The 55,525-nt window shown below is 66.0% G+C and carries 56 protein-coding genes and 1 pseudogene (2 of these 57 cut by a window edge); 33 read left to right on the top strand and 24 right to left on the bottom strand.

Features of this window, described 5'->3' with window-relative positions:
* The 4 genes in view from ABH915_RS01635 to ABH915_RS01620 are tightly spaced (at most 9 nt apart) and all read right to left on the bottom strand, a layout consistent with a single transcriptional unit that may run on beyond the window.
* Positions 1–230, bottom strand: the beginning of a protein-coding gene (locus ABH915_RS01635) for an ABC transporter ATP-binding protein (protein ID WP_370117075.1). It extends 892 nt beyond the left edge of the window; only the first 230 of its 1,122 coding nucleotides appear in the window; the start codon lies at positions 228–230; its stop codon lies off the left edge, out of view.
* 9 nt (positions 231–239) lie between these two features.
* Entirely contained in the window at positions 240–1,067 is an 828-nt protein-coding gene (locus ABH915_RS01630; protein WP_026539571.1) for an ABC transporter permease, read from the bottom strand.
* Positions 1,054–1,947 carry an ABC transporter permease gene (locus ABH915_RS01625; RefSeq protein WP_370117072.1) on the bottom strand — a complete coding sequence of 298 codons (894 nt, stop codon included), beginning with the start codon at positions 1,945–1,947 and terminating at the stop codon, positions 1,054–1,056. Before ABH915_RS01625 ends, ABH915_RS01630 begins: the two co-directional genes overlap by 14 nt.
* A 1-nt stretch (position 1,948) precedes the next feature.
* Positions 1,949–3,043: an extracellular solute-binding protein gene (locus ABH915_RS01620; RefSeq protein WP_018775012.1), complete on the bottom strand. Its 1,095-nt coding sequence runs from the start codon at positions 3,041–3,043 to the stop codon at positions 1,949–1,951.
* 503 nt (positions 3,044–3,546) lie between these two features.
* Between ABH915_RS01620 and ABH915_RS01615 the strand changes: the two genes are divergently transcribed.
* Positions 3,547–4,656, top strand: coding sequence for a M20/M25/M40 family metallo-hydrolase (locus ABH915_RS01615; RefSeq protein ID WP_370117068.1), 1,110 nt, complete (start codon positions 3,547–3,549; stop codon positions 4,654–4,656).
* A 108-nt stretch (positions 4,657–4,764) separates the two neighbouring features.
* Here the strand turns inward: ABH915_RS01615 and ABH915_RS01610 are convergent, their stop codons facing one another.
* Both ABH915_RS01610 and ABH915_RS01605 read right to left on the bottom strand, forming a co-directional pair.
* Entirely contained in the window at positions 4,765–5,736 is a 972-nt protein-coding gene (locus ABH915_RS01610) for a polysaccharide deacetylase (RefSeq protein ID WP_370117066.1), read from the bottom strand.
* A gap of 15 nt (positions 5,737–5,751) precedes the next feature.
* A complete protein-coding gene (locus ABH915_RS01605) occupies positions 5,752–7,278 on the bottom strand; it encodes a cytosine permease (RefSeq protein ID WP_370117063.1) in 1,527 nt (508 codons plus the stop codon).
* Positions 7,279–7,385: 107 nt separating this feature from the next.
* On the opposite strand from ABH915_RS01605, the gene ABH915_RS01600 reads away from it, so the two are divergent.
* Complete coding sequence (locus ABH915_RS01600; RefSeq protein ID WP_370117060.1) at positions 7,386–8,930, top strand: PucR family transcriptional regulator; 1,545 nt, start codon at positions 7,386–7,388, stop codon at positions 8,928–8,930.
* Between the two features lie 30 nt (positions 8,931–8,960).
* On the opposite strand, the gene ABH915_RS01595 is transcribed toward ABH915_RS01600, so the two are convergent.
* The 3 genes from ABH915_RS01595 to ABH915_RS01585 all read right to left on the bottom strand — a co-directional run bounded on the left by ABH915_RS01595 (position 8,961) and on the right by ABH915_RS01585 (position 12,599).
* Positions 8,961–9,773, bottom strand: coding sequence for an IclR family transcriptional regulator (locus ABH915_RS01595; protein WP_370117058.1), 813 nt, complete (start codon positions 9,771–9,773; stop codon positions 8,961–8,963).
* Positions 9,774–9,870: 97 nt separating this feature from the next.
* Entirely contained in the window at positions 9,871–11,127 is a 1,257-nt protein-coding gene (locus tag ABH915_RS01590) for an aminopeptidase P family protein (RefSeq protein ID WP_370117055.1), read from the bottom strand.
* 62 nt (positions 11,128–11,189) lie between these two features.
* Positions 11,190–12,599, bottom strand: a complete 1,410-nt coding sequence (locus ABH915_RS01585; protein WP_370117052.1) for an MFS transporter — start codon at positions 12,597–12,599, stop codon at positions 11,190–11,192.
* Between the two features lie 481 nt (positions 12,600–13,080).
* Between ABH915_RS01585 and ABH915_RS01580 the strand changes: the two genes are divergently transcribed.
* On the top strand, positions 13,081–13,206 hold the full coding sequence (locus ABH915_RS01580; protein WP_370117049.1) for a hypothetical protein: 126 nt from the start codon (positions 13,081–13,083) through the stop codon (positions 13,204–13,206).
* A 109-nt stretch (positions 13,207–13,315) separates the two neighbouring features.
* Here the strand turns inward: ABH915_RS01580 and ABH915_RS01575 are convergent, their stop codons facing one another.
* Positions 13,316–13,987 (bottom strand): GntR family transcriptional regulator, encoded by a 672-nt coding sequence (locus tag ABH915_RS01575; protein ID WP_370117046.1) that lies wholly within the window; start codon positions 13,985–13,987, stop codon positions 13,316–13,318.
* Positions 13,988–14,130: 143 nt separating this feature from the next.
* Here ABH915_RS01575 and glyA point away from each other — a divergent pair, with 143 nt between their 5' ends.
* From glyA to ABH915_RS01530, 9 genes are all read left to right on the top strand, one after another.
* Positions 14,131–15,471, top strand: a complete 1,341-nt coding sequence (gene glyA, locus ABH915_RS01570; protein WP_370117043.1) for a serine hydroxymethyltransferase — start codon at positions 14,131–14,133, stop codon at positions 15,469–15,471.
* The gene (locus ABH915_RS01565; RefSeq protein WP_018775572.1) at positions 15,468–16,688 is read left to right on the top strand and encodes a sarcosine oxidase subunit beta family protein; all 1,221 of its coding nucleotides are present in this window, start codon (positions 15,468–15,470) and stop codon (positions 16,686–16,688) included. Before glyA ends, ABH915_RS01565 begins: the two co-directional genes overlap by 4 nt.
* A gap of 14 nt (positions 16,689–16,702) precedes the next feature.
* The gene (locus ABH915_RS01560) at positions 16,703–17,032 is read left to right on the top strand and encodes a sarcosine oxidase subunit delta (protein WP_370117039.1); all 330 of its coding nucleotides are present in this window, start codon (positions 16,703–16,705) and stop codon (positions 17,030–17,032) included.
* Positions 17,029–19,983, top strand: a complete 2,955-nt coding sequence (locus ABH915_RS01555; protein ID WP_370117036.1) for a 2Fe-2S iron-sulfur cluster-binding protein — start codon at positions 17,029–17,031, stop codon at positions 19,981–19,983. Before ABH915_RS01560 ends, ABH915_RS01555 begins: the two co-directional genes overlap by 4 nt.
* Entirely contained in the window at positions 19,976–20,611 is a 636-nt protein-coding gene (locus ABH915_RS01550) for a sarcosine oxidase subunit gamma (RefSeq protein WP_026539061.1), read from the top strand. The genes ABH915_RS01555 and ABH915_RS01550 overlap by 8 nt, the downstream gene beginning before the upstream one ends.
* Complete coding sequence (locus tag ABH915_RS01545) at positions 20,611–22,026, top strand: L-serine ammonia-lyase (RefSeq protein ID WP_370117033.1); 1,416 nt, start codon at positions 20,611–20,613, stop codon at positions 22,024–22,026. The genes ABH915_RS01550 and ABH915_RS01545 overlap by 1 nt, the downstream gene beginning before the upstream one ends.
* A 2-nt stretch (positions 22,027–22,028) precedes the next feature.
* Positions 22,029–22,904 (top strand): formyltetrahydrofolate deformylase, encoded by an 876-nt coding sequence (gene purU / locus ABH915_RS01540; RefSeq protein WP_370117030.1) that lies wholly within the window; start codon positions 22,029–22,031, stop codon positions 22,902–22,904.
* Between the two features lie 93 nt (positions 22,905–22,997).
* Positions 22,998–24,272, top strand: coding sequence for an N-acetylglucosamine-6-phosphate deacetylase (locus tag ABH915_RS01535; RefSeq protein ID WP_370117027.1), 1,275 nt, complete (start codon positions 22,998–23,000; stop codon positions 24,270–24,272).
* A 91-nt stretch (positions 24,273–24,363) separates the two neighbouring features.
* On the top strand, positions 24,364–24,957 hold the full coding sequence (locus tag ABH915_RS01530; protein WP_370117024.1) for an NADPH-dependent FMN reductase: 594 nt from the start codon (positions 24,364–24,366) through the stop codon (positions 24,955–24,957).
* Positions 24,958–25,014: 57 nt separating this feature from the next.
* Here the strand turns inward: ABH915_RS01530 and ABH915_RS01525 are convergent, their stop codons facing one another.
* Positions 25,015–25,833 carry a GAF domain-containing protein gene (locus tag ABH915_RS01525; protein ID WP_370117021.1) on the bottom strand — a complete coding sequence of 273 codons (819 nt, stop codon included), beginning with the start codon at positions 25,831–25,833 and terminating at the stop codon, positions 25,015–25,017.
* A gap of 525 nt (positions 25,834–26,358) precedes the next feature.
* On the opposite strand from ABH915_RS01525, the gene ABH915_RS01520 reads away from it, so the two are divergent.
* Together ABH915_RS01520 and ABH915_RS01515 are read left to right on the top strand one after the other, a co-directional pair.
* A complete protein-coding gene (locus tag ABH915_RS01520; protein WP_370117018.1) occupies positions 26,359–26,820 on the top strand; it encodes a hypothetical protein in 462 nt (153 codons plus the stop codon).
* A 182-nt stretch (positions 26,821–27,002) separates the two neighbouring features.
* Positions 27,003–27,881, top strand: a complete 879-nt coding sequence (locus ABH915_RS01515) for a PhzF family phenazine biosynthesis protein (RefSeq protein ID WP_370117015.1) — start codon at positions 27,003–27,005, stop codon at positions 27,879–27,881.
* 156 nt (positions 27,882–28,037) lie between these two features.
* On the opposite strand, the gene ABH915_RS01510 is transcribed toward ABH915_RS01515, so the two are convergent.
* The 3 genes from ABH915_RS01510 to ABH915_RS01500 form a co-directional block, all read right to left on the bottom strand.
* Positions 28,038–30,662, bottom strand: a complete 2,625-nt coding sequence (locus ABH915_RS01510) for a GH32 C-terminal domain-containing protein (protein WP_370117012.1) — start codon at positions 30,660–30,662, stop codon at positions 28,038–28,040.
* A 151-nt stretch (positions 30,663–30,813) separates the two neighbouring features.
* Complete coding sequence (locus ABH915_RS01505; RefSeq protein WP_370117010.1) at positions 30,814–31,107, bottom strand: putative quinol monooxygenase; 294 nt, start codon at positions 31,105–31,107, stop codon at positions 30,814–30,816.
* Positions 31,108–31,154: 47 nt separating this feature from the next.
* Positions 31,155–32,150, bottom strand: coding sequence for a LacI family DNA-binding transcriptional regulator (locus ABH915_RS01500; RefSeq protein ID WP_370117007.1), 996 nt, complete (start codon positions 32,148–32,150; stop codon positions 31,155–31,157).
* Between the two features lie 165 nt (positions 32,151–32,315).
* Here ABH915_RS01500 and ABH915_RS01495 point away from each other — a divergent pair, with 165 nt between their 5' ends.
* From ABH915_RS01495 to ABH915_RS01480, 4 genes are all read left to right on the top strand, one after another.
* Positions 32,316–33,428 (top strand): substrate-binding domain-containing protein, encoded by a 1,113-nt coding sequence (locus tag ABH915_RS01495; protein ID WP_018775586.1) that lies wholly within the window; start codon positions 32,316–32,318, stop codon positions 33,426–33,428.
* Positions 33,429–33,540: 112 nt separating this feature from the next.
* The gene (locus ABH915_RS01490) at positions 33,541–34,587 is read left to right on the top strand and encodes an ABC transporter permease (protein ID WP_018775587.1); all 1,047 of its coding nucleotides are present in this window, start codon (positions 33,541–33,543) and stop codon (positions 34,585–34,587) included.
* Positions 34,584–35,378, top strand: coding sequence for an ATP-binding cassette domain-containing protein (locus tag ABH915_RS01485; RefSeq protein WP_018775588.1), 795 nt, complete (start codon positions 34,584–34,586; stop codon positions 35,376–35,378). The genes ABH915_RS01490 and ABH915_RS01485 overlap by 4 nt, the downstream gene beginning before the upstream one ends.
* Positions 35,379–35,480: 102 nt before the next feature.
* Positions 35,481–36,473: a carbohydrate kinase gene (locus tag ABH915_RS01480; RefSeq protein WP_370117003.1), complete on the top strand. Its 993-nt coding sequence runs from the start codon at positions 35,481–35,483 to the stop codon at positions 36,471–36,473.
* A gap of 293 nt (positions 36,474–36,766) precedes the next feature.
* Here ABH915_RS01480 and ABH915_RS01475 read toward each other — a convergent pair whose 3' ends face one another.
* From ABH915_RS01475 to ABH915_RS01455, 5 genes and pseudogenes are all read right to left on the bottom strand, one after another.
* Positions 36,767–38,416, bottom strand: a complete 1,650-nt coding sequence (locus ABH915_RS01475) for a glycoside hydrolase family 32 protein (RefSeq protein ID WP_370117000.1) — start codon at positions 38,414–38,416, stop codon at positions 36,767–36,769.
* 119 nt (positions 38,417–38,535) lie between these two features.
* Positions 38,536–40,134 carry a glycoside hydrolase family 68 protein gene (locus tag ABH915_RS01470; protein ID WP_370116997.1) on the bottom strand — a complete coding sequence of 533 codons (1,599 nt, stop codon included), beginning with the start codon at positions 40,132–40,134 and terminating at the stop codon, positions 38,536–38,538.
* Between the two features lie 461 nt (positions 40,135–40,595).
* A pseudogene (locus ABH915_RS01465) lies at positions 40,596–40,843 on the bottom strand (CDGSH iron-sulfur domain-containing protein).
* Between the two features lie 31 nt (positions 40,844–40,874).
* On the bottom strand, positions 40,875–41,930 hold the full coding sequence (locus ABH915_RS01460; protein ID WP_370116994.1) for an iron-containing redox enzyme family protein: 1,056 nt from the start codon (positions 41,928–41,930) through the stop codon (positions 40,875–40,877).
* Between the two features lie 743 nt (positions 41,931–42,673).
* Positions 42,674–42,931, bottom strand: a complete 258-nt coding sequence (locus ABH915_RS01455) for a hypothetical protein (protein WP_018775597.1) — start codon at positions 42,929–42,931, stop codon at positions 42,674–42,676.
* A gap of 275 nt (positions 42,932–43,206) precedes the next feature.
* Here ABH915_RS01455 and ABH915_RS01450 point away from each other — a divergent pair, with 275 nt between their 5' ends.
* Together ABH915_RS01450 and ABH915_RS01445 are read left to right on the top strand one after the other, a co-directional pair.
* Positions 43,207–43,920 carry a TetR/AcrR family transcriptional regulator C-terminal domain-containing protein gene (locus ABH915_RS01450; protein WP_026539050.1) on the top strand — a complete coding sequence of 238 codons (714 nt, stop codon included), beginning with the start codon at positions 43,207–43,209 and terminating at the stop codon, positions 43,918–43,920.
* A gap of 28 nt (positions 43,921–43,948) precedes the next feature.
* Entirely contained in the window at positions 43,949–44,179 is a 231-nt protein-coding gene (locus ABH915_RS01445) for a zinc-ribbon domain-containing protein (protein WP_370116990.1), read from the top strand.
* A gap of 16 nt (positions 44,180–44,195) precedes the next feature.
* Here the strand turns inward: ABH915_RS01445 and ABH915_RS01440 are convergent, their stop codons facing one another.
* Complete coding sequence (locus tag ABH915_RS01440) at positions 44,196–44,672, bottom strand: DUF4188 domain-containing protein (RefSeq protein ID WP_026539048.1); 477 nt, start codon at positions 44,670–44,672, stop codon at positions 44,196–44,198.
* 71 nt (positions 44,673–44,743) lie between these two features.
* Between ABH915_RS01440 and ABH915_RS01435 the strand changes: the two genes are divergently transcribed.
* Complete coding sequence (locus tag ABH915_RS01435) at positions 44,744–45,382, top strand: MerR family transcriptional regulator (RefSeq protein ID WP_370116987.1); 639 nt, start codon at positions 44,744–44,746, stop codon at positions 45,380–45,382.
* Positions 45,383–45,464: 82 nt separating this feature from the next.
* Here ABH915_RS01435 and ABH915_RS01430 read toward each other — a convergent pair whose 3' ends face one another.
* Positions 45,465–45,815: an ArsR/SmtB family transcription factor gene (locus tag ABH915_RS01430; RefSeq protein WP_370116983.1), complete on the bottom strand. Its 351-nt coding sequence runs from the start codon at positions 45,813–45,815 to the stop codon at positions 45,465–45,467.
* A gap of 96 nt (positions 45,816–45,911) precedes the next feature.
* On the opposite strand from ABH915_RS01430, the gene arsB reads away from it, so the two are divergent.
* From arsB to ABH915_RS01375, 11 genes are all read left to right on the top strand, one after another.
* Complete coding sequence (gene arsB / locus ABH915_RS01425) at positions 45,912–47,012, top strand: ACR3 family arsenite efflux transporter (protein ID WP_370116981.1); 1,101 nt, start codon at positions 45,912–45,914, stop codon at positions 47,010–47,012.
* Between the two features lie 31 nt (positions 47,013–47,043).
* The gene (locus tag ABH915_RS01420; protein WP_370116979.1) at positions 47,044–47,466 is read left to right on the top strand and encodes an arsenate reductase ArsC; all 423 of its coding nucleotides are present in this window, start codon (positions 47,044–47,046) and stop codon (positions 47,464–47,466) included.
* 80 nt (positions 47,467–47,546) lie between these two features.
* Positions 47,547–48,974, top strand: coding sequence for an FAD-dependent oxidoreductase (locus ABH915_RS01415; RefSeq protein ID WP_370116976.1), 1,428 nt, complete (start codon positions 47,547–47,549; stop codon positions 48,972–48,974).
* Entirely contained in the window at positions 48,971–49,393 is a 423-nt protein-coding gene (locus tag ABH915_RS01410; RefSeq protein ID WP_370116973.1) for a low molecular weight phosphatase family protein, read from the top strand. Before ABH915_RS01415 ends, ABH915_RS01410 begins: the two co-directional genes overlap by 4 nt.
* A 40-nt stretch (positions 49,394–49,433) precedes the next feature.
* Positions 49,434–49,760 (top strand): hypothetical protein, encoded by a 327-nt coding sequence (locus tag ABH915_RS01405; RefSeq protein ID WP_370116971.1) that lies wholly within the window; start codon positions 49,434–49,436, stop codon positions 49,758–49,760.
* A complete protein-coding gene (locus ABH915_RS01400) occupies positions 49,757–49,978 on the top strand; it encodes a hypothetical protein (protein WP_370116969.1) in 222 nt (73 codons plus the stop codon). Before ABH915_RS01405 ends, ABH915_RS01400 begins: the two co-directional genes overlap by 4 nt.
* A gap of 69 nt (positions 49,979–50,047) precedes the next feature.
* Positions 50,048–50,425, top strand: a complete 378-nt coding sequence (locus ABH915_RS01395; protein ID WP_143264707.1) for a metalloregulator ArsR/SmtB family transcription factor — start codon at positions 50,048–50,050, stop codon at positions 50,423–50,425.
* A complete protein-coding gene (locus ABH915_RS01390; protein ID WP_370116965.1) occupies positions 50,422–51,543 on the top strand; it encodes a cation diffusion facilitator family transporter in 1,122 nt (373 codons plus the stop codon). Before ABH915_RS01395 ends, ABH915_RS01390 begins: the two co-directional genes overlap by 4 nt.
* Before the next feature lie 188 nt (positions 51,544–51,731).
* Positions 51,732–52,349: a PadR family transcriptional regulator gene (locus tag ABH915_RS01385; RefSeq protein WP_370116962.1), complete on the top strand. Its 618-nt coding sequence runs from the start codon at positions 51,732–51,734 to the stop codon at positions 52,347–52,349.
* Positions 52,350–52,487: 138 nt separating this feature from the next.
* Positions 52,488–52,667, top strand: coding sequence for a hypothetical protein (locus ABH915_RS01380; protein ID WP_370116959.1), 180 nt, complete (start codon positions 52,488–52,490; stop codon positions 52,665–52,667).
* A 138-nt stretch (positions 52,668–52,805) separates the two neighbouring features.
* Positions 52,806–52,982 (top strand): CsbD family protein, encoded by a 177-nt coding sequence (locus ABH915_RS01375; RefSeq protein WP_018775603.1) that lies wholly within the window; start codon positions 52,806–52,808, stop codon positions 52,980–52,982.
* A gap of 78 nt (positions 52,983–53,060) precedes the next feature.
* On the opposite strand, the gene ABH915_RS01370 is transcribed toward ABH915_RS01375, so the two are convergent.
* Positions 53,061–53,999, bottom strand: coding sequence for a 5'-3' exonuclease H3TH domain-containing protein (locus ABH915_RS01370; RefSeq protein ID WP_370124912.1), 939 nt, complete (start codon positions 53,997–53,999; stop codon positions 53,061–53,063).
* 101 nt (positions 54,000–54,100) lie between these two features.
* Between ABH915_RS01370 and ABH915_RS01365 the strand changes: the two genes are divergently transcribed.
* Positions 54,101–54,850 (top strand): phosphotransferase, encoded by a 750-nt coding sequence (locus tag ABH915_RS01365; protein ID WP_370116955.1) that lies wholly within the window; start codon positions 54,101–54,103, stop codon positions 54,848–54,850.
* 16 nt (positions 54,851–54,866) lie between these two features.
* Here the strand turns inward: ABH915_RS01365 and ABH915_RS01360 are convergent, their stop codons facing one another.
* Both ABH915_RS01360 and ABH915_RS01355 read right to left on the bottom strand, forming a co-directional pair.
* A complete protein-coding gene (locus tag ABH915_RS01360; protein WP_370124911.1) occupies positions 54,867–55,247 on the bottom strand; it encodes a CHAD domain-containing protein in 381 nt (126 codons plus the stop codon).
* Positions 55,129–55,525 carry the 3' end of a CHAD domain-containing protein gene (locus tag ABH915_RS01355; RefSeq protein ID WP_370116952.1) on the bottom strand. The gene runs 953 nt beyond the window's last position, so only the last 397 of its 1,350 coding nucleotides appear in the window; the start codon falls outside the window, past its right edge — the gene reads right to left on this strand; it ends in the stop codon at positions 55,129–55,131. Before ABH915_RS01355 ends, ABH915_RS01360 begins: the two co-directional genes overlap by 119 nt.

The following is a 55,525-nucleotide window of genomic DNA, read 5'->3' as shown; positions in this document are numbered from 1 at the left end:
GTCCCGGCGGTGTGGTCTTCAAACCCCGCAACCATCATCATGGTGGTCGTCTTGCCGGAGCCGCTGGGGCCCAGGAGGGTCACGAACTCCCCTGGCTGGACTGCCAGGTCCAGTTCGTCCACGGCAACGACGTCGCCGTAGTGCTTGCTGACCTGGCGGAGCTCAATGGCGCCCCGGGCTGTCCTGCCCGTGCCGGGAATTGACTCCGCGGAAATCACTGATGCGGTCATCGGCTTTCCTTACGTTTGTGCGGACACGGCCAGCGGCAGCATCCGGGTTGAAGAGCGGCGCTTGAGGACAAACAAGACCTGGAGCAGCAGCCCGATCGTGGCGACGCTGACCAGCAGGGCGGAAGACACCGCGATCTTCGGGGTCAGGTTGAACTGGATATCCGTGAACATCTTCACCGGCAAGGTCGTGGCCCCCGGAGACTGCATGAACAGGGACATCACCGTCTCATCGATGGAGACCGAGAACGCGAAGAGCGCCCCGGAGATCAGGCCAGGCAGGATGATGGGCAGATACACATGCCGCAGGACGGAGAGCGGTCCGGCCCCGAGGCTCTGCGCCGACCGGACCAGGGCCGGGTTGAGCCCGGCGAGGCTGGCGCGGGTGGTCAGATACACATAGGGGGTCGCGATCACGGCATGCGCCAGGCCGATGGGGACGATGCTGCCCACCATGCCGATCGAGATGAAGAACTGGTAGAACGCCAGCGCCAGCACCACGGTCGGCACGATCATCGGCGCGAGGATCAGGCCCACCACGGCGGGCTGGCCAGGGAACTTGCGCCCGTGCAGGCCGATCGCCGCGGTGGCACCCAGCAGCACGCCAATCACGACGGCGATCGCCGCCGACTGCAGGCTGGCCGTCAGGGCGGAGGTCCAGGCCCGGTCGGCGAAGAATCCGGCCACGGCGGCGAAGGAGATTCCCTCCGGCGGGAAGGTGATGTAGCGGCTGTCGTTCAGCGCGACCGGCACCACAATCGCCGTCGGAATGACGAGGAACAGGAAGGCCGGGATGGAAAGAAGCGCCAGCAGGCGGTGCTGCGGATTAGTTGTCTTCATGTTGGCCTCCTGCCTTGAGGACGCGCTGGTAGACGGCTACGAGGATGCTGACCATGACCGTCAGGATGACGGCCAACGCAGCGGCCCCGGAGAAGTCCGTGAGCTGTCGGGCGTAGTAGTCGATCTGGTTGGCGATCATCATGTCGCCGGGTCCGCCCATCACCACCGGGGTGATGAAGAAGCCCGTGCTGATGATGAAGACCAGCAGCCCGGCCGCGGAGATGCCGGGCATGCTCAGCGGCAGCGTGATCCTGCGGAAGACGGATCCTTCCCGCGCGCCAAGCGAGCGGGCCGCGAGCCCCAGCCGGTCATCGATCGATGTCAGCGAGGAGAAGATCGGGAACACCGCGTACGGCAGGAGGCAGTGCACCATGCCGACGATCACGGCGAACCGGTTGTGCAGCAACGGGATCGGCGCACCTGTCAGCCCGATTCCCTGCAGGAATGCGTTCACAATGCCGTTGTCCTGGAGCAGGACCGCCCAGGCGAAGTTCTTCACCAGGATGCCGGTCCAGAACGGCAGGAGGACGACGGCGAACAGGATCACCCGGGTGACATTGCCGGCCCGCCACAGGACCATGGCGATGATGTAGCCCAGCACCACAGTGACAATGGTGCTGGCCAGGCTGATGGTCAGGGTGTTGACCAGTGCGCGCACCACCAGCGGGTCCTCGAGGACCCGCTGGTAGGCGTTGTCGGCGAAGCTTGCGCCGACCAGTTTGCCCAGCGGCGTCAGGAACAGCACGACGTCGAAGGCCAGGATCGGGGCCAGCAGCAGCCACCAGCCGCTGCGCCGCCGTCGGGGTGCTGCCTCAGCGGAGGCCGGCGCCCCGCGGCCCCGGGGCCGGGGCCGGGGCCGTTCGAGAGTTGCGTTGCTCATGTCAGCTGGCCTGCCAGAGCTTGAACTGCTGCTCGGTCTTCTTCAGGTTCTGCGACCACCACTTGTCGTCGCGGACCAGGATCTTGTCTGCGAGCCGGGGGCTGGTGGGAAGCGTGTCGGCGATTTCCTTCGGCAGCTTGGACAGCGCCGGGGTATTGGCCAGGGTCAGGTTGGTGACCTTGTCGAACGCTGCGCCGGCCTCGGCGTCGTTGGACATGAAGTTCATCAGCTTGAAGGCCGCCTCCTTGTTCTTCGCGCCCTTCGGCACCACGAAGTAGTCGCCGGCGAGGACGGCGTTTTCGGCGGAAAAGTTCAGTTTCGCGCCGTCGTTGCGGGCTGCGTTAATTCGGTTGTTGAAGCTGGTGGAGAGCGAGACCTCACCGGAGGTGAGCTGCTGGATGGGCTCCTGGTTGGCGGCGTGGTACAGCAGCCGGTCCTTGCCCGGGTGCTGGCCCAGGACCCTCAGGGCCCGGTCGACGTCAAGCGGGTAGATCTTGTCGAACGGGACCCCGTCGGCCAGCAGGGCGGCTTCCAGGACGGAGCTGTCGGAGAGCTGGTTGTACACCGAGCGCTTGGTGTTGTACTTGCCCTGGTCGAAGAACTGGGCCCAGTCTTTCGGTGCCTGCGCGTCGGAAATGACCTTCTGGTCCCACGCCATGACAAACAGGAAGCTCAGGTACTTGATGCCGTATTCAGCCTTCGCGTATCCGGGCAGGCCCTTGTCGCTGATGATGTCGTAGTCGAACTTCTCCAGCAGCCCCTCGGCCACGGCCACCTCATACTCCGGCGCCGTGATTTCCACGAGGTCCCACTGCACGTCGCCGGACTGGACCTGGGCCTTGAGCGCGGCCAGGGAGGTGTTGGCCAGCAGCGTCGTCTGGATTCCCGACTGCTTGGAGAACGGATCCAGGATGGTCTGGGTCAGCTGGTCGTTGTACGAGCCACCATAGGACGTGACAGTCACCGTTTTGTTGGCGGCGGCACTTTCGGCGGGCTTCGCCGCGCAGCCGGACAGCGCCAGACCCGCAAATGGCGTCAGCGCTGCCGCTTTGAGGAGCTGCCTGCGGTCAAAGGGAGTGGAACGGAATGCTGTCATGGGGGAAGTGCCTCTCATGGACGCGGGCACGCCAAAAGAAGGCGTGCAGGATTGCGGGCGTGGTGGGGTGCGGTGCGTGTGATTGCGTGTGGCGCAGTGAAGTGAGAAGAAACAGTGGAGTGAGAAGAAGAAGTGACAGCCGCGGTTCGCGCGCGCCATCCATTCCACCTGGAGATCTCGAGTCCGCCTTCCGGCGGCTTTTCGGTTTCGCAACTGTAACTGTGAAGTTGCTCACTAGTCAACAGTTGTATTGCTTTAAGAAACTCCAGGGTTTCGGCCGCGGGCGGTTCCCCCGGCTGCCGGTTACCGGGGCCTGATTTGCACAGGAAATTCACAGCGAGGCGCTATTGCGGATACAGCGGGGCGACCGACAATGGTTCGACCTGATAGGAGTATTTGCCGGGCGATGGTGGCCGCGACTTACTGGAGTGTCAGTGGCGAGCGTTGTGACCAGTCGAGCCGGAATCAAGCGAACTTGTACCGACTAGTGATGGGCTCCCGGCATGATCACTCTCCGCAAGCATGTACTTCCCTCAGTCCTGGCCCTGGTCCTGCTCTCGACGTCGGCCTGTACCTCCGGGGTCGCGGCTGGCATCCCGTCCGGTGGCGCCACGAGCAAATCCGGTGGCGGGACGAGCCAATCCGCCAAACCCGCCAGTCCCAGGGTTGCGGTCCCGCAACTGAAACCGGCCAGTACGGTGGATGCGCGTGCGGTGCTGGCGGCGTTCAAGTCCCGGGACATGGTGGGGCACCTGCAGGCGCTGCAGCGGGTGGCCGATGCCAACGGCGGGAACCGGGCCTCGGGCACCTCGGGGTATGAGGAATCGGCCCGCTACGTTGAGGAGCAACTGCGCGCGGCCGGGTATGCGCCGGTGCGGCAAAGCTTCACGTTCAAGGAGGACGGCCGGCGCGGCAAAACGGTGGAGTCCTTCAACATCCTGGCCGACACCGGGGGCAGTGCCGAGCACACCGTGGTGGTGGGCGCGCATCTGGACTCCGTGCAGGAGGGCCCGGGCATTGATGACAACGGCAGCGGGGTCGCGGCGGTCCTGGAGACCGCGCGGTGGATGAAGGAGACCGGGATCACGCCGGCCAACCGGGTCCGGTTCGCGTTCTGGGGCGGCGAGGAGGACGGCCTGTACGGGTCCCAGCACTACGTCGACGAGCTCAGCGCCACCGAGATCGGCCAGACCGCGGCGAACCTGAACGTGGACATGGTGGCCTCGCCCAACGGGGTCCGCTCGGTCCATGACGGGGACGGGACGGATTTCGGCGACGCCGGCCCGGCCGGGTCCAAGGCGATCGAGGACATCTTCTTCCGCTACTTCCAGGAGAACGCGCTGCCGGCCGAGACCACGCCCTTTGACGGCGGGTCCGACTACGACGCCTTCCTCTCGGCCGGCATTCCCGGCGGCGGGCTGTTCACCGGCGATGAGAAGAGGAAGACCCAGGCCCAGGCCCAGACCTATGGCGGGGAGGCCGGCAAGGACCTCGACCCCTGCTACCACGAGGCCTGCGACACCATCGCCAACACCAACCCGGAACTGCTCACCGAAATGTCCGGCGCCCTGGCCTACGGCACCCTGGCCTACGCGATGGCCAAGACCGGCTAAACACCCCGCTACGCCACTGACTCCGGACCGCCGCACAGAAAGGTCCCCGGCCCAGCCACCTTCCGTTGAGGTGCCGGGCCGGGGACCTTGCAAGGGCCGAATTGTGCCTTAGATTCCAGCCCCGCGCCGCGCCGGGCCTCCTTGGGACTGCCGCACGGCGGCCGGCGTGAACTGTGCGCCGGTGTCAGGGAACCCGGGCACCGCAATGCGCGCGTGGGTGTGGATCTCCTCGACGGAGTCGCGCGTGTGCTGCGCGATCTTCTCCATGGTGGTGACCCACATGCCGTCCATCGACTTGACCCGGTCCATCAGCTGCTCCAGGGCCACGGCCTTGGACGGCCGGCCGGAAATGAAGGGGTGGTTGGTCAGGACGAAGCAGCTCCCGGCAGCGTGGTGGGCCTCGGCCTCCAGCGTCCACATTTCCAGGACCTTGGCCGGGCTTTCGATGACGCCGCTTCCGGAGACGCCCGGGTAGAAGGCATACTGCTCCCAGTCGTCCAGAGCCCAGTCGACAGGGATTTCCACGAGATCGCGGGGGTCTGCCTCGGCAACGCTGAAGCGGTACGGCGCGTCGCCGTCGAGCAGGCTTGAGTCATAAAGGAACCCGCGGTCGGCAAGGAGCGTCGCGGAATGCCAGTTGAGCTCCCACCACGGGGCGCGGTAGCCGGTCGGCCGGACGCCGGCGGCCTTGGCCAGGGCATCCAGGCCCCGGTCGATGTACCGCGCCTCCGTGGCGGCGTCGATGCCCTGCATGGGTTCGTGCAGGTATCCGTGGTGCGCAATCTCGTGGCCGCCGTCGGCTATCCGCCGGACCACGTCCGGGTAGCATTCGGCGGTGAATCCCGGGACGAAGAACGTCGCCTGGATCTGCTGGCGCTCGAGGATCTGCAGAATCCGCGGGACGGCGACCTTGGGCCCGTAGGACTGGTGCGTCATGAGGGACATGCGCCTGGTGCTCTGCGGGTCATGGGCGATGGTGCAGGATTCGGCGTCGACGTCGAAGGTGAAGGACGCTGCGGCCCGATGGCCTTCGGGCCAGGTGATGGGATGGGCGGTGTCGGCGAAGGCGGGGAAGTTCACGGGGCTGGTCTCCTGCTAGAGGGCGGTGCGGGTGGTTGACGGGACCGGGAGGTCGCTGGCGTGAGGCGCATCTGCGGCCTGTTCGCTGTCGGGAACATCAATGAACTTGCGGTGGAAACGCGGGCCGAGGACGGCGTAGGCGGCAGCGCTGGACAGTCCCCCGGCGAGCCAGGACAAATCCCACCCGCCCAGGGCAACCGCTATGGGTCCCTGCATTGCCGGCACCAGCCCGTACATGAACAGCCAGGTGGCGAAGATGCCGATGATCAATGAGGCGATGCCGGCCGGGTTCACGCCTGGCAGCCGCTTGGTGCCGACGGCGTCGAACAGCCTGGCCGGGTTACCGGGCCAGCGCTTTTCGATCCAGAAGTAGTGGACCAGCATGACTCCGCCCCAGGCAGCCACCCAGGCGACCAGCCCAATCAGCCATGCGTCCAGCACGGAGGCGAAGTCCTCCTGGAAGATGAAGAAGATCACGACCGCAAGGGAGAAGACGCCGACGAACAGGTTCAACTTGCGCCTGCTGATGGAGATGTCCAGCGCCTGTGTGGCTACGGAAAAGGTGTAGATATTCAGGATGTTGGTCGCGATGGGGCCGTGCAGCACCATGAGCAGCACGGGCAGGGCCAGCGCGCCGAAGTTCAGGACGATGAGCTTGCCGGGGTCTATTTCCCCTGTGTTGGTGGCCAGGCTGGCCCCCAGGATACCCAGCCAGACGACGGGGATGAACTGGCCCAGCACCGACGCGAGGTAGACCTTGCGCTTGGGCACCGTGGTGCTGACGAAGCGCGAGTAGTCGGCGGCGTAGGTGAACCAGGTGATGCCCCAGCCGATGCCGATCGCCGTCATGACAGCGCTCATCGCAGCGATGCGTTCCGAGCCTTCCAGGATGTGTCCTGCCGGGCCGGCGTAGGTCCAGTTGATCTTCATGCCGAACCAGGCCACTGCCGACATCACGGTCAGGATGATGATGGTCGGCGGGACGGTCCATTTTTCGAAGGCGGCGATGGCCTTGTAGCCGAACCAGGCAATGGTTACCTGGGCGGCCATGATGAAGGTGGCAATGGCGATCTTCCACGCATAGTTGTGGGCCTCCGGATCAACCCACCCCAGGGTTCCGAACAGCGCCATGACCAGGTCCAGGATGATCCAGGTGTTGACTGCACACCAGCCGATCACCAGAAGGGCCTGGATCGCCGCCGGGAGGTAGTTTCCGCGCCGGCCGAAGGCGGCGCGGGCCAGGACCATGCCGGTCGCCCCCGTCTTTTGCCCCAGCAGGACAAAGCATCCGAAGAGCAGCATCCCGATCAGGTTGCCAAGGACAAGGACGGTGACCGTGTCCGCGAACCCCAAGCCGAGCTGGATGCCGAGCGCTCCGAGCACCCAGTTGATCGGGGCGAGGTTGGCCCCAGCCCAGATCCAGAACTGGCCGGACACTTTGCGCGTCCGCTCTGATTCGGGGATGGGGTGGAGCCACGCTTCGTGGTCTTCACTGGCTTCCGGCGCGGTGCCGGCTGGGGCCGCTGGGGATTTTTGTCGCATGGGGAGCCTCCGAGGATGTGTGGGATTCCTCAAGATTATGTGTCGCAGGCCACATTCAGCCATATACAATGTGTCTAAAGAAACGTAGAGCGACGTGACGGAGTGTAATGTCCATTCGTCTTGAAGACGCCCTGAACCATCCGACGCTGGCGGCCGCCGATCCCGTCATCCGGGCAGCGGCCCGGGCTGCCGCCAGGACCCAGCTGCGGTGGATCCACTCCAGCGAGATCATCGACATCGCGCCGCTGCTTGCCGGCGGGGAGCTGCTGCTGACCGGCGGAGAAGCTCTCGCCCAGGCCTCCGAGGAGCGGCAGGTCAATTACGTTCGCCAACTGGCGGAGCGGGGTGTGGCGGCCGTAGCCATCGAAACCGGGGTGGCCCTTCCGTCACTGCCGTCCTCAATGGTGGCGGCCGCCGAAGCAGCCGGCCTTCCGCTGATCGAACTTCGCGCGGTGGTGCCGTTCGTCGGCGTCATGCAGGCCATAAACTCGATGCTGGTCAGCGACTCAGTGTCCCAATTGCGGCGGGCGGACGAGGCCAGTCACGCCATGGCAGTCGAGCTGACGCACGGCGGAGGCCTAGACCGGATCCTCGCCGTGCTGGCCGGCATCATCAATGCCGAAGTGACCCTGACGTCCATATCAGGCGCAACCCTGGCCAGCGCAACCCCGGGGCAGGCAGAGGCTTCCGACGCCGACGCCTCCTCCCCTGGGCCGCAGGAACAGGCACGCCTGATCCACATCGACGTGCCGATCCGCGGTATCCTCGCTGCCCAGCTGTTGCTCCGGGTCCCGGCCGGCGAGGACGAGAACCTGGCCCGGACAGCCGGGAACCGCTCAGTGGACATTCTGGCCCTGGCATTGCTCCAGCGGATGTCTCCCGGGCTCAAGGAAGTCGCCGGGGCGGCCCTGCTCCGCGCGATAGATTCGGGCAGCCAGACCTGGCGGCTCCAGCAGCTGGCTTCCGCGGCCGGGATTCCGCCGGGCGCCGCGCTCGTCGCCATCGTGATCCGCTCCGACATGCTCCAACAGCTCCGGGCGCCGGTGGAGCGCCTTCTGACCCGCGGGGCGCAGCCGAGCGCCACCTACGTCGACAACGCCGAGCTCCTGGCGGTGGCCGTCCAGCCGGGCGATAATCCGCGCGAAAGCCGGGATACGCTCCTGGCCGGCCTGCGGGGGCTGCCCGCGCTGGCCGATACGCTCGTCGCCGTCGGCCCGCTGGCCGCCGGGATCCCGGAAGCTCCCTGGTCCCTGTCGGAAGCCAGGCTCACGCTGGAATTGGCAGACGCGCTGGGACATTCGCCGGCGGGGGCAACCGGCCCGCACTGTCCCGTGATCGATTCCGAGGCATTCGCCGTCGAACGCCTTGCGGTGGGAAGCCTGGAGACCGAACAACGGCGCAACTTCGTGCGCCAGCAGCTGGGCGCACTCCTGGACCATGACGCCCAACGCAATTCGCGGCTGCTCGGTACCCTGGCCACCTGGCTTGATTCCGGATGCAACACCGCCCAGGCGGCCCGGGAGCTGCACGTGGAACGGCAGTCGATGCATCAACGGCTGCAGCGGATCTTCGAGCTGTGCGGCGGCGACCCCCGGCGGACGGGCCGGCTTGCGGCGTTGCATTTGGCCACGCGGCTGGCCCGGCTCAGCTGAGGCGGGTGCGTGTTGCTTGCCGGCCCGGCGTTAGTCGTTGCCGCGGGACGCGCGGCCGCCCAGCCGGCTGGTGATTTTGTCCGCCGCAGCCGCGCACGCTTCGCCCAGGCTCTGCAGTCCTTCGCGTGAGACGCGGAACCGGGGCGCCGAGATCAGGACGGCCGCCACGATGTCGCCGCGGTGGTCGTGGACGGGAGCGGCCACGCCCACTTCGTCGATGGAGGATTCGCCGTAGTTGATGGCCCAGCCGCGGGCCGTCACATCCTTGAGCTTGATCTGGTAGCCATCCAGGCCCGCGTCATCAAGTCCCGGGTAGCTGATCGCTCCGCTGCGCAGGAGGGTTCGGACGCGTTCGACGGGCGCTGCGGCCAGGAAGACCTGCACGGAGGCGCTCATGGCGTCGGTGTACCGGGCTCCCAGCGGGGTGGTGTGCTTGATCTGGTGGTGGCTCGCGATCTGCTCCACGCACATCGCCTCGGCGCCGTTCCACACCATGAGGGCACTGGTTTCGCCGGTCCGTTCGGTGAGTTCACGCAGGACCGGATACGCCACGCGCCGTTCTTCCAGTTCGGCGAGCAACGGTCCGGCGACGGCGATCAGGCCCAGCCCCAGCCGGAAGCGGCGGGTTTCCGGATCGCGTTCCACCAGGTGTTCCTGTTCGAAGGTGGCCAGGATCCGGGAAACGGTGCTCTTGTGCAGGCCCACCCGGTTGGCGATCTCGGTGACCCCGAGCAACGGTTCGTCCGCCGTGAAGGTTCGCAGCACGGCGATGGCGTTGACGATGACGGAGGTGCCCTTGGTGTCGCCGTTTCCGGTGGTCCCGGGAGATTCTGCTGGGGTCATGGTGTCTACCATCATTCCGCATGAGGGCCCAAAAGCGGCGCCACGGTGGACGTGGCGCCGCTTCTGCTGTCCGTCCCTTTCAGGGGGTGTGGGCCGCTCAGGCGCCCACGATGTTGTATTCCGGGCCGAACGGGAACTTCGTGATGTTCTCGGCTCCGTCCTCACCGACCACCAGGATGTCGTGCTCGCGGTAGCCGCCGGCGCCTGGCTGGCCGTCCAGGACGGTGATCATGGGTTCCATGGAGACCACCATGCCGGGCTCGAGCACGGTGTCGATGTCCTCGCGGAGTTCCAGCCCGGCCTCGCGGCCGTAGTAGTGGCTCAGAACGCCGAACGAATGTCCGTAGCCGAACGTCCGGTTGGCAAGGAGTCCGTGGCCCACGTAGATCTCGTTCAGCTCGGCGGCAATGTCCTTGCAGACAGCTCCCGGCTTGATGAGCTCGAGTCCGCGCTTGTGGACCTCCACGTTGATGTTCCACAGCTCCAGGGAGCGGGCGTCGGGTTCGCCGTAGAACAAAGTGCGCTCCAGTGCGGTGTAGTACCCGGACGTCATGGGGAAGCAGTTCAGGGACAGGATGTCGTGTTCCTGGATCTTGCGCGTGGTGGCCCAGTTATGGGCTCCGTCGGTGTTGATGCCGGACTGGAACCATACCCAGGTGTCACGAATTTCCGAATCCGGGAACGTCCGGGCGATTTCGTGGACCATGGCCTCGGTGCCGATCAGGGCGACCTCATATTCGGTGATGCCGGCGGTGATGGCGTTGCGGATGGCTTCGCCGCCCAGGTCGCCGATGCGGGCCCCGTGCTTGATCACCTCGATCTCTTCGGCCGATTTGATCATCCGCTGGCGCATCGCAGCCTGGGCCACGTCCACCAGGGTGGCCCCGGCAAAGGCTGCCTGGATCTTGTTCCGGTTGTCCAGCGGGAGCGAATCGTCTTCGACGCCGAGCCGGCGGGGGTTGATTCCGCGGGTGCGCAGCGCCTCCTGGATGGCGAAGATGTAGTTGTCCCGGCGCCAGTCCGTGTACACCACGTTGTCGCCGTAGCTGCGCCGCCACGGCATGCCGGCGTCGATGTTGGCCGTGACCGTCACGGTGTCGTCCTTGGTGACCACCATGGCGTAGGACCGGCCAAAGTAAGTGAAGAGGAAGTCCGAGTAGTACTTGATGGAGTGGTAGCTGGTCAGGACGACGGCGTCCAGGTCCTTCTCCGCCATGATGCGGCGCAGTCCGCCGAGCCGGCGCTCAAATTCGGCGTTGGAAAAGGTCAGCTTTTCCTTCTGCCCGTTGTGCAGGACTTTCAGTCGCTCCAGTTCGGCGATGGACGAAGCGTTGTTGGAGGTTGCGATGGTCATGGTGGTGGTGCCTTTCTGCAGTGCTGTTCTTTGGAGGGGAAAATTTGGGGGGCCGGCCGGGGCTACTCGTGGCGCAGCGGTTCTTTGCTGGTTTCCCGGGAGAGCGCCACGGCGATCAGGGAGATGGCCGCGGCGCCGGCCAGGTACCAGGCCGGCGCCAGGTCATTGGCCGTCGCGGCGATCAGGAGGGTGGCCATGAACGGCGCAGTGCCGCCGAAGAGCGCGTTGGAGAGATTGAAGCTGACGGCGAAGCCGCTGTAGCGGACGCGGGTGGGGAACATTTCCGCCAGGAAGCTCGGGAGCGTGCCGTCGTTGAGCGTCAGCATGCCCCCCAGCAGGATCTGGACCAGGACGATCACCAGGAAGTTCCCGGTGCCCAGCAGGGCGAAAGCCGGCACGGTCAGCAGGATGAAGCTCAGGGATGCGGCGATCAGCACTTTCTTGCGGCCGTAGCGGTCCGAGAGCATACCGGTCAGGAAGATGAACCCGATGTATGTCACCAGGGCGATGGTGGTGGCCAGGAAGGATTCGGCCGCACCGAGACCGAGCTCCGAGGACAGGTACGTGGGCATGTAGCTCAGGATCACGTAGAACCCGACGGCGTTGAGCAGCACGGCTCCGACGGCCTTCAGCAGCAACCGCCAGTGGTTCCGGAAGAGGCTGGATACCGGGGCCTTGATGGCCTGGTCCTCCTCTGCCAGTTCGCGGAACACCGGCGTGTCTTCGAGCTTGGTGCGGATATAGCGTCCGATCAGGCCCATCGGGGCGGCGAGCAGGAACGGCAGGCGCCATCCCCAGCTCTGCATCGCCTCTGCGCTGAGCAGGACGGTCAGCAGGCCCGCGAGCAGGGAGCCCAGCAGCAGGCCCGCGGCCGTGCTGGCCGGAACCACGGCCGCGTACAGGCCGCGCTTGTTCGCCGGGGCGTACTCCACCAGGAAGGCCGACGCACCGGCATATTCGCCCGAGGCCGAGAAGCCCTGGACGACGCGCACCACCAGGAGAAGGATCGGCGCCCAAATGCCGATGGCGTTGTATCCCGGGATCAGGGCGATGCAGAAGGTCGCTCCGGACATGATCAGGATTGACAGGGAAAGCGCGGTACGGCGCCCCACCCGATCGCCAATGTGGCCCCAGACAAAGCCGCCCAGCGGCCGCACCAGGAATGAGATCGCGAACAAGGCGAAGGTCAGCAAAAGCGCGGTCTGGGGATTGGACTCGGGGAAGAAGACCGCGGCGATTGTTGCGGCCAGGTAGCCGTAGACGGCGTAGTCGAACCATTCGACGAAGTTCCCGATGAAGCTGGCGGCGACCACCCGCCGTCGGGTTTCCCTGCTGACTGCGGGATCGTGGCCGCCAGGGGCCGCATGGCCGCTCAACGTAGTTTGTCCCGGGGAAGTACTGCCATGCCCGTTATTCGACTCCGGGCTGGTCTGCCCCGCAAGAGTGGCGGGGGAGGAATTTTCGTTACTCATGTGTCCACCAAAGTGTTTTGAAGTTGCAATCAGTGCAACGCTGTTGCACCAGATTAGGCGTGACGCATGACACAGTCAATGCTTTTTTGCTTCCGACCTTGCGCACAGCGCGGGAGAGATGTCGCCGCAGCCGCGCGGCAGATGCCCGCAAGGCGACAGCAAGATGGTTGCATTCAGCGTGACAGCGTTGCACATTTGCGACGCGCGTGCGTCAGCTTGGGAAAAGCTTGAGCCGGCAGGCGCCGCAGTTCCGCCCCGACCGACGCGGTGGCAAACTGGGTGGACTATCGAGTGACTGGGGGGTCCACGTCAGGAGATCGTCATGGGCATTCTGGTACGCACGCGCACTTCCGGCCGCCGGACGGCGGGCCAGCCATGATGGCCGGGTGGGCCTATCTCATGGCGGCAATCATGACCGTCGATTCGCTCCTGCTGGGACTGCTCCTGATGAACGTGAAGTGGCCGAAGCGCTGGAAGTAAAGTGCATCTCGTCGCAGTCCTGAGCCTGGGGTGGATTCAGTGCTCCGGCTACGGACCGGACCTGTCCATCGACGCCCTGGGCGACTACTCCCGCACCAAGCACGCCATGACCAACCGCGGCCGCTGATCTGAGGTGGACCACGGCGGGAGCCGCCCGCTGTCGCCCACGTCGCCGGAAGCGTGCGGGTTCGCCGTATACTTCCGGCGACCCCGGACGTTTCCGGCGATTTCGCCCGCTAGAGGACCTTGCGGATCGTCTCCTCGAAGCTGGTGACGTGGTGCAGGGCGAGCTCGGCCGCCCTGTCCGCGTCGCCCTCGGCCACCGCCTTGAGCAGCTCCACGTGCTCGCTAATGTGGCCGCTGACCGAGGGAACCTTGTCCAGGACCAGGCACCAGATGCGAGTGGCCAGGTTGTCGTAGCGGATCAGAGTGTCCTCCAGATGCGGGTTGGCCGCGGCCCGGTAGATCAGCCGGTGCACCGTCAGGTCGTATCGCATCAGCTCGCGGGACTCTGCAGGACTCGGGGCCAGTTCCGCAATGGTCTTGGCGACATCCAGCAGTTCGCGGCGCATGGCGGCGTTGGCCCGCGTTGCCGCCCGGCGCGCCGCCAGCGGTTCGAGCAGTTCCCGGATTTCCGAGACGTCGGCCAGTTCCGTGAAGTCCACGGTGGTGGCAAACGTTCCCCGTCGCGGGTAGGAAACCACCAGGTGGTCCACTTCCAGCCGCTTGATCGCCTCGCGCACGGGAGTGCGGCCGAACCCGAGCTCGGCGGCGAGCTGCCCGTCATTAATGGGTTCGCCCGGCCGGATGTCGAGCATGATCAGCTTGTCGCGCAGCTGCCGGTACGCGGCCTCCGCCTGGGAGATGGCCTCGTCCTCTGCGGGCGGCAGGACGGTGAGTGCATTCACGGCTCGGCTCCGTTTCTGGATTTCAACCGGAAGCCTGGTTCCACTTGGCTTCCGGCTATTGACTCTGGTGTGATCTCAATCATACCATTGTTCTCACACTGATATATCAGTCATAGCAATAGTGGTATTTCAAAGGAGCAACCGTGGTTGAGCAGTTGAACGAGCGACTTTCCGTAGTCGATCCCGAGGTCGAAGAGGCCGTGGCGAGGGAACTGAAGCGCCAGCAGTCCACCCTGGAAATGATTGCGTCCGAGAACTTCGCCCCCGCCGGGGTCATGGAGGCACAGGGTTCGGTGCTGACCAACAAGTACGCCGAGGGTTACCCGGGCAAGCGCTACTACGGCGGCTGCGAGCACGTTGATGTGATCGAACAGCTCGCCATCGACCGGGTCAAGGCCCTGTTCGGCGCCGAGTACGCCAACGTCCAGCCGCACTCCGGCGCGCAGGCCAACGCTGCCGCCATGTTCGCCCTCCTGGAACCGGGCGACACCATCATGGGACTGGCCCTGGCCCACGGCGGCCACCTCACCCACGGGATGAAGATCAATTTCTCCGGCAAGCTCTACAACGTGGTCCCGTACCACGTGAGCGAACACAACCACCTGGTGGACATGGCCGAGGTGGAGGCCCTGGCCCTTGAGCACCGGCCCAAGATGATCGTGGCCGGATGGTCCGCCTACTCCCGGCAGCTGGACTTCGCCGAGTTCCGGCGCATCGCCGACCTCGTGGGCGCCTACCTCATGGTGGACATGGCGCACTTCGCCGGCCTGGTCGCCGCAGGGCTGCATCCGAACCCGGTCCCCTACGCCGACGTCGTCACCACCACCACGCACAAGACCCTCGGCGGCCCGCGCGGCGGCGTGATCCTGGCCAAGGAGGAGTACGCGCGCAAGATCAACAGCGCCGTGTTCCCCGGCCAGCAGGGCGGCCCACTGGAGCACGTGATCGCGGCCAAGGCCGTGGCCTTCAAGATCGCGGCATCCCCCGAGTTCAAGGAACGCCAGGAGCGCACGCTCGAAGGCGCCGGGATTCTCGCGTCCCGGCTCCTGAAGGACGACGTCGCGGCGGCCGGGATCTCCGTGGTCAACGGCGGCACCGACGTGCACCTGGTCCTGGTGGACCTGCGGGACTCGGAACTGGACGGGCAGCAGGCCGAAGACCGGCTCCACCGGATCGGCATCACCGTCAACCGCAACGCCGTCCCGTTCGATCCCCGCCCGCCCATGGTCTCCTCCGGGCTGCGGATCGGCACCCCCGCCCTGGCCACCCGCGGCTTCGGTGCCGCGGAGTTCACCGAGGTGGCAGACATCATCGCCTCCGCCCTCATCTCGCAGGTGCCGGGGGACGAACTCAGCGACCAAACCGCCGCTGAACTGCGCGGACGCGTCAGCGCCCTCGCGGACCGATTCCCCCTTTATCCGCATCTCGGCACCAGCACAGCGGCGACCGGGCTTGAGGCAGAACTGATTGGAGCAGCACAATGACCACCGAACACCTGCCGGAGCACCCGGACTTCCTCTGGCGCAACCCAGACCCCAAGTCCTCCTACGACGCCGTGATTGTCGGCGGCGGCGGACATGGACTGGCGACGGCGTATTACCTGGCCAAGAACCACGGGATGACCAACATCGCCATCCTGGAAAAGGGCTGGCTCGCCGGCGGCAACATGGCCCGGAACACCACCATCATTCGCTCCAACTACCTCTGGGACGAGAGTGCCGCGATCTACGAGCACGCCCTGAAGCTGTGGGAGATCCTGCCCGAAGAACTCGAATACGACTTCCTGTTCAGCCAGCGCGGGGTCATGAACCTGGCCCACACCCTGGGCGACGTCCGCGAAAGCGTCCGCCGCGTCGGAGCCAATAAACTCAACGGCGTCGACGCCGAGTGGCTGGACCCGCAGCAGGTCAAGGAACTCTGCCCCATCCTGAACATCAACGACAACATCCGCTACCCGGTCATGGGCGCCACCTACCAGCCGCGCGCCGGCATCGCCAAGCACGACCACGTCGCGTGGGCGTTCGCCCGCAAGTGCGATGAGCTGGGCGTGGACATCATCCAGAACTGCGAAGTCACCGGCTTCATCAAGGACGGGAACAAGGTGGTGGGCGTCAAGACCAACCGCGGCACCATCAACACCGAAAAGGTGGGACTCTGCGCGGCAGGACACAGCTCGGTGCTGGCGGAAATGGCCGGGTTCCGGCTCCCGATCCAGTCCCACCCCCTCCAGGCACTGGTCTCCGAGCTCCACGAGCCCGTCCATCCCACGGTGGTCATGTCCAACCACGTCCACGTCTATGTCTCCCAGGCGCACAAGGGTGAATTGGTCATGGGCGCCGGAGTGGACTCCTACAACGGCTACGGCCAGCGCGGATCATTCCACGTGATCGAGCACCAGATGGCAGCCGCCGTCGAACTCTTCCCGATCTTTGCCAGGGCCCACGTGCTCCGGACGTGGGGCGGGATTGTGGATACCACCTTGGATGCCTCCCCGATCGTGGGCACCACCCCGGTGGAGAACATGTTCGTCAACTGCGGGTGGGGAACCGGCGGATTCAAGGGCACGCCGGCCGCCGGGCTGACATTCGCCCACACGATCGCCACCGGAACACCGCACAAACTCAACCAGCCCTTTGCACTCGAGCGCTTCGAAACCGGCGCCCTGATCGATGAACACGGCGCCGCCGCCGTGGCCCACTAGAAAGAGGTAAGGACATGCTCCTGATTCCCTGCCCCAACTGCGGTGCCCGCGACGAGACCGAATTCCACTACGGCGGCCAGGCCCACGTGGCCTACCCCGAAAACCCGGCAGAGCTCACGGACCGCGAATGGGCCGAGTACCTGTTCTACCGCGACAACACCAAGGGCGCCTTCGCCGAACGCTGGCTGCACAGCACCGGGTGCCGGCAATGGTTCAACATGCTCCGCGACACGCTCACCTACGACATCCAGGCCGTCTACCCGATGGGCGAACTCCGCCCCGCCACGGGAACCACAGCCCCCACCCTCACCAGCCCCGTATCCCCGGAAGGAGCAGTCAAATGACCGCTCAGCCGCAGCCCGCGCGTCTTAGCACCGGCGGCCGCATCGACCGCAGTGTCACCTGGCGCTTCACCCTGGACGGCCGTGAGTACACGGGCCACCCCGGCGACACCCTCGCCTCCGCGCTGCTGGCCAGCGGCCGGCTCCGCGCGGGTGACTCCCTGTATGAGGGACGGCCCCGCGGCATCATGTCCGCCGGGGTGGAGGAATCCAACGCCCTGGTCAAGGTCGCCGCCCGGTTCCCGGGCCACGTGGCCGAATCCATGCTCCCCGCCACCACGGTGTCCCTCGTGGACGGCCTCGGCGCCGAGTACCTCAGCGGACTGGGAAAATTGGACCCGGCCGAGGACCACGCCGAATACGACAAGAAATACGTCCACACCGACGTCCTCGTGGTCGGCGGCGGGCCCGCAGGCCTGGCCGCAGCGCGGCAGGCCGTCCGCGCCGGTGCCCGGGTCATCCTCATTGACGACCAGCCCGAACTCGGCGGATCACTGCTGTCCGAATCCACCGATCCCGCCCTCGCGGAGACCATCGAAGGGCAGCCCGCCCTGGAATGGGTGGCCAATGTTGAAGCCGAACTGATCTCCGCAGCCGAGTGCACGGTACTGAACCGCACCACCGCCTTCGGTTCCTACGACTCCAACTACGTCATCGCGGTCCAGAACCGGACGGACCACCTCTTGACCCCGGCCGCACCCGGCGTGTCCCGCCAGCGGATCTGGCACATCCGCGCCGCCCAGGTCATCCTGGCCCCGGGTGCCCATGAGCGCCCGCTGGTCTTCGAAAACAACGACCGCCCCGGCATCATGCTGGCCTCCGCGGTCCGCAGCTACCTCAACCGCTACGCCGTCGCCGCCGGTTCCCGTGTGGTCATCAGCACCACCAACGACAGCGCCTACGCCCTGGCCGCCGACCTCCGCGCCGCCGGCATCAAGGTCGAGGCCGTCGTGGACGCCCGCGCACAGCTGAGCGAAACCGCCGCGGCAGCCGCCGCGGCCGGCACCCGCGTGCTGATCGGCAGCGCCGTCGCCAACACGACGGCCGATGCGTCCGGCGACGGCCGGCTCGCCGGCGTCACCGTCCGGAGCATCAACGACGCCGGCGAACTCACCTCGGGCATCGAACAGCTCGCCTGCGACCTGCTGGCCGTCTCCGGCGGCTGGTCACCCGTGGTACACCTGCACTCCCAGCGCCAAGGCAGGCTCCGCTGGGACGACGACCTCGCCGCCTTCGTCCCCAACAGCGTGGTTCCCAACCAGCAGGTGGCCGGCTCCGGCCGCGGCACCTTCGCCCTGGACGACTGCGTGGCCGAAGGAGTCTCCGCCGGGGCCGCAGCGGTCCTGGCCGCGGGCTTCGACTCCGACGTCGAACCTTCACCGCCGGCGGCGCCGCGCGCCTCCGCCCCGACCCGCCAGCTGTGGCTGGTTCCCGGGGAGGACGGCGGTCCGGCGGACTGGCACCACCACTTCGTCGACTTCCAGCGCGACCAGTCCGTGGCCGATGTCCTCCGCTCCACCGGGGCCGGCATGCGCTCGGTGGAACACGTCAAGCGGTACACGTCGATCAGCACCGCGAACGACCAGGGCAAGACTTCCGGGGTGAACGCGATCGGCGTGATCGCTGCCGCGCTGAAGCACGGCGGCGGTGAAACGGTTGGGGTAGGCGAGATCGGGACCACCGCCTACCGTGCCCCCTTCACGCCCGTGGCGTTCGCCGCCCTCGCCGGCCGTCAGCGCGGCGAACTCTTCGACCCCGCCCGCCTCACCTCCATCCACCCCTGGCACGTCGCCCAGGGCGCCCTCTTCGAAGACGTCGGCCAATGGAAGCGGCCCTGGTATTACCCGCAGGACGGCGAGGACATGGACACCGCGGTCCTTCGCGAATGCGCCGCCGTCCGGGAATCCGTGGGCTTCATGGACGCCACCACCTTGGGCAAGATCGAGATCCGCGGCAAGGATGCGGGCGAGTTCCTGAACCGCATCTACACCAACGCGTTCAAGAAACTCGCTCCGGGTTCGGCCCGCTACGGCGTCATGTGCACTCCGGACGGGATGATCTTCGACGACGGCGTCACGCTCCGCCTGGACGAGGACCGGTACTTCATGACCACCACCACCGGCGGCGCGGCCAAGGTGCTGGACTGGCTGGAGGAATGGCTGCAGACCGAGTGGCCTGAACTTGATGTGCACTGCACGTCCGTCACGGAGCAGTGGTCCACGATCGCCGTCGTCGGACCAAAATCCCGCGCCGTGCTCGCCAAAGTGGCGCCGGAACTGGCAGTCGACGGCGGCCTGGACGCCGAGGCTTTCCCGTTCATGACGTTCCGCGAGACCACCCTGGCATCCGGCGTTGCGGCCCGGGTCTGCCGGATCTCGTTCTCCGGCGAACTGGCCTACGAAATCAATGTTCCGTCCTGGTACGGACTGAGCACCTGGGAGGCCGTGGCGGCGGCCGGCGCGGAGTTCAACATCACCGCGTACGGCACCGAGACCATGCACGTGCTGCGGGCGGAGAAGGGCTACCCGATCGTCGGCCAGGACACCGACGGAACCGTCACCCCGCAGGACGCCGGCATGGAATGGGTGGTGTCCAAGGTCAAGGACTTCATCGGCAAACGCTCCTACACCCGCAAGGACGCCGGCCGCGCCGACCGGAAACACCTGGTCAGTGTCCTCCCCGTGGACGGCAGCATCCGGCTCCCCGAAGGCACCCAGTTGGTGGAACAGGGCATCACCGTCAACCCCGCCTACGGCCCCGTGCCGATGCAGGGGTTCGTGACCTCGAGCTACCACAGCGCGGCGCTGGGCAGGTCGTTTGCGCTGGCCCTGATAAAGAACGGGCGCAACCGCATTGGCGAAACCTTGGTGGCCGCCGCCGGCGATCAGCTGGTTGACGTTGTCGTCGCAGAAACAGTACTTTTTGACTCTGAAGGGGCCCGTAAAGATGGCTGACACAGCAGCACTCGAAAATTCCAAGAAGATTCAGACCCTCCGGAAGAGCCCGGCGTCGGTCCTGAGGACAGCTTTTGAAGCGGGGTCCGTTGCGGGCACCGTGGAGCTGCGCGAGGTGCCGTTTCTGACCATGGCAGGGCTTCGGGTCGATCCGGCCGGCGAGGCCGGGAAGCGGCTGGGCACTGTGACCGGAGGGCTGCCCTCCGCTTCGGGGGAAGTCCGCGGCAGCGGCGACACCGCGGTGCTGTGGCTGGGCCCGGCAGAATTCCTGCTCGTGGCCCCCGCCGAATCCCACGAAAGCCTGGGCGGCGAGCTCCCCCGGGCGCTCATCGCAGCACTGGGCGACGGCGAGGGCCAGGTGGTGGATCTCTCCGCCAACCGCACCACGCTTGAGCTCTCCGGGCCCCGGGCCAGTGCCGTGCTGGAGAAGGGCTGCGCCCTGGACCTGCACCCCCGGGTCTTCAAGCCCGGGACGGCGCTGTCCACGGAAATCGGCGGCATCCCCGCCATTCTGTGGAAGACCGGGGACGAGACCTACCGGATCTTCCCGCGGGCATCCTTCGCGGAGTTCCTGGGCCGCTGGCTCCTGGACGCCATGCGCGAATATGCGTCCACCGAGGTTCCCTGATGGCGCTCAGCGTCCTGGACCTGTTTTCTGTTGGTATCGGGCCGTCCTCCTCCCACACGGTCGGCCCGATGCGGGCGGCCAAGCGGTTCGCCGATGGGCTCAAAAGCGATGGGCAGCTGAGCTCAACGGCGAAGGTGCAGGCCGAGCTGTTTGGTTCCCTCGGCGCCACCGGCCGGGGCCACGGTTCGGACAAGGCCGTCGTCCTGGGGCTTCAGGGCCAGGATCCCGAGAGCGTGGATACGGGCACCGCTGATGACCAGGTGGCTGCCGCTGCCCTGGATGCGGAGCTCCAGCTCGCCGGCCATCACCGGGTCGACTTCAATTGGGATGAGGACGTGGTCCTGCACCGCCGCAAGTCGTTGCCGGCCCATCCGAACGGCATGACCTTCCGGGCGCTTGACCACAACGGGGCAGTGCTCCGGGAGCGCAGCTACTACTCGATCGGGGGCGGCTTCGTCGTCGATGGCAACGCACAAGGCGCTGACCACGTGGTGGCCGACGAGACCGTGCTGCCCTACCCGTTCACAACAGCTGACGAACTCCTCGAAATATGTCGCCGCGAGAATATGTCCGTCTCCGACGTCATGCTGGCCAACGAACTCGTCTGGCGCAGCGAGGCCGACCTCCGGGAAAAACTCCTGGCACTGTGGGCGGTCATGCGCCAATGCGTGGACAACGGCTGCGCTGCCGAGGGCATCCTGCCCGGCGGGCTGAACGTCAAACGCCGCGCCCCGGCGTTGTTCCGGACGCTGGCAGCATCCGCTCTCAGCGCCGAGGCGGATGCCCGGAACCCTTCGCTCGTCCACGTGCCTGCCGACCCGCTGCTCGCCATGGAATGGGTGAACCTCTTCGCGCTGGCCGTCAACGAGGAAAACGCCGCGGGCGGCAGGATCGTCACTGCTCCCACCAACGGCGCCGCCGGCATTGTGCCGGCCGTGCTGCACTATTACGTCAAGTTTGTCCCGGGCGCCGACGACGACGGCGTCATCCGGTTCCTGCTGGCGGCGGCCGCCGTCGGGATCCTGTTCAAGATCAACGCCTCCATCTCCGGGGCGGAGGTCGGCTGCCAGGGCGAAGTCGGATCGGCGTGTTCCATGGCGGCGGCGGGACTCTGCGAAGTGCTGGGCGGCACCCCGGAACAGGTGGAAAACGCCGCCGAAGTCGGGATCGAGCACAACCTCGGGCTGACCTGCGACCCCGTCGGCGGGCTCGTGCAGATCCCCTGCATCGAACGCAACGCGATCGCCAGTGTCAAAGCCATCAACGCCGCCCGCCTGTGCCTCCACGGCGACGGCAGCCACAAAGTCTCGCTGGACAAAGCAATCAAGACCATGCGCGAAACAGGAGCAGACATGAAAACCAAGTACAAGGAAACCTCCCGCGGGGGCCTCGCCGTGAACGTCGTGGAGTGCTGACCATGGCCGAGGTTCAGACACCCGACACCGTTGAGCACGTCCTGACCCTGGACTGCCCTGAAACGCGCGGGATAGTCCACGCCGTGTCCGGCTTCCTGCTGGACCAGGGCTGCGACATCCTGGAGAGCAAACAGTTCGACTCTCAACTGGACGGCCATTTCTTCATGCGGGTCCACTTCGCGTCGGCCGGAGACCACACCACGCTGGATTTGCTCCGGGACGCGTTTGTGCCGGTCGCCGAAAAGTTCGGCATGCGCTGGGAGCTGCGGCGGCACGGGACCAAACGGCGGGTGCTGATCATGGTCTCGAAATTCGAGCACTGCCTCAACGATCTGCTGTACCGGGCACGCACCGGAGAGCTGCCCATCGAGATCGTCGGCGTCGTCTCCAACCACCCCGACCACCGACGGACCGTCGAATGGCACGGCATCCCCTTCTTCCACGTGCCGGTCGCCCCGGACACCAAGCCTGCGGCCGAGCAGCGGCTCCTGGAACTGATCGACCGGATGGACGTGGAACTGGTGGTCCTGGCCCGTTACATGCAGGTCCTCAGCGACAACCTCACCCGCCAGCTGGATGGCCGCGCCATCAACATCCACCACTCCTTCCTGCCCAGCTTCAAGGGTGCGAAACCGTACCACCAGGCGCATGCCCGGGGCGTGAAGACGGTCGGCGCCACCGCCCATTACGTCAACGCGGAGCTGGACGAAGGGCCCATCATCTCCCAGCAAGTGGTGGAGGTGGACCATACCTTCAGCCCGGACGATCTCGTGGCCGCCGGACGCGATACCGAATGCAGGGCACTCTCCAACGCCGTCCGCTGGCACTGCGAGGGACGCGTCATCCTGCAGGGCAACAGGACAGTGGTGCTGCGCTAGGTTTGGCTCGGCGTTGGCTCCGGAACCTGCCAAGCTAGTCTTCAACTAGCCATACCTGCCCGCCAACGCCCGGCCACACAGAAACCAGGCACCATGATCCTGCCCCTCGAGGACCGCGACGCCGCCGCCGCTCCTGCCTACCTCCTGCGGGGCGCCCTCATCACGGACGGCGCCTGCACACCGGACTGCGTGGTGGCCGTCAAAGGCGGCCGGATCGCCTACGCGGGACCCAGCGGCGGCTTTGACGCCGCGCATTTCCCGGATGCGGAGGAGCTGCCACTGCCGCCCGGCAGCTCCCTGCTTCCCGGGCTTGTCGACCTCCACTGCCATGGCGCCGCGGGCGGCGGATTCCCGGCCGGCAATGACCGGGCCTGCCGGGCGGCCGTGGACTTCCTGCACCGCAACGGGACCACCACGCTCCTGGCCAGCCTCGTCGCCGCCCCGGACGATGAGCTGGTGCGGTCGCTCGGCGTACTCAAGGTCCTGGCAGCCGAGGGACTGATCGCCGGCGTCCACTCCGAGGGCCCGTTCCTCGCCGCCGCCCGCTGCGGCGCGCAGGACCCGCGGTGGCTCCGTGACCCCGACCCTGCACTGCTCCGGCGGCTGGTGGCGGCGGCCGGCGGAGCCCTGCGGACCATGACGTACGCCCCCGAACTGCCGGGCGCCAGTGAGCTCCTCCGGATCCTCACGGACCACGGCGTGACCCCCTCGCTGGGCCATACCGATGCGCCTGCCCCCGTCGCGGCCGCATCACTGGCGGAAGCCACGGACCTTATCGGCTCGGGCGCGGTTTCCGGGGCCTTCGGGCCGCATGCCCGACCCACGGTGACCCACCTGTTCAACGGCATGCCTCCCCTGCATCACCGGAGTCCCGGACCGGTGGCCGCGTGCCTGCGGCTGGCGGCCGCCGGCACGGTCGTGGTCGAGCTCGTCGGCGACGGCGTCCACCTCGCCCCGGAGACGGTCCGGATGGTGTTTAACCTGGTCGGAGCCGGGGGCATCGCGCTGGTGACGGACTCCATGGCGGCGACCGGGCTGCCCGACGGGAACTACGAACTCGGCGCCGCGGATGTTGTGGTGCACGACGGCGTGGCCACCCTGCGCAGTGGCGGTGCTCTTGCCGGGGGCACGGCGACCCTGCTGGAGGTTGTCCGCACCACCATCGCGGCGGGAGTGAGTCCGGCGGACGCCGTCGCGGCGGCCACCCTGGTTCCGGCCCGGGTCCTGGGCCTGGAGACCGAGATCGGAGGCCTCCGGGCTGGTATGCGCGCCGATATCATCGCCGTTGATCCGGGCTTCGACCTCGTGACCGTCCTGCGTGGCGGACGGATCCTGCCGGACCATCGACGCGCCGCGCGCAAGCCCTGAACCCCGGGGCGGCGGCGGTTGCGGAAGTTTCGGGCTCTCCGTTTTGTTGTTCTGAGTGTGGGCTAACACAACTTCCGGAAAGGAGCCCGCCATGATCCGCATCGCTATCGTGCTCGGGAGCACCCGGCCCGGACGCCTCGGAAAGGCCGTCGCCGACTGGGTAAATGCCCGGGCATCAGAACGCGGTGATGCCACCTTTGACGTCCTCGACGTCGCGGATTTTGATCTTCCGCTGCTGGATGAGCCAATGCCGCCCTCGTTGGGCCGTTACAGCCTCGGGCACACTAAGGCCTGGTCCGAAGCTGTCGACAGATTCGACGGCTACATCTTCGTCACGGGCGAGTACAACCACTCGATCCCCGGGGCGCTGAAAAACGCTGTGGACTACCTCTACAAGGAGTGGAACAACAAGGCCGCCGGGTTTGTCAGCTACGGAAGCAGCGGCGGCATCCGCGCCGTCGAACACTTCCGCGCAGTGGCCGCGGAGCTGCAGATGGCCGACGTCCGGGCCCAGGTGGCGCTTCCTTTGGCCACTGAGTTCGCGAATTACCGCACTTTCATCCCGACGGCGGCCGCGGAAGGAAGCCTGCAGACCCTGTTTGACCAAGTGATCGCGTGGGCCGGCGCACTGAAGATCCTCCGGCCAGACCACGCCCACGGGACCGAAGAGGCCAGCGCGGCCTGACCGCTGCCCAGGCTGAGCCCGGCTTGCCGGGGCCGCTGGGTTCGTGCCGATGTCCGCCTAGGCCGGAGTTCCCGTCCTGCGCCGCCGTCGACGGACGGGAGGCGTGTCTCCGCCGCGTGGCACCGGGGCATACGGACTGGGCTGGGGCACGTTCTGGGCCGGAACGGAATCGGGCACCAGGACATGGACCGTGCCGCCGGAGGATTCCCGTGCGGCTCCGCCCGCGACACTGCGAAGGTAGTCAAGGGCCCCCTCTTCGCTAAACCCGTACTCCCGCACCAGCGTCCGCAGCGCCAGCCCGGCCAGTGCCCGGGAGAGCTGCGCCGAGGAGAGATCTGCGCCGCCCCCGGACCGCAGCGCCAGTTCCTGGACCAAACGCAGTGCTCGGGAGATGTAGCGGGCCAGTCGAGCCGCTGCGATGATGTCTGCGCTGGTGAAGACGTGCGGCCACGGGGCGTACAGGTTCACTGCGGCATGGAAGATCTCTTGCGGGACCAGTGGAACGGACACGAGGGACCGGACCCCGAAGGCTGCGGCGGCGCTGGCGTACCCGGGCCAGCGCCGCTCCAGGGAAGTGTCGCCGACGAACACAAATTCGCCGCTTCGGACCGCCGTGCGGGCGGGCCCGTCGTCGAAGGAACGCTGCGCCTCGTCGGCGGCCCGCGCCGGTGCGCTGCCCGCGGTCAGCGTGAGGGCCTCCGCGGACCAGACCAGTGTGACTGCCCAGCTGATCCCACGGCCGGGACCACCGATGTCGTCGACAAACTCACTCACGGCTTCGCTAAGGAAGGCACCGACATCCGGGTCGTTGAAGTGCAGCTCCCAGAAGGAGGCATAACGATCCTGCCGGCCGTCTCTTGCAGTTCCTTGGGTCATGTTCCACGCTCGAAATCCAGGCACGCAGCTCACTGCTGAACCGATGAAAACAGCATACGTCCGGGCGGACACCGCCGCGCCTCCCATTTGTCAGAGCCAAAGGCCCTGTCTTTGTCAAAGCCAAAGCCCTGTCACATTCGTATGGTTCCGGGCTGTCCCGGCGACCTGTTTCGATGAGCTGTTCCGCTGAGATAGTCCCGAGAGCTGTTCCGGCAAGCTATTACCGGAACAGCGGCGAGCCGCATCAGCGCCGCGGCGGCCCAGGGAAGTATGTGACATCCGCCCTGGACCGCCCGCCCCGGCTTCAACACCAGTCGCGGAGGACCCGTCCCGCCGTGGCTCAACCATTAATACCCGCGTTCCGCCGGTCCCGAAAGGGCCTTTGGGCCCGTGCCGGCTGGCCGTGCACTCCCACCCATTTCACCCCCGGCGGATGAGGTCCGCACCGGCGTCCGGGCAGACGATGGATATGCCCTTCGGTGCCCCAATGCCGGGGGCGAGCCCAGCTGGGAGAGGAGCCTCCAAATGTCGAGACAGCACGCAATCGTCGTGGGATCCATCGCGCTTGCGACCGCCGTCGTACTGCTCACCGGATGCAGCCCAACCAGTCCGCCGGCTGCCACCACAAGCCCCACCGCGGCCATCTCGAGCCCGCCCGCGAGCGTGTCGGAAGTCTGCGCTGCTGCCGATGCCCACGCCGCAGCCCTGGCGAATTTCAAGGCCACGCTGAAGCCGGACGCCACCATCGAGCAGGTCCACTCCGCCCAGGACCAGGTCACGGCGACCTATGAGGACCTGGCCAAGGCAAGCGAGAACCTCGCCCAACAACGGGCGGATGCGGTTAAGGCCGCCGAAGCCAAGTTCAATGCCGCCGTCGCCGCGGTGCCGAACGACGCCACGTTGGCTCAGGCCGCTGATTCCCTCCGCGACGAAGCCTCCAACGTCGAGGCCGCGATCCGCGACCTCAGGACCGAGGTCAACTGCTAGCGCTCTGACATGTCTTGTCCCAATCGGGGCCCTTGAGCCCTCAGATGCAGGAATGGTCGCAGTCGAATCCTCCCGACACGTGCTGGGCTCCCGCAGACGGGCCTGTCTGCGATTCATTAACCCTGCTCGACAGCCACAACGCGGGCCCCTGAGGTGGTGACCCGGCATGGGAGGATCGGTGTATGGAAAACACCACCCCGGAGGTCCTGCGCTACGCGGCCTTTTCCACGACGCCCACCGGCGGCAATCCTGCCGGCCTGGTGCTGGATGCCCGCCACCTGGGCGACGCCGGGATGCTGGCGGTGGCGGCCGCCGTCGGGTACGCGGAAACGGCCTTCGTGACGGAGCCCGGCGTCGGCGGGGACCCGCGCCGGAGCCGGGTTCGGTACTTCTCGCCAATCGCCGAGGTGCCATTCTGCGGCCATGCGACGATTGCGCTGGCCGTGGCGCTAAGCGCACGCGACGGGGCAGGCGCCTTCACCTTCGAGACCCCCGTCGGCCCCGTCCGCATCGAAACAGCGGACGACGGCGCCGACATAACCGCATCATTCACGGGCGTTGAACCACAGCTGGCCGCCTTCGACGACGACGTCCTGGCCGACCTCCTTGGCCTGCTCGGCGTCGGCCCGGACGATCTCGATCCGGGCTATCCGCCGCGGATCGCGTATTCCGGGAACTGGCATCCGGTGCTGGTCGTCGCGGACCGCAATCTTTTCGACTCCTTTTCCTTCGATCCGGAGGCCGTGCGCCGGCTCATGGACAAACAGGGCTGGGCCGCGACGGTGGCCGTCCTGCACCCGATCGCAGATGGCGAATTCGAGGCCCGGAACCTGTTCCCCGTCGGTGCCATCACGGAGGACCCCGCCACCGGGGCCGCCGCGGCGGCGGTCGGCGCCTACCTGCGCATCCTGGGCCTGGTCGATCCCCCGTCGAGAGTCCTCATCCACCAGGGAAGACACGTCGGCCGGCCGGGCCTGCTCACCGTGGACATTCCCGCTGCCGGCGGAATAGGGGTCAGCGGCAGGGCCGTCCGGATCCCCGCCGCTGCGGGCAACAGCTGATCACCAGGTGGAGGCCAACCGCCGGCAGCTGAAGGACTTCGGCGTCAGCGTGCCCCCCGCTGTGACGGACACGCTGAAGGGACTGCGCCGGGTGCAATGCCGGACGCAGTCCCTTCAGTTCCAACTCCTTGGGAGCAGGCCAGGCGGTGGGCCGGGTTACTTCCTTTCGGGGAGGAACATCGCCTTTTCCAGCGGTGTCACGATGAGTGATTTGAGCTGCGCGGTCCCGCCTTCTGCGAAGAGGGCCATCTTGTCTGCTCCGGCGTTGGGGAATACCTGGTCGGTGATGGTCCGCAGACCGTCCTGGGCAAACACCTCGACTGAAGAGCGGTCGAGGTAGATCCGCAGGGTGATGTTGCCCTTCCTGTCCAGGGTGACGGGGGCGTCCTCGATGGAAGCGAAGGCCGGGTGGAACGCGCTGTTGCCGGAGTTGGTGCGGTCAACGAAGAGCTTCCCGGTCGTGGCGTCGTAGCCGATGACGGTGGATGATGTCCCGTCGCCCAGCACGGTGATGCCGGATTTCTTGGCCGTGCCCGGAGCGAACGTGATGTCGACTCGTTGGACCTGGCCGGAGGCGGCCGCCGGCAACGGGACTGCCCCCTCCGCGATCCGGATGCCGTTCGTGGTCGAGTAGCGCGGCTTCTGGGCCAGCTTGTCGACCTGCTTCACGGCGCTTTGGGTGAGTCGGGGACCTGCCGGGGTCTGGATCAGTTTCACTTCACGCGGCAGTGCCATGGCGCTGCGCCAGGGGCTGGTGGGGATGTCGTTGGCGTAGTCCCAGTTGTTCATCCAGCCCAGCATGACCCGCTTGTTATCGGGCATGTTGCCGAAAGACACGCTCGCGTAGAGGTCCCGGCCGTAGTCCAGCCAGTCGTAGGACTGCAGTCGGCTTGTCGCTGCTGTGGGGCTCGCGATGAACTCGTCAGCGAGGATATGCCCCCAGCCGAATCGGTTGTTGTCGACGACTTTGATCTGTGCCTGTTGGCCAACGAATTCTTTGACATTCCACGATGCCCAATCCAGCGATTCACTGTCGCTGCCTGTGGCCGTACGGACCACCTTTCCGTTGACCACCAGGTTCACGGATTCTTCATCGGACCTGGGAACAGCGGCGCTGTCGGTGAGCATGACATGGTCCAAGGTCAGGTGGCCCCACCCGCCGGTAGCCTCGTCGACCACCCGCAACTGTGCATTCTGTCCCGCGAATTCGGAAACGTCCCAGCCCTTCCAGTTCAGGATTCCGGAATTGTCTCCCGCAAGGGAGCGGACCACGCTGCCGTTGATGAGCAACTGGGCGGCCAGGATCTGTCCGGAGTCCGCGGAGCGGTTGCCGCCGCCGACCAGCATGCTCATAAAATTCTTGGTGATGGGGAATTCCGGTGATGTCAGGGTGCCCTGCCGGTCATCGCCCGGCGCGCTGCCGGTCTCGAAGGTGTTGACCCGTTTGGCCCCGATATAGAAGTCCCCGCCGCTGCTGGCGGGCTGGAAGTTGGGGGTGAGGTCACCGGTTCCGGTCCAGCCGGAGTCGGCCAGCGTTGTCCCTGGGGGAACCTCGAAGCCGTTGAACTTGAGCTCCCCCTCGGGTGGGGTGTTGTCCAGCTTGTCGGAGACTCGCGGGTGCTTGCCGCCGCCTACGAGGAAGTTCAAGTAATCATTGGAGACCGTAAAGGTTGGTGACTGCATGGATCCAAGCGGCCAGTCGCCGTCGTTGAAGGAGTTGACGAGTCCTGCTCCGGTGAAGCCGGAGACGGTTTGTTGCCCACCGATCGCCCCGGCTGCGGGGACGTCACCGAAGGGACCGTTCTTCCAGTTGCCCGGCTCGTTGTTGACGGTCCAGCCGTTGTAGTTTCCGTCGTTGAACCCGGCCAGGACCGTGCCGGGAGGAAGCGCCGCGGCCGGTTTGGTGGACTCGGACGTGAATGTTGTGCCATCGAAGTTTCCGACGAAGTACTGGCCGGCGGATCCGCCGGCCACGCCGCCGGGATTGATGTTCACAACCATGACCCACTTGACGTTGCTGGGGTCACCGTCCACGGCGAGCGGGAACAGGTCCGGGCATTCCCACTGTCCCCCGGTGGCATTGGCTGGCCCGAATTCGCTCAGCGCCGACCAATCCTTGAGGTTGGCGGACTTGTAGAGGACCACCTTGTGCTCCTGCGCTTCGACCGCGGTCATCACCCAGTAGCCGCCGCCGGCCGGGTTGTCGTACCAAACCACCTTCGGGTCGCGGAAGTTGGCAGAGTTCCGGTTGAGCACGGGATTGCCGGAGTACTTGGTCCACGTCTGGCCGTCGTCCAGGCTGTAGGCCAGGGACTGCGCCTGCAGGCCGCGGTGCGCAGAGGCGTCCTTGTACGCGCTGGTATAGATGGCCACGAGGGGCGGGTTCTCCGCAGTGCCAAACCCCGAGGAATTGTCCTTGTCCACCACCACGCTTCCGGAGAAGACATCTTCCTGGTCATCGGTGGAGATGGCCAGCGGTTGCTCCTTCCAATGGGTCAGGTCCGTGGACGTGGCGTGGCCCCAGGACATGTTCCCCCAGGTGTTTCCGGAGGGGTTGTGCTGGTAGTAGAGGTGGTAGACGCCCTTGTGGAAGACCATTCCGTTGGGATCGTTCATCCAGTTCTTTGCGGGCGTGTAGTGGTAGGCCGGCCGGTAGGGTTCGTCTCCGAGGCCTGTAGCGGCCGACGCCGGCAGGGAACCTGCCAGTGCCGCGGCCATCATCAGTCCCGAGAGCGTCAATGCAGAAACGGCATGCGTCCTGCGGGTGGTCGTTCTGTTCATCTGCTTGTTTCGCCCTTCATCGCGCGCGTCGTCAATAGACAACGTTGTCAGTGCGAAGGACGCTAAGTTATGTCCATCAGACAAGTCAACGATTTTGGCGAACCGGGCCTGGGAACCGCCGGCCGGCCCCTCCGCTGAGGCAGGCCGGAGATTACTCGACCGGCTGGAGCCAGGTCAGCACTGAGCCGTCCTCCTCGATGTGCTCCGCGAGCTCAGCGTTGAAACGCGCGCCATAGGCTGCGCTGATATGTTCCTGGAATGCCGCGTCGCCTTCATAGACCTCGAAGACGAAGTACTCGCGGGGGTTTCTTTCCCGCGTGCAGGGCAGGAACAGCTGGTTGCCCGGTTCGCGGCGGACGTGTTCTGTAAGTTCGCGCATCATCTCGGCAACCCGGCTTTCGCTGCCGGGCTTGACGGTGAACTCTGCGTAAAGCGTTTTGATCATGGTTTTCCCTTGTTGTGGATTGGCCTCAGTGGTGGAATTTCGGATCATCAGGCCGGCGGGAGCTCGCCGGAGCCGCGCTGGATGAGTTCGGACGGAACGACGTAGGTCTGCGGCGCACTATCGTCGCCGTCGATCCTGGCCAGCAACCGCTCGGCGGCAAGCTTCCCGATCCTCTCGGGATGCTGGGCAATGACCGTGATGCCCGGATCCATCATGTCCGCCAGCGCGAAGTCATCGAACCCTATCAGGGCCACGCGCTTGCTTAACCCGAGCTCTTTCAGCGCGCGCATGACGCCGAACGTGACGAGGTTCTGGCTGGAGAAGATGCCCGTTGGCGGGTCCTCGGCCGTGAACAGTTCAAGCGCGGCCAGCCGTGCCGACTCCTCATCGTGCAGTCCGTCGCGGACCGGAACGGTGGATGTTGCAATGCCGGCCCGGCCCAGCTCCTCGATGAAGCCGCGCCGCCGTTCCCGGGCGGTCTGGATGTCCGTGCGGTCGCCCAGACAGGCAAGCCTGGTATGGCCGTGCGCCATGAGGTGGGCCGCTGCCCTGGCGGCTCCGACAGCGTTGTCCGTCACCACGGCGTCCGCCTCGATGCCCACGGGTTCACGGTCGATGAACACCATCGGCAGATCGCGGGAGTGTTCCGGAATGACGTAGGACTGGCTCCGCGCTATGGGAGTCAGGACCAGGCCATCCACCCGCCGGCCGAGGAACGCGGCCACCATGGCTTTTTCCCGTTCGGGGTCGTCGTCGAGGCTGGCGGCGAAGACGGCGATGCCGCGGGTCGCAAGCGTGTCTTCCAGCGCGCGGTGGACCTCGCTGCTGAACGGGTTGGCCACGCTGGGCAGCAGGAGGCCGATCGAAAGCGTCTGCCGCCCGGTCCGCCGGAGGCTCCCGGCCGCCATGTCCAGCTGGTAGTTGAGCTGCTGGGACGCGCCCAGCACGCGCTGCCGGGTGGCTTCGGAGACGCCTGGCTCGTCGTTCATCACGCGGGAAACCGTTTTGATGCCCACTCCTGCCAATGCTGCGACGTGGCGCATCGTGGGGCGATTCTTCCCGGGGTCCGCTTGGTAACGATTAGACATCGTTGTCATCACATCGTCCTTCATCATCGAATTTTCATTGACTCTACCTTGTGACGCTGATTACATGATGCCTGACATCGTTGTCAGGCATCGGAAAGTGCCACGAAAACAGGAGATTCAATGTTGAGTTCCAAAGCACCGCGCACCATGACCCACCGCCTGCTCGCCATGGGCGCAGTTCTGACCCTCGGCACCCTCAGCCTTGCCGCCTGCGGCGGAACCCCCGCGGCCAACCCCGGCAGCTCGGCCGCCGAAAAGGTCGGCGTGTCCCTGATCGTGAAGACGACGACCAACCCGTTCTTCGTCTCCATGCAGGACGGGGCGAAGAAGGCGGCCGAGGCAGGCGGCGTGGACCTGAAGCTCGCGGCCGGCAAGGCTGACGGCGACGAGGACACCCAGATCCAGGCCATCGAGAACGCCATCTCCAAAGGTGACAAGGGCATCCTGATCACCCCCAACGGCCCGTCCGTAGTGGACGCCCTGAAGAAGGCCAAGGACGCCGGGCTCTTCGTGATCGCTCTGGACACCCCGCCGGATCCCGCCGACGCCGCCGACATCACGTTTGCCACGGACAACTTCGCCGCCGGCGAGCTGATCGGCAAATGGACCGCAGCCCAGCTGGACGGGAAAAAAGCGACCATTGCCCTCGTCGATCTCTTTGACGACAAGGTCGTCTCAGTTGACTACAACCGGGACCAGGGCTTCCTGACCGGCCTCGGTATCGACACCGCCGACAAAAAGAAGAACGGCGACGAAGCCAAGACCGGCAAGTACACCGGCGGCAAGGGCGGCGACTACGAGATCGTCGGCAGCCAGGCCTCCCAGGGCGCCGAAGACGGCGGACGCACCGCCATGGAAACCCTCCTCGCCAAGAACCCGAACATCAACGTCGTGTACACCATCAACGAACCTGCAGCAGCGGGTGCCTTCGAGGCACTGAAGGCCGCCGGCAAGGAAAAGGACGTGCTGGTCGTCTCGGTGGACGGCGGCTGCACCGGCGTGAACAACGTCAAGTCTGGCGTCATCGGCGCCACGGCCCAGCAGTACCCGGTCAAGATGGCCGAACTGGGCGTCAAGGCCATCGTTGACCTCGCCAAGACCGGCCAGAAGCCGGCGAACTCACCGGGGCTGGACTTCTACAACACCGGCGTCGAGCTCGTCACGGACAAGCCGGCCGACGGCGTCAAGAGCATCACCACCACCGAAGCCTCCGACATCTGCTGGGGAAAGTAACCTCCGGCTTCACTGCGGGGCGGGGAGTCCGGAGCCCACTGCCGGCCTCCCCGCACTGCATCTACCGAGCTAGCTCCGCTCTAGCAACCATCACGGAAGATCAGGACCAATCGTGACCCAGCAACAGACCGCCGGCCCGCCCAGCGCCGGGCATGCCGACCTGGCGGAGGAATTCCTCGACCGCCAGACACCGCTCAGCCGGATACGCAATATCCTCCACCGCTACCCAGCCGTCAGCCCCGCCCTCGTTCTTCTCATCTCGGTGGTCGTGTTCGGCCTCCTCAATGACAGGTTCCTGCGGGTTGAAAACCTCTCCCTGATTACCCAGCAGGTCTCCGTCGTCGGCACCCTGGCCATCGCCCAGACCCTCATCATTCTCACCGCAGGCATCGACCTTTCCGTCGGGGCCGTCATGATCCTTTCGTCCATGGTCATGGCCCAACTCGCTGTCAATAACGGAGTGCCTGCGCCAATCGCGCTGCTCGCGGGCCTGGTCGTCGGACTCGCCGCCGGAGCACTCAACGGATTCCTGGTTACCCGGTTCCGGCTCCCGCCGTTCATCGTCACCCTGGGCACGCTGAATATCTTCATCGCCCTGACGCTGCTCTATTCCAACGGCGCGACAGTGCGCGGCTCGGCCATGCCGCCCCTGCTGACTTGGACCGGAACCACATTCCCGGTGGGCCCGGTCAGGATCTCCACCGGCGTCGTCGTGATGCTCCTGCTCTACATCGCCATCGCGTTCATCCTCGGCAAAACCGCCTGGGGCCGGCACGTCTACGCCGTGGGCGATGACAAGGAAGCCGCCCGCCTGGCCGGCATCGCCGTCAGCAAAGTCCTCATGAGCGTCTACCTCGCCGCCGGCGCTGTCCTGGCCGTCGGCGCCTGGATCCAGATCGGCCGCACCAACGCAGCCAGCCCCAACGCCGGCGTCGACCTGAATCTGGACTCCATCACCGCCGTGGTCATCGGCGGAACCAGTCTCTTTGGCGGTCGCGGGTCGGTCTGGGGAACCCTCCTGGGCGCCCTGATCGTCGGCGTCTTCCGCAACGGACTCTCCCTCGCAGGCCTTGATGTGCTCTACCAGACCCTCGCCGTGGGCGTCCTCATCATCCTCGCTGTGTCCATCGACCAGTGGATCCGAAAGGTGAAATCATGACCTCCACCCACCTGGAGCCGGCCGGAACCCAAGTACGCCAGCCCATCCTGCAGGCCCGGAACCTCGTCAAGACCTTCGGCCGCGTCGTAGGTCTGGACGGCGTCAGCCTGGACCTGTACCCGGGTGAAGTCTTGGCGATCATCGGCGACAACGGTGCAGGCAAGTCCACGCTGATCAAGTGCCTCACCGGTGCTGAGATTCCGGATACGGGCGAGCTGATGGTGTCCGGGCAGCCCGTCCACTTCAAACGCCCCCAGGACGCCCGTGCCCACGGCATCGAAACGGTGTACCAGAACCTTGCTGTCTCGCCGGCTCTGGACGTCGCTTCCAACCTGTTCCTGGGCCGGGAGGAAAGGCGTGCGGGACTCCTCGGCAGCGTGTTCCGGATGCTTGACACCAAAGGCATGCGCACGAAGGCCAGGCAGGAGTTGACCCGGCTGGGAATCTCCACCCTTCAGGACGTCACGGTGCCGGTGGAGAACCTGTCCGGCGGCCAGCGCCAGGCTGTCGCCGTGGCCCGCGCCGCGGCGTTCGGTTCAAAGGTAGTAGTGCTGGATGAGCCGACGGCGGCACTCGGCGTCCGGGAATCCAACCAGGTCCTGCAGCTGGTCCGGGACCTCCGGGACCGCGGCCTGCCCGTCATCCTGATCAGCCACAACATGCCCCACGTCTTTGACGTGGCGGACAGGATCCACATCCAACGCCTGGGCAAGTGCGCGGCCACCATCACCCCCCAGTCACACACCATGACCGACGCCGTCGCGATCATGACCGGCGCAGCCACGGCCTGAACAACTTCTGCGCCTATGTCAGTCCGCGGATCCGGTTGCCGGGCCGCGGACTGACGCGGCTCTGAACCAGCTCCGCTATCAGCTTCCCACGAGAGACACACCATGGATTACCTCAAAACAGCCCGGCCCGGCGCTCACCAATCCCCCGACGTCATGGTCGTAGGCGAAGCGCTGATCGACGTGGTCACAATGTCGCATGGCACTGTGGAACACCCCGGCGGCTCACCGGCCAACGTCGCCTACGGACTCGGCCGCCTCGGCGTAACAACAGGTCTGCTCACGGCCATTGGCCCGGACGCGCGGGGAGACTCTATCGAAATTCATCTCCGCAGCGCCGGAGTCGTACTTCTGCCCGGATCAAGATCCCTCACCCGGACGGCATCGGCAACAGCAACCCTTGAACCGGACGGCTCCGCCAGGTACGACTTCGACATCACCTGGGACCTTGCCCCAGCAGTCCCCGCCTTCGTCCCCAAAATACTGCACACCGGTTCCATCGCCACTTTCCTCAAACCCGGTGCCGGTGCGGTGAGATCAATGCTCGAACAGGCCCACAGAGACTGCATGATCACCTACGATCCCAACATCAGGCCGGCCCTGCTCGGCAGCCATGCAGAAGCGAAAGCCACCTTCGAAGAGCTCGTGCCCTTAACCGACGTCGTCAAACTCAGCGACGAAGACGCCCAATGGCTGTACCCCCAAAAAAGCCTGGACGAAATCGCGGCCCACATCCTCGGTTTGGGTACCGGACTTACTGTCATCACCAAGGGCGCCGACGGCTCACAATTCACCACCTCCGCCGCTAACATCAGCATTCCTGCCGTGAAGTCCAAGGTTGCCGACACCATCGGCGCCGGGGACTCTTACATGTCCGCCCTGATCCTGGGCTTTCTCACCCGAGGATCCGAAGGCTTCGCCCCGGCTGTCCTGGAGCAGCTTGGACACACCGCAGCTGCAGCCGCCGCCATTACCGTTCAGCGCCCGGGAGCGAACCCTCCGACCCTGGAAGAACTCGACATCGCCGTCGAAGCCCATCCCTTGGCCCAGTACACCGGCTCCCGAAGCACATGCCCAGTCCTAACGCGGCCCGTATGACGGTCCCCCACCGCCACACACCTTGCTCCCCGGCCGGGAAATGAACCGGATGGAGCCCTCGGTCTGCACCACGATCTCCATGAGCGATTCACCGACGACGATCACGTCCGGTTTTTCGAGACAGAGGGGTGCGTGGCGGGTCATAAGGTGCTCTTTGGACGGGCCTGGCAGTTTGCGAGGCGTGGAAAAATGCTGCAGGTACGTTCGCGGACATGACGGCGTCCGACGACGACGGAGGCAAAGTCCCGTCCGTCGTCGCCAAAGCCTGGAAGGACGAGCTGCCTAAGTGCTGTTCACTGCGTGCCGGCCAGCCGCCGGTAGCTGAAGGACTTCACGGTCAGCGTGCCGCCTGCGGTGACGGCTTTGATGCCCGGCGTCCCCGCGGTGGGGAAAACGAGTGACGTCAGGGTCTTTTCCCCGCCGTTGATGAAAACCTCCACCGAGCAATAGTCGACGAAAATCGACAGGTCCACCGTCCCGTTCCGCGCGGGGCTGGCTGCGCGTCGCGATGCCCGATAGTCCGGGCTGAGCCCGGCCTTGCCGGTGGCGGCAGCATCGGCTTCCCGGGAAATGAATGCCGACTCGGTGGCGAAGTCGTATCCGACGGTAGCGAACGTGCCCCCGCCGCTTTCGAGTTCGATCCTGGCAACGGAACCGTCGTCCTGCGCTGTCCGCTCGAGAGTCACATCGAGCCGGTACGCCCCGCCTTCCGGGACCGGCAGTTGTCCGGCGCCCTCCGGTGTCAACCGACGTTCCCCGGTGGTTGCCGCCGGGCCTTCAATGGACTTCATGGCCGGGGTGGGGCTCGACACCAGCGTTGGTCTTCCGGCGATAGTTTCCAGCCGTATGTCGCGCACAATGGAATCGGCGCCGCCGTGCCAGTCCTGAGTGGGCAACTGCCGGGCGTACGCCCAGTTGTTCATCCACCCGATGGCGTGCCGGGAGGACATCCGCTGGCTTTCGGTGAGCCTGGGATCATCCCAGGTCACGGCGGCGTAGAAGTCGGAGCCGGCGTCGAGCCACTGGTGCGGCCCATCGGACGGGGTGAATCGGGTTCCGTCCCATTCGCCAGTCCAGTAGGCAACGCCCGTGGTGAAGCCCTCTTGGCTCCCGTTGGCGCTGGCGGCCAGGACCCAGGTCCGTTTGGATGGATCACCGTCGAGATCCAGCTGGAAGAGGTCCGGGCACTCGAGGACGCCCAGGCCGTTGCGTTCGATGCCCGAGGCGTAGTGCCAGTTCTTCAGGTCCGGCGAGGTATACATGCCGATCTTGTCGCCTTCGGCCAGGGCCATCACCCATTGGCCGTGGGCGTCATCGCGGATGATCTTAGGATCCCGCCAGTCCGGTTCGCCGGGGTTTTCCATGACCGGGTTCTGCGCATACGCGGTGAAGGAGTATCCGTTGTCGGTGGAATAGAACAGCGATTGCCGCTGGATTCCCTGGTCCTGTTGCGTCATGATCGCGATGACGGCTCCCTTGCCAAAGCCGGCGGAATTGTCGTGGTCCACCACGGCACTTCCGGTTTCGATGTCGCCCAGCCCGTTTTTGTACTTGGCGATCGCCACCCCCTCGTCCTTCCAGTGCACCAGGTCTGTGCTGGTCAGGTGGTACCACTCGGTACCGTTTTCCTTCGGGTACCCGGCGTTGTAGAGGTAGTAGTAGTGCCATACGCCGTCGAGCAGGATGGGACGCTGCGGATCATTCATCCAGTTCGTCCGGGGCGTGATGTGATAGCTCGGCCGGAACCCGGATGCCCCCTCGGGCCGGTCGAAAGCTGACTGCGTCTGCTCCGCCTGGCTCGGGGAGTCCGGACGGGATCCCGGCGAAGGGACCAGCGCCACCGCGGCCAGAACGGCCGCGGCCGCGGCGGCCGCCACGATCCAGATCGTCCGGCGGCTCGGCCTTCCCTGTTTCAGCGCCGGGGGGCGTACGAGGTTTTTCATGATTCAACATTCCTGGTTCTGGTGAAAGCCATCCCGCCTCAGCTGGGGCCTGCAGGTGCGGGAGACGGAAGCGCCCGGAGATCCGGGCGCTTCCGCCTCAGGACTGCCCTACTGCACTACTACTTGTAGAGGCCGGCACCGCCGACGTTGAGGTTCGTGGGCAGGTACCCGAACGGGCCCAGGCCGTTCTGGCCGAAGGTGCGATCCACTGCCGACACTCCGTTGCGGAAGTTGATCTTCACGGTGGGCGAGAGGGAACCGCCGCGGACACCGTCCACGTTGTCGATAAAGGACTGCACCAGCCCGCCCGGCTGCACGTAGTGCGAGTAAGCCTGGAACTGGCGGCCGTTCTGGCGGGGATCCGGCCCTTCGGGCGCATTGGCAGGCATGTTCAGGTCCGTGGGGGATGCCAGCGTCAGGCCGCTGTTGTTCATGGGCTGGTAGTCGGAACGGACGCCGTCGCCCACAAAGCCGTATACGCCGTCGGGGCCGCGCATTCCATCCGCGTAGGTGAACTGGTGGCTGATGGTGAACAGGTAGTACTTGTTCTTGCCGCCCTCGCTCTGGATGAAAATCTGCGGACGCTCAGTCTGGTCGTTGACGCAGTTGGCGGACAGGATCGGCGGCAGGAAGTGCCACTTGGTCAGGTCCTTGTTGTCCGCCACGGCCAGGCCCACGTTGGCGGTCTGGAACCATGCACCGGTGGTGGAGTTCACGGTGCTCGTGGCTTCGGCGTGGGGATCGCCGGGCTGGTAGCCCAGGTCCTGGTCCGTGCACTTGTAGTCGCCCCGCTGGCCACCGGTGTTGCCTTCGAAGACCATGAAGGTCTTACCCGGGTGCGCCGGGTCTGCGAACGTGTACGGGTCCCGGAAGGCGAAGCCCGGGTTCTGGGCCTTGTTCTGGTACATGACGCCGTCCGGCTCCAGGAGCTTGGTGTGCTCGAAGCCGTCGAAGCTCACGCCGTTCTGGTCGGCGTGGATGTTGCCCAGCGCCTTGGCGATCACGGCATCCGGGGCGATGCCGCCGCCGCCAGCGTTGCGCTCAGCGACGTCGTAGAACGTCGTTGCCGTGTAGAAGACGTTGACGTGGTTGCCCTGCATGAGGCGGGTGGAACCGGACCATTCGGTGTTTCCGACGGAGGTGTCGTCCAGGAACAGGTGTCCGCCGTAGTTCCACTTGTCCTTGGCCGGGTCGGCGTTGGTCTTGCGGAAGAAATAGCCGATCCGGGCGTTCCAGTGCCGCTGGTCAAAGCCGTAGCCGGCGTGGCGGTCGGCAACGAGTGAAAAGATGACGTCCCAGCCCTTGTAGCTGATCTGGTTTGCGTTCTCGTCGGTCAGGGACCAGGTGTCCCAAACCCACACGTCGTTGTTCATGGCCGGGAAGTCCTGGGGGATTTCCGGCATGGTGACATTCGGGCTCATGGAGTTCTGGCCCGGGGTCACGCTTGTGCTGCTTTGGGCCATGATCTGTTTGGCGTCGGCACGCGTCCACTTGGAGGTGAAGGCCGCTGCCGGATCAAACGCCTGCTGCGTGTGCTTCGTGGGCAGGGGGAAGCCGGGTGTCGGCGCCGGCATCTGCCCGCCGCTCGGCGGATCCGAGGGCGTGTTTGCCTGGGCTGACGGAACGGCAAGGAAGACGGAGGCCGCCAGGGCCGCCGCCAGTGCCGCGGCGACAGAACGCCACCGCAGCTTCCGGTGTGTATTGGGGTGCTCGTGCATTTTTGCTCTTCTCGCGGAGTTGAGACCATTCGTGGAAGACGGGCGTATGCCCTCATTCCCCGAAACTCCGGCAGCCCCGAATGACACCGCAGGCGTCATCGAGGACGCCATCGTGTCGAGGGGACGGGACCTCGGTAGGGCCCCGCCTGTGGCCCGGGAGGGTGCTGACCTCCTGGACGTTCATCACCGTAGACAGTGCCGGCGAGGAATCAAAACCACATTTCAAGCACCAAAACGGCTCACACCCCGGTCGATGTAAGCGCTTGCACAAAGTCTCCGCGCGCGTGCCACGACTCTAAGATCGAGTCAAATATTTCCTAAAAAATATGCTTTCTTCTTCACGTCGCCAGCTGTTTACCCGTTCGTTGCCCCGCGGCCGCACGTCACGGCGGCGCCCGACGGCGGCAGACGACGGCGGCGCCTTGAGGAAGGTGCCTCAGGGGCACGCCCCGCAGGGTGCCTCACGTCGCTTCTTTCGTCCCGGGGGTGGCGGGGAATTCGGTTCGGAACCCGATCATTTGTGGGTGCCGTCGCAGTAGGGTTTGATCGCGGACGCGCCGCAGCGGCACAGGGCGACTGTTTTGCGCGTCCGCGGCACTGCTCCCCCGGATGGGGTGACGATCTCAAATTCGCCGCGGACCAGGATCGGTCCGTCGGGACAAATAACAATGGCGCCGTCGCTGGAGGATTCCTGTTGATTCTGGTTCATTCGTGCTCCCTGCCTGGGGTTCGTGCCCGGGTCAGACCCCGGCGGGGACAGGCGGCTGCAGCGAGGACGTGCCGGTTTCCCATGCCCCCATGATGTGCGCGGCGAGCCGGGCGTCGATGGCAAGCGCCGCCGTCGCGCCGAACAGGACGTCCGGAAGAAGGCCCGGCTCTGCCTCCACGAGCCCTCCGGCGAGATCCCGGCCCGCGATCTGTTCGTGGACGGCGTCCGCTTCGACGTGCTCGTCGAAGTACGCGGTCACATCGGCCCCGAACCCGAGACGCCGGAAACCGTTGCCGTAGAGCTGGTTCGGCCGGGAGGACGTCATCTCATAAATCGCCAGATGCCCTGCGATGGCTCCCCGTAGCCTGCGGTTCAGGCCGAAAAGGGACATCATGTTGACCGCGGCGAGAGAGACGGCCGGGACGGCGTCCACGTAGCCGCCGTAGACATCGTCCATCCCCAGCCCTCGCATGGTCCGGGCGAACAGTGCGCTGTGCATGCGGTCCGGACGGCCTCCGCCGTACTCGTCAGCCTGGATCTCCACCAGCGCAGCCTTGGCCCGCCCGGTCAGCCTCGGGATCGCCCAGGTGTGCGGATCGGCTTCCTTGAGCTGATAGATCGATTTGTGGACCAGGAATTCACGGAGCTGCCCGAGGGTTGCTTTCTTCGCCATATGGCGGGACATGCCCGGTCCACCGTCCTGGCCCGCGAGCCCGAAGAGAATGTCCGCCACCGCATCGCTGTCCAAGCCGGCGGCAGGAGCAGGCTGGACTGATCCGGCGGACGAGCGGGCCGCCGACCGCAGCGCGAGTTCGAACGGTTCCTCCAGCAGCTGCCGGAGTGTGATCAGCCCGGGGTTCCATTCCCAGCGGTTGTCCACCCCATCCAAGCCGCCGTAATGCAGCTCGTACAGGCAGAACAGGGTCAATTGCACATCGCCGTCGTCGATGACGTCATCGGTGAGTGCCAGCTGCCCTTCTATGAGACGGTGCAGCGTGCCCTGGGCTGCGGAAACATCTCCGGTCCCGTCTGCCAGAAGCCGGAATAGGCCAACGCTGATGGGTCCGCGCGCGTCAGGGATCTTCATGTTTTTCTCCTACGTGGGCCCCAGCGATACTGGCTGCGGTCGGTGAAAAGTGCGTCGATGCGGGCCCGGCCCGGGGACCGGCCGGAGGGGCCCAGGATGCAGCCCCTTAGCTGTTGCCGGTGTAGACGAGGCTGTCCGGGTCGACTTCGTTCGCCGGGGCGTCCGCGAGTCCCTGCGGGGACAGATCCATGTCCATAAGCCCGGGTCGGTGGTTGTGGGCCGCGGAGGGTCCGGTGGTGGCAGTGCTGTGGTTGGAAACGGTGTGCCCCTAATACTTTGTTGGATACAGACCCTGGAGGGTGCTGCCTGTCACGGGCGGGGTATTTCCATCTGGAACCCGCACCGGCACCGGAGAACACGCGTCCGGAGATATTCGCCCAGAAAATCCGGACTCCCGGCGTGAGTGGAAACCGCCCGGTGCGGACTTCGCCGCTCGGGGTCCACTGCGGACATCGGCTCCTGGCAGTGGCGGTAGGCGTCCTCCCGGTGCACGGCGCCGCCGCTGTTCCCGGTCCGCGCCCGGATGGTTGCGAGAAACGCCGCAGTCGTAGCCACCACGTGCGAGCTGCCGCAGTTGGTGCAGCTGATGGCGGCCGCGAGGGTTTCCTGCTGAGGATTCATGGTGGCGACAGAGTCCAGGAGGAGGTGCCGGTCGGTCTCACAGGTCGCACACCAAGGCCGGCGCCCCCGGGGCTGGTGGGCGTCCCGGGGCAAGTACGTGCTTGACGTGATGGTCATCCGGGTCAGACCAGGCCCGGGTAGCTGGCCAGGATGTAGTCCGCCGCGGCCGGTCCTTTCATGCGAAGGCCGTTGCGCTTGGGATGGACCTGCTTCTCTTTCATGGCCGCCCAGAAGGCATCTTCGGAGCGGGGCGTGGTCTGGCTCAGGAAACACCAGCTGGTGTAGAGCCCGTATAGGCAGTCCCTGCCCAGGGCGTGGTCGGATGCAGGGTCCCGGGTGGTGGCTTCCTGCAGGAATTGGTCGTACTGGGAAGTTGCCATGAGTGGCTCGTTTCTTCGCGGTGCATTGTGTGCCGCCGTGTGGCTACAGCAGCTGAGCGTCAAGGCCATGCACGGGGCGATGAAGCAAGTTCCCGCACTGCTGCGTCACAGCAGAACCGGGGATAAAGCGTTACTGGGCTGGGGGTCCACATCCTGCGGAACCCAGTCAATGCAACTTCTCTACGATGTAGACTGTAGGCGTAGACTACACATTAAGCAACCGGCCTTTCATCCCGCAAATGCCACCACTCTGTATCGACCCGAACGGATAACCAATGTCGCCCGAAGAGCATCCGGCGCCCCCTGCGGCTCCCGGCAAGAAGGCTCGCCTCAGCCGGGAGATTGTCCTGTCGACGGCACTGACACTGGTGGACGCCGAAGGACTCGACGCCCTCACCATGCGCAGGCTCGGGCAGGAACTCGGGCGGGACCCCATGAGCCTGTACCGCTACGCCGCCAACCGCGCGGCCCTGCTGGACGGCGTCTCAGAACTCGTGCTGAATGAACTGGCCATCATTCCCGATGATCCCGACTGGCAGTCGCAGCTCCGGCGCATTGCCCACGACCTGCGGCTCCTGGCCCTCCGGCACCCCAACGTCGTGCCCCTCCTCGTGACCCGCCCTCTGTCAACGCCCCTGGGACTGCGGCCGCTGGGAACATTGCGTCCGCTGGAGCAGATCCTGTCCCTGCTGATAGACGCCGGATTCGCCCCCGTTGACGCCCTGCACGTCTACCGCGCCTACTACGGATACCTCTACGGGCACATCCTCAACGAACTGCAGGAATTCGTCGTCGACCCCGAGGAAAATGAGGCCCTTCTCCGCCTGGGCCTGCACCGCCTGCCGCCGAAGGAATTCCCCCGCCTCCGCGCCCTCGCCCCGGTTCTCGCCGACTACGACGGGATGGCCGAGCTGGATGAGGGAATCACCATCCTGCTCTCGGGGCTCGCGGCCCGCCTCCCGCTGCCGGAGGCCCCGGCCAAACCCTGATCCGGAACTTCCTTTGAAAGGATGCGCCATGTTTGTCCTCCTCGGCCTCAAGACCGTGCTGCATGGCCATCCCGAACGGATGGCAACGTGCCAGTACTGCCACCAATTCGGGCAGCATCAACTGCAGGAACGCGCCACCAAATTCACCGTGTTTTTCATCCCCGTCTTCACGACTTCCAGGGCCTACGACATCACCTGCACCAACTGCGGTCAGAAATCGATCGTCAAGCCGCGGCAGAAAAACACACTCCTGCGTTAGGAAAGCCGGCCCCGCATCAGCGGGGCTTAGAGAGCCGATCCTTCGCGTGATGGCTTCCGGGCCCGACAGGCACCAGCTCCGTGGCTTGCGCGAGACCTTCGGTAGGCATCGAGACGTACATGCTCTCTGCCCGGCTCACCTGGAATGTCTCATGCCAGATGCCGACGGCCCTGGGGGCCTTCCTGGCCTGGCGGTTAAAGGCAGTCCAGGCCGGCCTGTGCTCGGATTCGGGCGCACTGGCGTAGGCATACAGCTTGTCCAGCGAGTCCCAGTACTGCACGATGACCGGCCCGCCGGCTCCGAGGGCAAATCGAAAGCCTAGAAGGCCGGAACCCGGCTCCTTCAAGAGCTCGGTCAGCATTCGGGGCATCGCAAAGAAGACTGGCAGCCACAGATCCGGTCGCCAGGGACTGTTGATGCGCATGCCGATGAGGAAGACCACCAAGTCACCGGAATGGCGGTGCGTGAAACGTCCAGCATTGATGCGTGCCATGCTTTTCCCCTAACTAGATACTGATACTCTCCAATATTGGGGAGTGCTACTATCTAAGTCAAGGAGAAACTTTGCGCATCTCACAGCTGGCCGCGGCCACAGAGGTTCCTGTGGCCACCATCAAGTACTACCTCCGGGAGAAACTGCTTCACGACGGCGTGCTGACCTCCGCGACCCAGGCTCGCTACGACGACACGCACGTACGGCGGCTGAAGCTGATCCGGGCACTCATTGGCACGGCCGGGCTCAGCGTCAGCGCCACCCGCGAGGTACTGCTTGGCCTGGAAAACCCGCCGGAGTCGGGCCACGACCTGCTCGGAATCGCGCACCATGCGGTCTCCCGGACCGCACCGGACGACGTCGACCTCTCCTCGGCACAAGAGCTCCTGGACCGTTGGGGCTGGGGCGCTGAGGCTTGCGATCGCGATACCCAGGCGGCCCTGGTAAAGGCCCTGCACGGGCTCTCGGAGGCGGGATTCGAGGCGCCAGCGGCGCTCTTGGACCGCTATGCCGCGGCAATGCAGGACATCGCGGAGGCCGACGTCGAAAGTGTCCCCACGGATTCGGCCGAGGCGGCGATGCGGCATGTGGTCCTCGGAACGCTCCTGATGGAACCGGTGCTCCTGGCCATGCGCCGGCTTGCCCAGCAAAGCGCTTCCTTCCAGCGGTTTGGCGGGACCGAGACCTCCCGGCAGCCCGGCACGGAATAGTTTTCCGCACAAACCCCGCTGGACGGCCGGCCAGTCGTCCTCGGCATGGAGCGGATCATGACCGCAGACCGTTCTGGCGCGGTCACAGGGTCGCCAGGAGCCCGGCCGCCTGTTCGAGCGCACCGGGTACCAGCGAGTAGTAGGCCCAGGTGCCGCGCTTTTCGCGGTGCAGCAGCCCGGCCTCGACGAGGATCTTCAGGTGGTGGGAAACCGTCGGCTGGCCCAGGCCCAGGGGTTCGGTGAGGTCGCAGACGCACGCCTCCCCGGACTCGCCGGCTTTGACGATGGAGAGCAGCCGGAGCCGGTTGGGGTCGGCCAGGGCCTTGAAAACCTGAGCCCTCTGCTGGGCTTCCTCGGCGCTCAGTGCCGGCTCCGCCGACGGCACGCAGCACGTGGCATCGACCGCGGGTTCGAGAGTTTGCAGAGAATTCATGAACCCATTATGCACATAGATTGACATTCATCGATATAGGTGGGGATACTGCACATATCGACATCCATCAATCTTGCCGAGCAGCACAGGAGCACCGTGAGCATCCAGATCCAATCGCCGCCGCACCGCACCGGAGGGGACCCCGTCATCGGCGGCCTTTCCGTCCTGGACCGGTTCCTGCCGGCCTGGATCGTGGCGGCCATGCTGCTGGGCCTGGCGCTGGGCAGCCTGGTCCCCGGCCTGAACACTGCCCTGGAAGCCGTCAAGATCGGCGACGTGTCCCTGCCCATCGCCGTAGGCCTGCTGGTGATGATGTACCCGGTGCTGGCCTTGGTCCGCTACGACCAGGCGCACCGCGTCGTCGCCGACCGCAAACTGATGTTCGCCTCCCTGATCATCAACTGGGTGCTGGCACCGGCCTTCATGTTCGCCCTCGCCTGGATCTTCCTCGCCGACCTTCCCGAGTACCGCACAGGCCTGATCATCGTGGGGCTGGCCCGCTGCATCGCCATGGTGATGATCTGGAACGAGCTCGCCTGCGGCGACCGGGAGGCCGCGGCCGTGCTGGTGGCCATCAATTCGGTGTTCCAGGTTGTCGCGTTCGGCGCCCTGGGCTGGTTCTACCTCCAGCTACTGCCCGCATGGCTTGGCCTGCCGACTACCGGCGCAGACTTCTCCTTCTGGGCCATCACGGCGTCCGTCCTGGTTTTCCTGGGGCTGCCGCTGCTCGCTGGATTCCTCACCCGCACCCTGGGTGAACGTGCCAGGGGCAGGAACTGGTACGAGACCACCTTCCTGCCGAAACTGGGGCCGTGGGCGCTCTACGGCCTGCTCTTCACCATCACGGTGCTGTTTGCCCTCCAGGGCGGCACCATCACCTCACGCCCCCTGGATGTTGCCCGGATCGCCCTGCCCCTGCTGGTCTACTTCCTCGTGGTCTTCGGCGCCGGCATGCTGATCGGAAAACGGCTGGACCTCGGCTACGCCAAAACCACCACGCTTGCGTTCACCGCCGCCGGCAACAACTTCGAGCTCGCCATCGCCGTGGCGATCGGCGCCTTCGGGGTGACCTCCGGGCAGGCGCTGGCCGGCGTCGTCGGCCCCCTCATCGAGGTCCCCGCACTCGTGGCCCTCGTCTACGCCGCCCTCTGGGCACGGCAACGGTTCTTCGACCCCGCCGCCGCTGCCTCCCTCTAAGCACTCACACACCCGCTGGAGAAACTTAACCATGAGCACCGAACCCGCCAAGAAGCCGTCCGTCCTGTTCGTCTGCGTCCACAACGCCGGCCGCTCCCAGATGGCCGCAGCCTTCCTCAGCACGCTCGGCCAAGGCCGCATCGAAGTCCGCTCGGCCGGTTCCGCGCCGGCGGACAAGGTCAACCCGGCCGCCGTCGAGGCCATGGCCGAGCTCGGCATCGACATGTCCGCGGAGATCCCCAAGATCCTCACCACCGCCGCCGTGAAGGAATCCGACGTCGTGATCACCATGGGCTGCGGCGACACCTGCCCGATCTTCCCGGGCAAGCGCTACGAGGACTGGGAACTCGAGGACCCGGCCGGCCAGGGCGTCGAGTCCGTCCGCCCGATCCGCGACGAGATCAAGGCCCGGATTGAGGCGCTGATCGCGTCCCTGACCCCAGCCGCGGACTAACAGGCACCACTCGTCTGACCGGGGGCGGACCTGCCCGAACCGACTCACTGTAGAGAAAACTGTAGAGAAAGAGGACAAACATGGATTCAATGAAGAACCTTCCCGTTGCAGTGATCGGTGCCGGTCCTGTGGGCCTGGCCGCCGCGGCCCATCTGCTCGAACGCGGACTGGAGCCGCTGATCTTCGAAGCGGGCCCGTCCGCGGGAGCCGCGATCGAGCAGTGGCGCCACATTCGGCTGTTCTCCCCGTGGCGGTTCAACCTCGACGCCGCCGCCGTCCGCCTGCTCGAAGCCTCCGGCTGGGAATCACCCCGCCCCACAGCCTTGCCCTACGGCGGGGAACTCATCGACCAGTACCTCGCCCCGCTGGCAGCCCTTCCCGCGATCGCCTCGCGCCTGCACACCGGCGCCCGCGTCCTCGCGGTCACCCGCCAGGGCGGGGACAAGACCCACTCCCGCGACCGCGACACCACACCCTTCGTGCTCCGCGTCGAGCACGAAGGCGGCGACATCCGCGACTACCCGGCCGCCGGTGTCATTGACGCCTCCGGCACCTGGGCCACCCGCAACCCGCTGGGCACGTCGGGGCTGCCCGCCGTCGGTGAAGCCGCCGTTGCCTCCAGGATTTCCTCGCCCCTGCCCGACGTCACCGGCCCGGACCGGCGATCCTTCGCCGGCCGCCGCGCCCTCGTGGTCGGCGCGGGCCATTCCGCCGCCAACACCCTGATCAACCTGGCCGACCTCGCCAGGGACGAACCCGACACCCGGATCCTCTGGGCCATCCGCGGCGCCTCGGCTGCGAAAGTCTATGGCGGCGGGGATCTCGACGGCCTGCCTGCCCGGGGCCAACTCGGCGCACGGCTCCGCCGCCTGGTCGAGGCCGGCACCATCGAGCTGCACACCGGCTTCGGCATCGCTTCCTTCACGCCAACCGGCGACGCCGTCACCGCTGCTTCGCTTGACGGGCGGACGCTGGAGGCCGACGTCGTCGTGCCGTGCACCGGCTTCCGCCCGGACCTGAATTTCCTCCGCGAACTCCGGCTGAACCTGGACCCGGCCGTCGAAGCGCCCGTGCGGCTCGGCCCGCTGATCGACCCGGAATTCCACTCGTGCGGCACCGTCCCCCCGCACGGCGCAGCGCTGCTGGCGCACCCGGACAAGGACTTCTACATCGTCGGCATGAAGTCCTACGGCCGGGCGCCGACCTTCCTGCTCGCCACCGGCTACGAACAGGTCCGCTCCGTTGTCGCAGCCCTGGCCGGTGACCGTGAGGCCGCGGACACCGTCCAGCTCGAACTCCCCGAAACCGGCGTCTGCTCCTCCGACGCAGGCACCAGCTGCGAGATTCCGGCCGCGGCCGCCTCGTCCGGGTCCTCGTGCTGCGCGGCTCCCGAATCGGTGCTCATCGGGTTCCCCACCGGCCTGTCCCACGGCCGCTCCGGCGAAGACAAACTGACGGCATCCCGGCTCAACACCTCCGAGCCCAATAGGGAAGAATCGAACGCATGACCGAGACCACGAAAACGCCCAGCGTCCTGTTCGTCTGCAGCCGGAACGGCGGAAAATCCCAGCTCGCCGCCGGGCTCATGAACCAGCTCGCCAACGGGACCGTCACGGTGCACTCCGCCGGGACCAGGCCCGCCGACGCGCTGAACCCCCAGTCCGTAGACTCCCTGGCAGAGCTCGGCATCGACATCAGCGGCGAACACCCCAAACCCGTCACCGCCGAAGCGCTGGACACGGCCGACGTCGTCATCGTGCTGGGCAACGAAGCAAAGCTCGAACCCCGCGACGGCACGAGGATCGAGTTCTGGGACACGGACGAGCCCTCCGAACGCGGCATCGAAGGCATGGAACGCATGGGCCTGGTCCGCGACGACATCCAGGCCCGTGTCCGGAAGCTGTATGCGGAACTGACCGGAAAATGACCGCGCCCGGACTGCGGACCTGAACCGCCCAGCGCACCTCATGGAGCCAACGAGAGACGAGATCCTCGCCGGGTACAGCCGCGCCCGCCGCCACCTCGACGCCCTGCTGCAGGACGCGGCGCCCCAGGACCTCGGCCGCAGAAGTACGGGCACCCGCTGGACCAACGAGGAGCTGCTCTTCCACATGGTCTTCGGCTACATGGTGGTGCGCGCCCTGCTTCCGCTGGTCCACGTCGTCAGCCGGCTCCCCCGCCCGGCCGGCCGGGCATTCGCTGCTGTCCTCAACGCGGGCACCGGCCCTTTCGATGTGGTGAACTACTGGGGTTCCCGGGCCGCGCCGCCCGCGTCTACAACAGGCGCAGGATGAGCCGGAAACTGGATAAAACCATCGCCGCGCTCTCCCGCCGGCTCGAACACGAGAACCCGCAGTCCCTCGCCAGGTCAATGCCGTTTCCCGACAGGTGGGACCCTTTCTTCATGTCTTCGATGACACTCAACGATGTCTACGCCTACCCCACGCTTCATTTCGACTTCCACGCCAAGCAGCTGAGCCTTCGGAATCCGGACGCACCGGAATCGCCCTGATGGCCACTAACGGAATCCCGTTGATTCGGCCGTCTTGAATGGGGCCGGGTTATATGTAAGTATCTGCGTATGAATGCAGATAACAAGGCTTGCACGCTCACCGCGGACAGCCAGTACGTCGAGCTGGCCGTGGAGGTGTTTGCCATGCTGGCGGACGCCACCCGGGTCAGGCTCATCCTGGCCCTGCGCCACGGTGAACTGCCCGTCAACGTACTGGCCGAAAAGGCCGGGAAATCGGCGGCTGCGGTCTCCCAGCATTTGGCCAAGATGCGGCTGGCGCGCATGGTCGCCACCCGCCAGGAAGGCACCAAGGTCTACTACCGTCTGCAGGACGGGCACGCCTGGCAGCTCGTGGCCGACGCCATCCACCAGGCCGAACACACGCTCGGCACGGCCCCGCATCACAGCAGCGCCCCGCACAGCCCCGCCAGGGAGGCCGGCGCATGAACCCGCCAATGCACCCCGGCCACGATGTCCACCCGTACCCGCACGGCCATGCTCACGACGAGGGCCATCATCACGACCACGGCCCGCACGGCCATGTCCACGACGACAGCCATCACCACGACCACGGCACCCACGGCCATGTCCACGCGACCGGGTTCAAGGGGTGGCTGCAGGAGCTCTTCGTGCCCCACTCCCATGACGCGGCCGACTCGATCGACTCCGTCCTGGAGACAAGTTCCCAGGGCATTCGCGCCGTCAAGGTCTCCCTGCTCGGACTGGGGGCCACGTCGCTGTTCCAGCTGGTCATCGTCCTCATCAGCGGCTCCGTGGCGCTACTGGCGGACACGGTCCACAATTTTTCCGATGCCCTGACCGCCGTACCGCTGTGGATCGCCTTTCTGCTCGGACGCCGCCGCGCGACCCGGACGTACACCTACGGCTTCGGCCGCGCCGAGGACCTCGCCGGACTGTTCATCGTGGCGATGATCGCGCTCTCCGCCGTGGTGGCCGCCGTCGAATCCATCCGGCGCTTCTTTGAACCCCAGCCCGTCCAGAACCTGGGCTGGGTGCTCGCCGCCGGGCTCGTGGGCTTTGCCGGCAACGAACTTGTCGCGATCTACAGGATCCGCGTGGGACGGCGGATCGGTTCCGCCGCGCTCGTGGCCGATGGCATTCACGCCCGCACCGACGGCTTCACGTCGCTGGCCGTCGTCGCCGGCGTCATCGGCATCTGGCTCGGATTTCCGCTTGCAGATCCGATCGTGGGCCTGCTCATCTCCGCAGCCATCGCCGTGCTCCTCTGGGGAACCATCCGAGACATCGGGCGCAGGCTCATGGACGGCGTCGACCCGAACCTTACGGAACGCCTGGCCGCAGTTGTCATCGCCCACGCCCCCGCGGGCGCAACATCCCGGCTGCGCTGGTCCGGCCACCGGCTTCACGTCGAGGTCTCCATCCCCCTGACCACGATCACCGACGTGGGGGAACTTGCCACAATCCACGACGAAATCGACCATGCCACGCGCCACGCACTTCCGAACGTGGGTTCCGTGACAACGGTCCCCACGTTCGGCCAGGCCGCGACGGCCGGGCCACCGCCTCCCCCGGGCCACGGATAGCGGCGGCCCTCCCGGAGGCCCTGCTGTCTCCGGGACGTGCCCGCCGGCGGCCGGCAGTGTCCCTGAGTCAACGGACACCGAGGTGGATCGACCCTTGACCGATGATATTCACCGATATATCGTTAATTATCGCTGAATGATCGGCGACCCATCAAAGGATTCACCTGATTTGGAAGGTCGATGCCGCTATGAAAGGTATGCATGACGAGAAATTCACGGACGGCGGTCCCGCCCAGGCACGCTTCGGGCGCGGCAGGAGCCGCCGCGGACCCCACGGACACGGCGGTTTCGGCCCGGGGCGCGGGTTTGGGCCCGGCTTCGGTCCGGGTTTCGGACCGGGTTTCGGACCGGGTTTCGGCCCCGGCGGGTCGCGGCGGGCCAGCAGGGGCGATGTTCGTTCGGCGATTCTCTCCCTCTTGGCCGAATCACCGTCCAACGGCTACGGGCTGATCAAGACCATTGCGGAAAAGACGTCGGGAGCCTGGCGGCCGAGCCCGGGGTCCGTCTACCCGACGCTCCAGCAGCTCGTTGATGAAGAGCTCATTGCGCCCGTAGGTGATGGCCGGCGCACCGAGTTCACCCTCACCGATGCGGGCAAGGCCTACGTGGCCGATCACGCCGAGGAGCTGGGGAACGCTTGGAACACCGACCCTGAGGGATCAGGACCGGCGTTTCACCAAAGCGTCGGAAAACTCATGGGAGTCATCCACCAATTCCGCTTCTCGGCAACCGAGGAACAGCGCAATGCCGCAATGACGGTAATCGATGACACCCGCCGCGCGCTCTACCGCATCCTTGCCGACTAACACCGCCGCTTCGGCTGGCACGCAGCTATCCCTCCCAATGGTCCCTCCCCGAAAAACTCCGGCAACACTATAGTTAGAGCCACACCCCATAGCGGGAAAAGAGCGATTATGCGCGGAATAGGCAGGCGCCAACCTGGAGTGCGCGGAATAGGTCTGATCGGGACCATTTATCTGGCCATCGGCGTCGTGGTCGCCGCGACCCACGGCTACCTTGTGGCCTGGAACATTCCCGGCAACATTCTGGAGGGCCTGGCGGCAATTGTGCTCTGGCCCCTCGTGGCCATCTTCGGAGTGAATCTGCACGCCTTGATCGCCTGATTTCGATTGTTGTCCCGGAGCCGGGGATGGCCCGGACCGCCCCAAATGGCCCCCGCTTTCCACGGTTCTGTCCCTACAATTAAGTGTGGCCTCCATGGCATCCACGTCGCGGGGGCGACATCAACAAGGAGGTTCATCATGGGCCTGGGTGACAAGATCCACAATGCCGCCGAGAAACTCCACGGCAAAGGCAAAGAGGCCGCCGGCAAAGCCACCGGCGACGACAAGATGAGGGCCGAGGGCAAAAGCCATCAGGTCAAAGCAGACCTGAAGCAGGCCGGTGAAAAGGTCAAGGACGCCTTCAAGAAACACTGACAACAGGCCGCCGGAGGACGGAGGTGCGGTCCGGATCGCACCTCCGCCCCGGCATTTGCCCCACAATCCAGGGAACCCCTAACGACGCAGGTCGAGTGCCTCAAGGAGCCGCGTGACCGAACCGCCGAGGTTCCACTCGGTGGCGAGACCCTCAAGCTCGGCGCGCGAACCGCCGGGGACAGGGTGCAGCTGCGCGCCTGCCTCCTCGAGCGTCGGCAGTTCCAGGTTCCTCACAATCTTCACGACGGCCGGCGCAACCGCGAGGTAGTCCGCCGCCGCGGCGAGTTTCGACCGCACGGCGGTGGACAGCCCGCTCCCTGCTTCCGCGGCAGCCGCGAGCAGCCCGTCGAGCGTGCCGTACTCGCCGAGCAGCGACGCGGCGGTCTTCTCGCCGATGCCGGCGACGCCTGGCAGCCCGTCGGAGGTGTCGCCGCGCAGGGTCGCGTAGTCGGCATACTGCACGGGCAGCACACGGTACTTGCCGACGACGTCGGCCTCGGTCAGGACTTCGAGGTTCTTCATGCCGCGCGCGGTGTAGACCACCCGGACCTGACGGGCGTCGTCGACGATCTGGAAGAGGTCCCGGTCCCCCGTCACCACGTCGACCGGAAGCGCGGCGTGGCTGGCGTAGGTGCCGATGACGTCGTCGGCCTCGTGGTCGGCGGCCCCCACGACGGCGATGCCGGCGAGTTTGAGCACCCGGCGGATCATCGGAATCTGCGCCTCGAGCGCGTCCGGCACCACCTCCACATCGGGGGCGCCGGCTACCTCCTTGGCGACCCGATGCGACTTGTAGCTCGGGATGAGGTCTACCCGCCACTGCGGGCGCCAATCGTCGTCCCAGCAGGCGACGAGATGCGTCGCACCGTAGTCGGTGGTGAGCCGTGCGATCATGTCCAGCAGCCCGCGAACAGCGTTCACCGGGGTGCCGTCGCCGCGGCGGATCGTGTCGGGCACGCCGTAGAACGCACGAAAGTACAGCGACGCGGTGTCGAGGAGCATCAGGCGGTCGGTCATGACTGATCCTGACACGGATGCGCCCGCTGGCGGCGGACCGTCACGGTTCCAACTTCGGAGGGGCACAAAGTGACGCAGTCGACGCGGGTAGATTTGGGCGAATGGATGGAGAAGCGGTTCTGGCCGGAGGCAATTCGACTCTCGTCACGCGGGTCGGTGACACGGTGCGCCGGACCGCAGGACCGTGGACGCCAGCCGTCCATTCGCTCCTCGAAGTCCTTCGGCATGCTGGCGTCGCTGAGGTCCCCCAGGCACTGGGCATGGACGAACATGGCCGCGAGGTCCTCAGCTTCATCGACGGCGATGCAGCACATTACCCGTTGCCGGACTGGATTTGGGATCCTTCCGTTCTGCGTGACGCCGGAGCTCTGCTCCGCCGCATCCACGACGCCAGCGTCGGACTCGCCCAGGCGGATCTCACGTGGCAACTGCCCACTCACCGACCCGCAGAAGTCGTGTGCCACAACGACGCCGCGCCGTACAACATGGTGTTCGCCGCTGGGCGGCTGACCGCCCTCATCGACTTCGACACGGCCTCGCCGGGACCACGGATCTGGGACTTTGCCTACCTGGCCTACCGGCTTGTGCCGCTGGGGGAAAACGGCGGCCCAGGGGCTCCCGAAGAGCAGCGGCGGTTGTCCCGTCTGGATGCCCTCATTGACGCGTACGGTGTCAGGTTCGGACACGTGCAAGTGTTCCAGACCCTCGCGGCCAGGCTGGACGAGCTGGCAGAACTGACCGACGGCCGCGCTGCGGCTACCGGACGGAGGGATTTCCTCGAGCACTCCGCCATGTACCGCAGGGATCGCTCCAGAGTTTCCGCGATGGCCCGCAAGCTGTCCGGCCAGTGAATCGACGCGTCCCGGGTCAGGGTCGCAGCCGCAAGCCGCGAAGCTTCTTCCCTGCCTTGCGGGCTTTGGTCTCCGTCTTGCGGGCAATGCGTTCTTCCATCGCCAGCAAACTCTCGAAGCCGAGGTCAGTATCGACGGGCCGGTCCGGGGTGGCCGCGAGCCTGTGCAGGAGGTCGGTCGCCATGACGCTGTCCTGATGGTCGCCGAGTACCGTCTGGAGCCGTCCGGCCGCTTTGGTGAGTTTGGCGGCGCGTTTGCCGTGGATCTCCAGGACCGACTCACCCGCGTGGCGCAGGCGTTTGGCGTCTTTTCGGACCTCGTGCAGCGCCGTGTCGCGTGCGGCCGTGTCGGCGGAGCCTTTGACGGCCTTCCGGGCACGCCTCCACCCGCTGTGCAGCCTTGTTCACCAGCTTGGCCGTCACCTTGCGCGCGGGCCGGAAGGCGCGTGGCTTGGCAGGGGGGTGGTCCCGGAAGTCCTCCAGGGCGCCCAGGAGACGGAAATAGCGGCCGGTCCGGAGGGTCTTCAGGACGTTTCTGTAGCCTGCGTCATGGGCTGCGACCAGCTCCTGTTCGATCATCTGGGTCAACAGGCCGGACCTCTGTTCTTCGGGGAGTTCCAGGATGTGCTGGCGAAGCCGTTCCAGCATGACTTCGGCGTCGCGGGCCGGACCCAGG

Origin of the sequence: Arthrobacter sp. MW3 TE3886 (genome assembly GCF_041262145.1) — a bacterium.
In the GTDB taxonomy this organism is placed as follows: Bacteria; Actinomycetota; Actinomycetes; order Actinomycetales; family Micrococcaceae; genus Arthrobacter.
Note: the sequence above shows the minus strand (reverse complement) of the source record. Positions and strands in the feature narration are given on the sequence as shown.

Excerpts from the sequence above, each read along its gene's own strand:
- ABH915_RS01450 (WP_026539050.1), top strand. The coding sequence starts at position 43,207 with ATGTCGCCCGAAGAGCATCCGGCGCCCCCTGCGGCTCCCGGCAAGAAG.
- ABH915_RS01510 (WP_370117012.1), bottom strand. The coding sequence starts at position 30,662 with ATGAACAGAACGACCACCCGCAGGACGCATGCCGTTTCTGCATTGACG.
- ABH915_RS01475 (WP_370117000.1), bottom strand. The coding sequence starts at position 38,416 with ATGAAAAACCTCGTACGCCCCCCGGCGCTGAAACAGGGAAGGCCGAGC.
- ABH915_RS01365 (WP_370116955.1), top strand. The coding sequence starts at position 54,101 with ATGGATGGAGAAGCGGTTCTGGCCGGAGGCAATTCGACTCTCGTCACG.
- ABH915_RS01590 (WP_370117055.1), bottom strand. The coding sequence starts at position 11,127 with ATGACCATCGCAACCTCCAACAACGCTTCGTCCATCGCCGAACTGGAG.
- ABH915_RS01470 (WP_370116997.1), bottom strand. The coding sequence starts at position 40,134 with ATGCACGAGCACCCCAATACACACCGGAAGCTGCGGTGGCGTTCTGTC.
- ABH915_RS01515 (WP_370117015.1), top strand. The coding sequence starts at position 27,003 with ATGGAAAACACCACCCCGGAGGTCCTGCGCTACGCGGCCTTTTCCACG.
- ABH915_RS01530 (WP_370117024.1), top strand. The coding sequence starts at position 24,364 with ATGATCCGCATCGCTATCGTGCTCGGGAGCACCCGGCCCGGACGCCTC.
- ABH915_RS01630 (WP_026539571.1), bottom strand. The coding sequence starts at position 1,067 with ATGAAGACAACTAATCCGCAGCACCGCCTGCTGGCGCTTCTTTCCATC.
- ABH915_RS01605 (WP_370117063.1), bottom strand. The coding sequence starts at position 7,278 with ATGCGACAAAAATCCCCAGCGGCCCCAGCCGGCACCGCGCCGGAAGCC.
- ABH915_RS01400 (WP_370116969.1), top strand. The coding sequence starts at position 49,757 with ATGAGCCGGAAACTGGATAAAACCATCGCCGCGCTCTCCCGCCGGCTC.
- ABH915_RS01555 (WP_370117036.1), top strand. The coding sequence starts at position 17,029 with ATGACCGCTCAGCCGCAGCCCGCGCGTCTTAGCACCGGCGGCCGCATC.
- ABH915_RS01395 (WP_143264707.1), top strand. The coding sequence starts at position 50,048 with ATGAATGCAGATAACAAGGCTTGCACGCTCACCGCGGACAGCCAGTAC.
- ABH915_RS01455 (WP_018775597.1), bottom strand. The coding sequence starts at position 42,931 with ATGGCAACTTCCCAGTACGACCAATTCCTGCAGGAAGCCACCACCCGG.
- ABH915_RS01565 (WP_018775572.1), top strand. The coding sequence starts at position 15,468 with ATGACCACCGAACACCTGCCGGAGCACCCGGACTTCCTCTGGCGCAAC.
- ABH915_RS01545 (WP_370117033.1), top strand. The coding sequence starts at position 20,611 with ATGGCGCTCAGCGTCCTGGACCTGTTTTCTGTTGGTATCGGGCCGTCC.
- ABH915_RS01460 (WP_370116994.1), bottom strand. The coding sequence starts at position 41,930 with ATGAAGATCCCTGACGCGCGCGGACCCATCAGCGTTGGCCTATTCCGG.
- ABH915_RS01500 (WP_370117007.1), bottom strand. The coding sequence starts at position 32,150 with ATGCGCCACGTCGCAGCATTGGCAGGAGTGGGCATCAAAACGGTTTCC.
- ABH915_RS01520 (WP_370117018.1), top strand. The coding sequence starts at position 26,359 with ATGTCGAGACAGCACGCAATCGTCGTGGGATCCATCGCGCTTGCGACC.
- ABH915_RS01370 (WP_370124912.1), bottom strand. The coding sequence starts at position 53,999 with ATGACCGACCGCCTGATGCTCCTCGACACCGCGTCGCTGTACTTTCGT.
- ABH915_RS01440 (WP_026539048.1), bottom strand. The coding sequence starts at position 44,672 with ATGGCACGCATCAATGCTGGACGTTTCACGCACCGCCATTCCGGTGAC.
- ABH915_RS01375 (WP_018775603.1), top strand. The coding sequence starts at position 52,806 with ATGGGCCTGGGTGACAAGATCCACAATGCCGCCGAGAAACTCCACGGC.
- ABH915_RS01410 (WP_370116973.1), top strand. The coding sequence starts at position 48,971 with ATGACCGAGACCACGAAAACGCCCAGCGTCCTGTTCGTCTGCAGCCGG.
- ABH915_RS01585 (WP_370117052.1), bottom strand. The coding sequence starts at position 12,599 with ATGAGTAACGAAAATTCCTCCCCCGCCACTCTTGCGGGGCAGACCAGC.
- ABH915_RS01505 (WP_370117010.1), bottom strand. The coding sequence starts at position 31,107 with ATGATCAAAACGCTTTACGCAGAGTTCACCGTCAAGCCCGGCAGCGAA.
- ABH915_RS01495 (WP_018775586.1), top strand. The coding sequence starts at position 32,316 with ATGTTGAGTTCCAAAGCACCGCGCACCATGACCCACCGCCTGCTCGCC.
- ABH915_RS01430 (WP_370116983.1), bottom strand. The coding sequence starts at position 45,815 with ATGAATTCTCTGCAAACTCTCGAACCCGCGGTCGATGCCACGTGCTGC.
- purU (WP_370117030.1), top strand. The coding sequence starts at position 22,029 with ATGGCCGAGGTTCAGACACCCGACACCGTTGAGCACGTCCTGACCCTG.
- ABH915_RS01385 (WP_370116962.1), top strand. The coding sequence starts at position 51,732 with ATGAAAGGTATGCATGACGAGAAATTCACGGACGGCGGTCCCGCCCAG.
- ABH915_RS01595 (WP_370117058.1), bottom strand. The coding sequence starts at position 9,773 with ATGACCCCAGCAGAATCTCCCGGGACCACCGGAAACGGCGACACCAAG.
- ABH915_RS01445 (WP_370116990.1), top strand. The coding sequence starts at position 43,949 with ATGTTTGTCCTCCTCGGCCTCAAGACCGTGCTGCATGGCCATCCCGAA.
- ABH915_RS01405 (WP_370116971.1), top strand. The coding sequence starts at position 49,434 with ATGGAGCCAACGAGAGACGAGATCCTCGCCGGGTACAGCCGCGCCCGC.
- ABH915_RS01390 (WP_370116965.1), top strand. The coding sequence starts at position 50,422 with ATGAACCCGCCAATGCACCCCGGCCACGATGTCCACCCGTACCCGCAC.
- ABH915_RS01480 (WP_370117003.1), top strand. The coding sequence starts at position 35,481 with ATGGATTACCTCAAAACAGCCCGGCCCGGCGCTCACCAATCCCCCGAC.
- ABH915_RS01420 (WP_370116979.1), top strand. The coding sequence starts at position 47,044 with ATGAGCACCGAACCCGCCAAGAAGCCGTCCGTCCTGTTCGTCTGCGTC.
- ABH915_RS01560 (WP_370117039.1), top strand. The coding sequence starts at position 16,703 with ATGCTCCTGATTCCCTGCCCCAACTGCGGTGCCCGCGACGAGACCGAA.
- ABH915_RS01615 (WP_370117068.1), top strand. The coding sequence starts at position 3,547 with ATGATCACTCTCCGCAAGCATGTACTTCCCTCAGTCCTGGCCCTGGTC.
- ABH915_RS01525 (WP_370117021.1), bottom strand. The coding sequence starts at position 25,833 with ATGACCCAAGGAACTGCAAGAGACGGCCGGCAGGATCGTTATGCCTCC.
- ABH915_RS01600 (WP_370117060.1), top strand. The coding sequence starts at position 7,386 with ATGTCCATTCGTCTTGAAGACGCCCTGAACCATCCGACGCTGGCGGCC.
- ABH915_RS01535 (WP_370117027.1), top strand. The coding sequence starts at position 22,998 with ATGATCCTGCCCCTCGAGGACCGCGACGCCGCCGCCGCTCCTGCCTAC.
- ABH915_RS01625 (WP_370117072.1), bottom strand. The coding sequence starts at position 1,947 with ATGAGCAACGCAACTCTCGAACGGCCCCGGCCCCGGCCCCGGGGCCGC.
- ABH915_RS01550 (WP_026539061.1), top strand. The coding sequence starts at position 19,976 with ATGGCTGACACAGCAGCACTCGAAAATTCCAAGAAGATTCAGACCCTC.
- ABH915_RS01620 (WP_018775012.1), bottom strand. The coding sequence starts at position 3,043 with ATGACAGCATTCCGTTCCACTCCCTTTGACCGCAGGCAGCTCCTCAAA.
- ABH915_RS01415 (WP_370116976.1), top strand. The coding sequence starts at position 47,547 with ATGGATTCAATGAAGAACCTTCCCGTTGCAGTGATCGGTGCCGGTCCT.
- ABH915_RS01485 (WP_018775588.1), top strand. The coding sequence starts at position 34,584 with ATGACCTCCACCCACCTGGAGCCGGCCGGAACCCAAGTACGCCAGCCC.